The organism is Proteus mirabilis ATCC 29906 (genome assembly GCF_000160755.1).
Classification (GTDB): Bacteria; Pseudomonadota; Gammaproteobacteria; order Enterobacterales; family Enterobacteriaceae; genus Proteus; species Proteus mirabilis.
Window position 1 is genome coordinate 57,672 of sequence record NZ_GG668593.1, and the last position, 54,617, is coordinate 112,288.

Below are 54,617 nucleotides of genomic sequence, written 5' to 3' on the forward strand. Positions count from 1 at the left end.
GTAAACCTTCTGCACTCACCATCAATGATGCATTAAACTTACTGTCATTACCGCGCTTTTGGGCATTAATATTATTTGTGGTCGGAACCTGTATTTATAGCGTCTACGATCAACAGTTCCCGGTTTTCTTCTCTTCACAATTTGCATCATTACAGCAAGGTAATGAGATGTACGGGTATCTTAATTCCTTACAGGTTTTCTTAGAAGCGGGAGGAATGTTTGTTGCGCCTTTCTTAGTGAACAAAATAGGGGCGAAAAACGGTTTATTATTGGCGAGTAGTGTGATGGCTGCGCGTATTATTGGTTCTGGATTAGTTGAAGGGCCGATAATGATCTCTTGTATGAAGTTATTACATGCCGTTGAGCTTCCTATCCTGTTAATTTCTATTTTTAAATATAACAGCCAACATTTTGATAAGCGTTTATCTTCTACATTGTATTTAGTCGGTTTCCAATGTGTCAGTTCCATTGTGGCAACATTGTTATCCCCATTAGCGGGTTATGGCTATGATCATTACGGTTTTGCCCCTACGTATATGGTGATGGGATGTATGGTCGTCGGTACTACGTTACTTTCTGCTGTGTTGTTACGTGCTGACTCGAAAGCATTACCACAACATGATATGACTGATCTCGATAGTAACAATAAAGCTCAACCGATTTAAGCGGGTAGGCATTAGCTATTACAGCGCTGCTAGATAATTTTTATGGCTACCATTCGTGAGTGGTAGCTTTTTTTATCGATTTTATTTAGGTTTACGAATATCGGCTGATTGACTATATTGAATAGAGCGTATCATTCTAATCTACTGTTTATTAAGCCAAATCAATTAAATTTATAAACTTTACTTGTTTATTGACACGATTAAGCGATAATCTTAAACAGTACTATTTTTCTTAAATATCAATTGTAAAGGTGTAGGAAATGGATAACGCAAGCAAGCCGTCTTTCCAAAACGTACTGGAGTTTGTGCGTATGTATCGTCGTAAAAACAAAATCCGTCGTGAGATCACTGACAATGAGAAAAAGATCCGTGATAACCAAAAACGTGTTCTTTTATTAGACAACTTAAGTGAATACATTAAGCCTGGTATGTCAATTGAAGATGTACTCGGTATTATCGCTAATATGCGTAGTGACTATGAAGATCGTGTAGATGATTACATCATAAAAAATGCCGATCTCTCTAAAGAGCGTCGTGAATTGTCAAAACAATTAAAAGCGATGGGTGAAATTAAAAATATTCCTAATATTAAAAATTAATTATATTAGCTGGCAAATTCAAAGGCCTCTGAATGGTTGTTCAGAGGCCTTTTTTTTCGTTTTTTCATCATAGTTATGGTCACACAAGCCATAAAACAAAAGAGCCTGCTAATTAACAGGCTCTTGGATTAACAACGGATATTTTTATCGCGTTATATTATTGCTTCTTTTCTCTTATGACTCACTATGCGTTGACGCTTTAGTCATTTCAGATGAAGCATGATTAGTTGAACAATGACCACCCGCACCGCTACGGCCTTGCTTATCAAAGGCTGGACGTGCATCCCATGCTTTGATTTCAATTGCTACAGGCGCATCTGTAGATGCCGGAGCTTTCGTCATTGGCGAGCTGGCATGTAACTGGCGTACTGTTGGCTCTTGACGAATAACGGTCACTTTAGCTGGCTGCTTAACTTCAACCGATGCGACTTCGGTTTCCGTTTTAGTTTCAGCAACAGGCTCGGTCACTTCAGGCTGTGTTTCTACAGGTGTAGATTGAGAAGCAGTTTGCTCTACATGTTGCTCAGCCGCACATTCAGTCGATGCTTGGGTTGTTGCTGGCATCTCAGGTACAGGCGCTTGCGTTGTCATGTCACTATGGGTGTCTTCACTAGCGGTTTCATGATCAGCATTAGCTATGACTTTATTATGAGCGGTTTCTGTTTTCTCTTCGGCAACATCTGCTGGCTCAGTCACTTCATGTAGATAAGCTTCCGTTGTATTTAATACCGCAGAGATATTCTCTTTACGAGTAACATGCTCTTGGGTATTAACGTCAGCAATAACGTTGTTAACAGCGTTTTCTTCTACATGATCGGCAGTTGACTCATTAACATCAGCAGTCGTTTCTTGCGGTGCAATCGCGACAATTTCAGCTACAGCTTCAGTGGTTGATTCAGTACTAACTGTGACCGAATAAGTCGCTTCAGTTGCTTCAGTATTTGCTGTTTGAGCCTGAGCAACATCTGCAGCAATGGTTTCTGATACTTCTGGTGCAATAGCAACCATTTGTGGATCTTTATGAGTAATGAAGTTTTTAGCAACTGTATTGTCAGTGCTATTTTCAACATTATTGTCAACAAATGGTGCATCACTAATTGGTGTGACAGGGTAATGAATACATACTTTACCTGACGCAAGCTCTGGAGAAGCTACGGCCATCGTTAGCGGCATAGGGGAGACTAATGTACGTTCATCACGATAACGGCGACGACGTTGCCCACTAACACGTAAATGACGAGGTGAACGGCGAGAGCGACGTGGCATCACATTTTCTTGTTGGCCCGCATTATCTTCTTTTTTCACTTCTTCTTGTGCTTTTACAGTATCAGTTAACGCATTAGCAGAAACTTGTTCTTGCTCATCTTTAACCGTCGCTACTGGTTTCGCAACTTGCTGTTTTTCTGATGATGGTAATTGACTAACCACTGTCGCTGGTGGCTCAGAAACCGGTGAGTCGCTCACAGCAACATCAATAGCAGGTGTTGCGACAGCATCAGTAACACGAACAGATTGCGTTAATTGACGGCGAGCACGACGAGGCATAACAGGGCGACGAGGTTCTTCTTTCTTCTCAGCCTGTTTTGCTGCATTGTCATTTTCCGCTGTATTTTGTGCGGCTTTCGCAGCTTCTTGTTGTTGCTGACGTTTTTCTTCCTGACGACGACGTTGTTCTGCACGTTGTTCACGGCGTTGTTGACGACGGGCTTCACGTTCAGCGATTTCTTGCTCATTACTGACTTCAGTATTGGCATTTTGCGCTTTCTGATTACGGTTCTTACGATTTTCTTCGCTCGTTACGTTATCGCGATTGCGCTCGTGGTCACGATTGCGATCATTATCGCGTTCACGGCGGTTATTATTGCGACGATTGTTATTATTTCGGCGCTCACGACGGTTTTCATTATTCTCTTTTTTGCTTTCTTGCGGTTTTTCTTCAACGACAGGCTCTGGCTGACTCGCAAATAAGTTAGAGAAGAATTTTGCAATAGCACTAAAGAATCCACCACTCTCTGTTGTTTCGCTTTTCTTCACCTGTTTAGCTGGAGTTGGTGCAGATTTTTTCTTATTGGTGGTGTCAGCGCTATTATCTTGTAATGCAAAAGCGGATATCGCCGGTTGCTCTGGCGCTTTACGCTCAGGTACGGCTTCATCTTCTGCTTCATTTAACTGAGTTTCGTGATATTGCGCTAAATTGTAGCTTAATGAAGAGATCTCTTCGCCCTTGCGCACACGAATAACTGAGAAATGCGGTGTTTGCATTTGATCATTAGGAACAATCACTACTTTGACATTGGCTTGGCGCAACTCAATATCGGTGACTGCCTTACGTTTTTCATTGAGCAAGTAAGAGGCAATTTGTACGGGCACAATAGCGTGTACTTCATGAGTATTTTCTTTTAATGCTTCTTCTTCGATAAGACGCAACACAGAAAGAGAAAGTGACTCATTATCACGGATAGTCCCTGTGCCTAAACAACGCGGACAAACATGATGGCTTGATTCACCTAATGAAGGACTTAAACGCTGACGTGACATCTCTAATAAGCCGAAACGCGAAATGCGACCTATTTGAATACGTGCGCGATCTTGGCGCACAGCCTCACGCATTCTATTTTCTACTTCACGCTGATGACGAACAGGGGTCATATCGATAAAGTCGATAACAATCAAACCACCAAGGTCACGTAGACGGAGTTGGCGCGCAATTTCATCAGCAGCTTCTAAGTTAGTGTTAAAGGCTGTCTCTTCAATATCGCCACCTCGTGTTGAACGAGATGAGTTAATATCGATAGCGGTTAATGCTTCTGTTGTATCAATAACCAGAGCGCCACCCGAAGGTAAACGGACTTCACGTTGGAAGGCTGATTCAATTTGAGATTCAATTTGGTAGTGACTAAATAGTGGTACAGCCCCTGTGTAGTGGCGAATTTTGCTAGCAAAATCACCACGACCAATGGCTTCAATATGGCTACGAGCCATTTCAACTACTTTAGCGTTATCAATTAAGATCTCACCAATATCTGGTCGTAAATAATCACGGAAAGCACGTACAATCACGTTACTTTCTTGGTGGATCAGAAAAGGAGCAGGGCGACTTTCCGCTGCTTTTTTGATAGCATCCCAATGTCTTAAACGGTAGCTTAAATCTTGTTGTAATGCTTCTGCGGATTTACCCACACCTGCAGTACGAACAATCAACCCCATTCCATCAGGAATATCAAGGCTAGATAATGCTTCCTTTAATTCAGTGCGATCTTCCCCTTCAATACGACGAGAAATACCGCCAGCACGAGGGTTATTTGGCATTAATACCAAATAGCTACCTGCAAGGCTAATAAAGGTGGTTAAAGCAGCACCTTTATTTCCGCGCTCTTCTTTATCTACCTGTACGATTACCTCTTGACCTTCTTTTAAAACATCTTTGATGTTAGGACGACCATGTGAGTGATAATTACTAGGAAAATATTCGCGGGCAATTTCTTTGATAGGAAGGAAACCGTGGCGTTCCGCACCATAATCAACAAAAGCGGCTTCTAGACTGGGTTCAATTCGGGTGATTTTACCTTTATAGATATTGGCTTTTTTTTGCTCATGTCCGGGGCTTTCGATATCCAGATCATACAAACGTTGCCCATCAACAAGGGCAACACGCAACTCTTCCTGTTGAGTCGCGTTAATTAACATTCTTTTCATATTGTGACTTACTCGTTATTTTCACGTTTTATAATGTGCCACTGACATACGTAATTACACTATTGATAACCGATGACCTCGTGTCTTTTACAAAGGCGTCAACCTCACGGTTGTCGATTGTATAGAGGTGCAATTTGTCGGTGAGTCTGATTTTCAGTTCTAAAATTCAGCACTCTTTAATTGAGACGTAATGTGCCAACTCAATAAGTGATGTATTTATGGCATACTAAATTGTTTGATATTCGACTATGTCTTACGCCATTGCTGCATTTGAATATCAAACAAACAAAATTTCATAAATATACCTGATAAACTTAATCAGGAGAGTCTGCATTATTCCATTGGTGTTGGGGTTATAGCAAGATGACTTTTCCGCTTTGGTGACTTTTTCTGTATAAATATGAGAGATTAGTTAATGTTTCGTCTTTTTCCCATTAATCAGGTTAAAATAGGCACCCAATTTGATGTTATTTTGTGCACCAATAATTTGTTTGTCATTTTTTATTTTAAGAGAGCTAAAAAATCGCCACTATGAAATCATTTAATCAAGTTCAGTTCGTCACCATTGATGGCGATGAAGCAGGCCAGCGTATTGATAATTTTTTACTGGCACGCTTAAAAGGTGTACCGAAAAGTATGATTTACCGAATTATCCGCAAAGGTGAAGTTCGGGTTAATAAAGGGCGCATTAAGCCTGAATATAAATTAGCTGCAGGGGATAGCATTCGTATTCCTCCTGTCCGGGTAGCAGAAAAAGAAGAACATGCGGTATCGCCTAAGTTAGAAAAAGTATCAGCACTTGCTGAGTGTATTTTATATGAAGATGAACATGTGATGCTGATTAATAAGCCATCAGGGACGGCAGTACATGGTGGTAGCGGACTCAGTTTTGGTGTGATTGAAGGTTTAAGGGCATTGCGTCCAGAGGCGAGATTTCTAGAATTAGTGCATCGCCTTGATAGGGATACCTCTGGGGTATTATTGATTGCTAAAAAGCGCTCAGCCCTGCGTTCACTACACGAACAGCTAAGATTAAAACAGATGCAAAAAGATTATTTAGCCTTAGTACGTGGTCAATGGCAATCTCATACAAAAGTAGTACAAGCCCCGTTATTGAAAAATATCCTACAAAGTGGTGAGCGGGTGGTTAAAGTAAGTAGTGAAGGTAAACCATCAGAAACACGCTTTAAGGTAGAAGAGCGCTTTGAATTTGCGACCTTAGTTAAAGCAAGTCCTGTCACGGGACGAACTCATCAAATTCGTGTCCATACATTACATGCCGGCCATCCTATTGCTTTTGATGATCGCTATGGTGATCGTGATTTTGATACACAATTAGCTTCAACCAAGCTTAATCGTCTCTTTTTACATGCGAGTTCATTAACCTTTATTCATCCCTCAACAGGGGAAAAAATGCGTATTGAAGCGCCGATGGATAAAACGTTACGTTACTGTTTACAAGTATTACGCAATCAAAAATCTTAATACTACTGTTTTCAAACTAGCAAAGTGGGAGAAAATTTTTTCCCACTTTGTTTGCAAATGATTTACCGTTGTCGTCCTAGAAAATAGGATCAGTATCCAGCCAAGGTTATTTGGTGATGGTTGATATACATTGCTCAACAATTTTATCGATATTCCACTCTTTCGGAAGCGATTTAGAGCCGTCTTTTCTCATTTCCATATCAACACGAATAAATTCGGTCATACCATAATCTTTGATGATGTTGTCGTAAGTACAGCTACAAACTTCGGTAATTTGTGGTATTAGTGCATCATCAGTCACACCAGAACCGAGTATGCAACTACTAATAAAGTTCTTTTTAAATGAAGATGCACTTTCATCTTCTTTTTTGGGATCAGTATTTTGGGCAACATTACTACTGTTGTCTGCTTTTACGGCTGAATTGTCAGGTGCTTTCTCATCAGAGCAACCTACTACCGATGCCGTAAGGATTAAAGCTGCCAAAATTGATGCTAATTTATTCATAATACGCTTTATCGCTAAATAAGATTAAAATAAGACAATCACGACTATTCCTGATTATCTGTGGAAAGTAATGGGTTAATTCTTTGTGAGAGTAACATTTTATTCAATCGGATAAGTGGTAATCCGATTAAAGAATTTGGGTCATCACCGCTTAATTTATCGAACAGAGTAATTCCTAACCCCTCAGATTTGAAACTTCCTGCGCAATAAAACGGCGTTTCTTTATTTAAATAGCCGATAATTTCATCATCGGTTAAATGCCGAAAGTGAACTTGAAATAATTCACAATGACTTTCATAGGCTAATGTTGAGCTATTATATAAAGTTAATCCAGTATAAAATGATACACATTGACCGGATGCTTGTTTTAATTGTGCAAAAGCGTTTTCAAAATTAAGGGGCTTACCCGTAATTTTTTTATTGAGTACACAAACCTGATCTGAACCAATAATTAAGTGATTTGGGTATTGTACCTCTAAAGCACGCGCTTTTTCATAGGATAAACGAGTGACTAACGCTTGTGCACACTCTGTGGGCAAAGGGGTTTCGTCAATGTTTGGGGAGGCCTGTATAAAGGGCATTCCAAGCTTTTTCAGAAGCTGAGCTCGGAAGGGCGAAGTCGACGCAAGAACTAGTGGCAACATATTTTTTATAAAATCCGTAGCAAAATGATGCCCGACATTCTAAACTATGCGCCGCTGATAAAGCGAATTTTGGTGGAAAGGTGTAGATAACCCGCCTTTTTCTTTGACTATATTCCATTACAAAGATAATATGCGCGCCTTATGCAAAAGGTAAAATTACCCCTGACCATTGATGCGCTGCGAGCAGCACAGAAGAATTTAGACTATGACGGTCAATATTCCTCTGAGCAAGTTAGCCGCTTAGCTGAATCGGTGGTCAGTGTGGACAGTAATATTGATGTGGCTTTATCATTTGATATTGACCATCAACGTTTGGCAGTCATCAAGGGGCATTCCGATGTGGATGTCACTTTAGAGTGTCAGCGTTGCGGGGGCCATTTTCCCTATCATGTTCACACAACATATTGTTTTAGCCCTGTTGTTAGTGATGAACGGGCTGAAGCATTACCGGAAGAATATGAGCCAATCGACGTAGACGATTTTGGTGAAATAGATTTGCTGGCGATGATTGAAGATGAAATAATCCTCAACTTGCCGGTGGTTCCGGTACATGATTTTGAACACTGTGAAGTGTCCGACGCGGAACAAGTGTTCGGTGAACTCCCTGAAGAATTATCAGAGAAGCCGAATCCATTTGCCGTATTAGCCAGTTTAAAGAAAAGTACTAAGGAGTAAGGTCAATGGCCGTACAACAAAACAAACCAACTCGTTCTAAACGTGGTATGCGTCGTTCTCATGACGCACTGACAGCAACTCATGTTTCTGTTGACAAAACTTCTGGTGAAACTCACCTGCGTCACCATGTAACTGCTGACGGTTACTACCGTGGCCGCAAGGTTATCAACAAGTAATTAGCTTTATAGCTCGTTGATACTTTGACAAATCTAACCATAGCGTTAGATGCGATGGGCGGGGACTTCGGTCCTCGTATCACAGTGCCTGCATGTTTGCGGGCGCTGGCATCTAATCCTCATTTAAAAATATTGCTGGTGGGTCAACCAGACTCTATCTCTCCTCTGCTTGCAAATCAAAATGCTGAGCTAATCTCCCGTTTACATGTTATACCGGCTGAACATATTGTCGCCAATGATGCCAAACCTTCACATGCTATTAGAGCAAGTAAAGGCACATCAATGCGCGTGGCACTCGATCTGGTGAAAACAGGGGAAGCACAGGCATGTGTAAGTGCAGGTAACACCGGTGTGTTGATGGGGTTAGCAAAACTTCGGCTAAAAGCGATTGATGGAATAGAACGTCCTGCATTGGTTTCTGTGTTACCTAATCAGAAAAAAAGCAAGACCGTCGTTCTTGATTTAGGCGCGAACGTTAACTGTGATAGCCAAATGTTAGTTCAATTTGCTGTTATGGGTGCCGTGATGGCAGAAGAAATTGCAGGTATACATTCACCTAAAGTGGCACTTTTAAATATTGGTGAAGAAGAGAGTAAGGGATTAGATAATATCCGCGAAGCCGCCACCGTTCTTAAGGCGACACCAAATATAAACTATATTGGTTATGTGGAAGGTAACGAGTTACTGACCGGCAAAACAGATGTGTTGGTGTGTGACGGCTTCGCAGGTAATGTTTCCCTTAAAACAATGGAAGGGGTGATTAGAGTCTTCCTTTCATTGATTAAATCTTCTACTGGTGACAATAAAAAAACGTCGTGGTGGATGAAATTATTGAAGAAATGGTTACAAAAACGCCTAAATAAGCGTTTTGGCCATATGAACCCCGACCAGTATAACGGTGCTTCTCTGTTAGGATTACGCGGTATCGTCATTAAAAGCCATGGTGGCGCAAATGAAAACGCGTTTACAGCAGCAATAGAACAGGCTGTTCAGGCCATTGAGCGACAAATTCCAGAACGAATTGCCTCACGTCTGAATACAGTATTACCCAAGAGTGATTGATAGTATGTATACAAAAATCTTAGGTACTGGTAGTTACTTGCCTGTACAAGTGCGAACTAATGCCGATTTAGAAAAAATGGTTGATACATCAGACGAGTGGATTGTCACCAGAACAGGTATTCATGAACGTCGTATCGCAACAGAAGAAGAAACTGTTGCCAAAATGGGTGCGAGTGCCGCTGAGAATGCATTAGAAATGGCTGATATTGATAGACAAGAAATTGGCTTAATTATCGTTGCCACAACATCAGGCTCTCATGCGTTTCCGAGTGCGGCATGTCAAATTCAACACGCCCTCGGTATTGCTGATTGTATCGCGTTTGATGTTGCAGCCGCGTGCTCAGGATTCGTTTACGCGTTAAGTATCGCTGATCAATTTATTAAGGCTGGCACGGTGAAACAAGCTTTAGTGATTGGTGCTGATCGCTTATCACATGCGTTAGATCCTAACGATCGCGGTACAATTATTCTTTTCGGTGATGCTGCTGGTGCCGTCGTTGTCGGTGCTTCTGAAGAGTCAGGTATTATTTCTACACATTTACATTCTGATGGGCGTTTTGGTGAGCTGTTAGCTCTGCCTTATCAGGATAGAGAAAATCAAGACTTACCTGCTTATGTCACCATGGCAGGGAATGAAGTCTTTAAAGTCGCAGTTCGTGAACTTGCCCACATTGTGGATGAAACATTAGAAGCGAATCATATTGATAAATCGGAACTCGACTGGCTTGTGCCTCATCAAGCAAATTTAAGAATTATTTCAGCAACAGCCAAAAAGCTGGATATGACAATGGATAAAGTCGTGGTGACATTAGATCGCCACGGTAATACGTCAGCAGCATCCGTTCCTACAGCATTAGATGAAGCTGTAAGAGACAATCGCATTCAACGTGGGCAGTTAATTCTGTTAGAAGCGTTTGGTGGCGGCTTTACTTGGGGCTCTGCACTTATCCGTTTTTAATATTATCAGGAAAATAAACATGACTGATTTTGCAATGGTTTTCCCTGGACAGGGATCACAAGCGATTGGAATGCTTGCAGAACTTGCCGAGCATTATCCAATAGTGACAGAAACATTTGCTCAAGCATCTGATGTATTGGGTTATTCTCTTTGGGATTTAGTGCAAAATGGTCCTGAAGAAGAGTTAAACAAAACATGGAAAACACAGCCGGCATTATTAGCAGCATCCGTTGCTATTTGGCGTGTATGGCAAGAAAAGCAAGGCAAAATGCCACAAATGATGGCAGGTCACAGTCTTGGTGAGTATTCTGCTTTAGTCTGTGCTGGCGTAATTGATTTTGCTGCGGCGATTAAACTAGTAGAATTGCGCGGTCAATTAATGCAAGAGGCTGTACCTGCAGGTACTGGCGCCATGTATGCAATTATCGGATTAGATAATGATGCTATTGCAAAAGCTTGTGAAGATGCGGCTCAAGGACAAGTTGTCTCACCTGTGAACTTTAACTCACCCGGTCAAGTGGTGATTGCGGGTAATAAAGAAGCCGTAGAGCGTGCAGGGGCATTATGTAAAGAAGCTGGAGCAAAACGTGCGTTACCTTTAGCGGTAAGTGTGCCTTCTCACTGTGCTTTAATGAAGCCTGCTGCAGATAAGTTAGCTGTTGCATTACAAGAAATTGAATTTAAACAACCTGAAATTCAAGTTGTTAATAATGTTGATGTGAAAACACAAACCGATGCTAATGCTATTCGAGATGCATTAGTTCGTCAGCTTTATAACCCAGTCCGCTGGACTGAAACGGTTGAATTTATTGCTGGCAAGGGCATCACACAATTATTAGAAATAGGACCCGGTAAAGTATTAACTGGTTTAACGAAACGTATTTCTAAAGAGATGAACGCTGCGGCAGTTAATGATATTGCATCATTAGACGCTGCATTAGGAAATGACTGAGGGATCTCATGGGATTTGACGGAAAAATAGCGCTAGTTACTGGTGCAAGCCGTGGTATTGGCCGTGCGATTGCAGAAAAGCTAATAGCATGTGGTGCTACCGTAATTGGTACAGCAACGAGTGAAAACGGTGCTAAAGCGATCAGCGAATATTTAGGCAATAAAGGTAAAGGTTTTGTGTTAAACGTCACAGAAACTGACTCTATTGAAAAATTTTTAGCTGATGTGCGCGCGGAATTTGGCGAAATTGATATTTTGGTCAATAATGCAGGTATTACTCGTGATAACCTGTTGATGCGCATGAAAGATGATGAGTGGCAAGATATCATTGACACTAATCTTTCATCAGTCTTCCGTCTGTCTAAAGCAGTTATGCGTGCTATGATGAAAAAACGTTATGGTCGCATAATTACTATTGGTTCAGTAGTTGGAACCATGGGTAATGCTGGACAGGCAAACTACGCGGCAGCAAAAGCGGGTGTGATTGGTTTTAGTAAATCATTAGCACGCGAAGTTGCTTCCCGTGGCATTACGGTAAATGTTGTTGCTCCTGGCTTTATCGAAACTGATATGACCAGAGCGTTAACAGAAGACCAAAGAGCCGGTATTTTATCTCAAGTGCCAGCTAACCGTTTAGGTGATGCCAAAGAGATTGCCAGTGCTGTAGCTTTCTTAGCTTCTGATGAAGCAGGCTATATCACGGGTGAAACATTGCATGTCAATGGCGGCATGTACATGGTCTAATTACGGGGACGTCTTTATATTTGCTTTTTGCGTACAATATAATGCAAAATATAGCGAATAAAGTAGTCCACACAGTCGGGATTGGTTAGATCTTTTCCTGTATTTATAAACTAAGAAAATCATCGCGCAAGCGAGTTTTGATAGGAAATTTAATAGTATGAGCACTATCGACGAACGCGTTAAGAAAATCATTGTTGAACAACTGGGTGTTAAAGAGGAAGAAGTTGTGAATTCAGCTTCATTTGTTGATGACTTAGGCGCTGATTCTCTTGACACAGTTGAGCTGGTAATGGCTCTGGAAGAAGAATTCGATATCGAAATCCCAGACGAAGAAGCAGAAAAAATTACTACAGTTCAAGCTGCTATTGATTACGTTGAAAACGCAGGTAAATAAGCTTGCTAATCTAGGCGGTCACTCGACCGCCTATATTCTTAATCCTAAACTTTTTCCCTCCTTGGAGGATAAGCGTGTCTAAGCGTCGTGTAGTTGTGACCGGACTAGGCATGTTATCTCCTGTCGGTAATAACGCAGAAGCTTCTTGGAAAGCTGTGTGTGCCGGACAGAGTGGTATCGGCCTTATCGAAGAATTTGACACCAGTCATCATGCGACTAAATTCGCAGGATTGGTAAAAGATTTCAATCATGAAGATTACAATCTTTCGCGTAAAGATGCGCGCAAGATGGATCTCTTTATTCAATATGGTATTGCAGCAGGTGTTCAAGCCATTGCGGATTCAGGTCTTGAAGTAACAGAAGCCAATGCAAGTCGTATCGGAGCTGCTATTGGTTCTGGTATTGGTGGCTTAGGCCTTATCGAGGAAAATCATTCATCATTAATCAATGGTGGCCCTCGTAAAATTAGCCCATTCTTTGTTCCTTCAACCATCATTAATATGGTTGCTGGCCATTTAAGCATTATTTATGGCTTACGTGGACCGACCATTTCTATCGCAACTGCATGTACATCAGGTGTGCATAATATCGGGCATGCCGCTCGTATTATCGCTTATGGTGATGCTGATGTGATGTTAGCGGGCGGCGCTGAAAAAGCAACAACACCATTAGGTGTTGGTGGTTTTGGTGCAGTACGTGCATTATCAACACGTAATGATGATCCTCAAGCGGCAAGTCGCCCATGGGATAAAGATCGTGATGGTTTCGTGTTAGGTGATGGTGCAGGTGTGTTAGTCCTCGAAGAGTATGAACACGCTAAAGCACGTGGCGCTAAAATTTATGCAGAAGTTGTTGGTTTTGGTATGAGTAGTGATGCTTACCATATGACCTCTCCTGCAGAAAATGGTGCGGGTGGTGCACTTGCAATGGAAAACGCATTGAAAGATGCGGGTATTACTGCTGCTGATGTCGGTTATATCAACGCGCATGGTACTTCTACTAATGCGGGTGATATTGCAGAAGTGCAAGCTGTTGAAACGGTATTTGGCAAAGGGACTGATGTATTAGTTAGCTCAACAAAATCGATGACGGGTCACTTATTAGGTGCTGCCGGGGCGATTGAGTCTATCTTTACTATTTTGTCTTTACGTGACCAAATTGTACCGCCAACAATCAATCTTGATAATCAAGATGAACATTGTCACCTTGATTTCGTACCACATAAAGCGCGTAAAGTTGAGAACATGGATTATGCACTATGTAACTCATTTGGCTTTGGCGGTACCAACGGTTCGATTCTCTTTAAGCGTGTGTAAACCGCTTATTCGCGTATTGAATTAGTCTAAAGACCCAGACATCATGCTGGGTCTTTTATTTTATCTATAGCTTTGTCCTTTTACATTAACTTGTTTATCATGTACAAAAAATATCAATAACATAGATTATAAATAAGGTGTTTGATGTATTGGGTAAATGGACAACAGCAACAAAGCATCAATGTGAGTGATCGCGCGGTACAATTTGGTGATGGCTGTTTTACAACACTTGCCGTTGAACAAGGTAAACCTATTCTATTATCTGCTCACCTTAAGCGTTTACAACGCGGTTGTGATGCACTGTTTTTACCCTCACCAGACTGGCAATGGTTAGCCAGCCATCTTCTACAAATAGCGTCCACAATCACTGAAAAAAGTGTTATTAAGGTGATTATTAGCCGCGGAAGCGGTGGGCGAGGCTATTCATCGAAAGGCTTTGACACACCCACAGTGATCACATCCTGCTCAACTTACCCGTTTTATTATCATAACTTACAAAAGCAAGGGGTTTCTTTAGCCATTAGCCCAGTGAGATTGGGACAAAATAGTTTATTAGCCGGTATCAAGCATCTTAATCGCTTAGAGCAAGTGCTGATTAAACACCATTTAGAAACAACCCCATTTGATGACATGTTAGTGTGTGACAATGAAGGATATTTAGTTGAAGCGAATGCCGCAAACCTTTTCTGGCGTAAAGGAAATCAATTATTTACCCCGGATATTAGTCTTTCGGGTGTGAATGGGATCATGCGCCAGCAGGTATTAGATTTTGCGCAACAATTGGACTGGGATATTCACATTGTGCGAGAAAAACCGCAAACGCTCTATCAAGCAGATGAAATTTGGTTAACCAATGCACTGATGCCCATTATTCCCGTAAAACAGATCTATTTTTCAGATGATAAGCACTATCAATATCGCGATAGAGACGCTTACCATGTTGTTTTACAACACTGTTTGTCACTGACTTAACGTTTGATGAGTTATAAATGAAGATAAAAAAATTAGTTTGGATAGCCTTTTTTGCATTATTGATTAGCGCTGGCGCAGCCACATTATATATTATGCAAAGCCTTCGTGGGTTAGAGAACAATGTTGTGGTAAAGCAAGATGAAATGCTGCTTACTGTTCCGGCAGGAACAGGGCGTATTGCGATGGAACAATTGCTTATTAAGAATAATCTTCTTAAACAAGGAGATTATTTTCAAATTTTATTAAAAGTAAAACCAGAACTCAGTCAATTTAAAGCAGGGACTTATCGTTTAACAAAAGGTATGACACTGCGGGATGTTTTGCTGTTAATAAAAAGTGGCAAAGAGGCGCAGTTTACGATTCGATTTATCGAGGGTAGCCGTTTAAGTGATTGGCAAGCTATTTTTGATAAAGCCCCTGAGTTAAAGATTGTCGCAAATGGTATGGAAAGCGATAAGTTACGCCAAGAGATAGGAATGAAGCCTGAAATTACCCATCTTGAGGGTTGGTTTGCTCCTGATACTTACCATTACACCGCAGGCACGACGGATATCGCCATTTTAAAACGTGCTTATCAGCAAATGGAAAAAACATTAGAAGAAGAGTGGCTAAAACGCGATAGTGATTTACCCTATAAATCTGCCTATGAAATGTTGATTATGGCATCGATTATTGAAAAAGAGACTGGCATTGATGCAGAAAGAACCAAAGTGGCCTCGGTGTTTGTTAATCGTTTAAAACGTAATATGCGCTTACAAACTGATCCCACTGTGATTTATGGGTTAGGTGATAAATATCGCGGTACAATTTATCGCAGTGATCTTAATGGCTATACGCCTTACAATACCTACCAAATTGATGGGCTACCGCCAACACCGATTGCTATGCCAAGTGTTGCTTCCATTAAAGCCGCAGCACATCCTGCGGATACGCGTTATCTCTATTTTGTCGCAGATGGCACTGGGGGACATAAGTTTTCTACAACGTTGGCGGAGCATAATAAAGCCGTCGCACAATACCGACGCTTACAACAAAGATAATTATGAAAAACAGCAAATTTATTGTTATTGAAGGATTAGAAGGGGCTGGCAAAACCAGTGCTATTCAAACGGTTGTTGATACATTAAAACAACAAGGGATCACCGATTTGGCCTTTACGCGCGAGCCGGGGGGAACTCCGCTTGCAGAAAAATTACGGGAATTGATTAAACAAGGTATTGAAGGCGAAAAAGTTACCGATAAAGCTGAATTGCTAATGTTATATGCTGCACGTGTGCAACTGGTTGAAAATGTGATAAAACCAGCTTTAGCCCAAGGTAAGTGGGTGATAGGGGATAGACATGATCTCTCTTCACAAGCATATCAAGGTGGTGGTCGAGGAATTGACAAAGCCCTGATGAAGTCACTACGTGATACGGTATTAGCAGATTTTAAACCTGATCTTACCCTTTATCTTGATTTAGATCCGGCAGTTGGTCTAGCCAGAGCACGAGCAAGAGGTGAATTGGACAGAATAGAAAAAGAGTCTATGGACTTTTTTTACCGCACTCGTGAACGTTATCAAGCATTAGCAAAAGAAGACGCCTCGATTATTACCATTGATGCATCACAAGATATTGATAAAGTACAAGCGGATATTCGCGATGTACTCAATCAGTGGCTGACTCAGGAAAATAGCGCATTATGAATTGGTATCCTTGGTTAAATCAGGCATATCGACAACTGGTAAGTATGTACCAAGAAGGGCGTGGTCATCATGCGATTTTGTTGCATGCATCTCAAGGAATGGGGGCTGATGCACTTTCTTATGGATTAAGTCGTTGGTTAATGTGTCAGAATAAGCAGGGTTCAAAAAGCTGTAATGAGTGTCATAGTTGCCGTTTGATGTTGGCAGAAACACATCCAGATTGGCATATCTTGCAAAATGAAAAGGGAAAGTCATCAATAGGGATCGAAGCGGTTAGAAAAGTCACCGAAAAGCTTGAGCACCATGCACAACAAGGTGGCTCACGAGTGGTATGGATAAAAGAGGTTGAGGCATTAACAGAAGCGGCAGCCAATGCGTTATTAAAGACCTTAGAAGAGCCACCAGTTAATTGCTATTTTTTATTGAATTGTCAACAACCTGAAATATTGCTAGCAACACTACGTAGTCGCTGTTTCTATTACCATTTAGCACCGCCTGAGATGAATTATGCGATACATTGGCTACAACAACAGCTACCTAATATGGCTTATGCCGATGGTGTCACAGCATTAAACCTATCTCAAGGTGCGCCCGTTTTAGCGTTATCATTACTAAAACAAGAATGGCAAGAAAGGGAAGCCTTCTGCCAAGCGTTATATGTTAGCTTACAACAACAAAATTTATATGGGTTGTTAGCTCAGTTCAATCAAGATAATGCTGAACGTAAGATCTATTGGTTATTATCATTACTGTTGGATGCTTTAAAACGACAAACTCATGCTGAAGTGTATTGTGTCAACCAAGATAAGCAGCCATTAATTATGGCGTTATCACAGTTGCCTTCTGCAATGTTGTTAGCGGTGAGCGAAAGTTGGAAACAGTGTCGCCATCAATTAGTTACCATTCCAGCAATCAATAAAGAGCTATTGTTGGCAGAACAGTTACTTGATTGGGAAGCCCAGCTAGTTGCTCTAGGGAAATAATTTCCCTTTCCATTTAGCAGACAAGTAAAAGAAATAATATAAAGTTATATAACGATGAGAGTACATTATGTTTTTAGTTGATTCACACTGCCATCTTGACAGCTTAGATTATGAAAAACTGCACAAAAATATTGATGATGTTGTAGAAAAAGCACAACAGCGTGATGTCAAATATATGTTAGCTGTCGCAACAACATTACCTGGCTTTAAAAATATGCGCGAACTGATCGGCAAGCGTGATAATGTGGCTTTTTCTTGTGGGATTCACCCATTAAACCTTGATGAGGGACACGATGTCGCTGAGCTTGCGCGCCTTGCAGCTGAGGCCGATGTTGTTGCATTAGGCGAAACAGGTTTAGACTACTATTATCAACAAGAAAATGCGTCACTTCAGCGTGAAATTTTCCGTGAACATATTCGCATTGGGCGCCAAGTTAATAAACCTGTTATTGTACATACGCGTAGCGCTCGTGAAGATACGCTAACTATTTTAAAAGAAGAAAAGGTTCAAGACTGTGGCGGTGTATTGCACTGTTTTACGGAAGATAAAGAAACAGCAATGGCGCTACTTGATCTTGGTATGTACATCTCTTTTTCAGGCATTGTGACATTTAGAAATGCCGAGCAAATTAGAGAAGCTGCACGGATCGTACCACTTGATCGTATTCTGGTTGAAACGGACTCACCCTATTTAGCGCCAGTGCCTCATCGTGGTAAAGAGAACCAACCCGCTTATGTACGTGATGTTGCTGAGTATATGGCCGTATTAAAAGGGGTGAGCATAGAAGAGCTTGCTCAGCAAACCACCCGTAATTTTGCAACACTTTTTCAAATACCAAACCTCGCGGACTAAGTTGTTCAATAGAAATGTTGGCGAGTGATGGCTAGGAATGAAAATAAATAATAAGGTGATAAAAATGGCAGAAGAGACAATTTTTAGTAAAATTATTCGTGGTGAAATTCCTGCAGATATCGTTTTTCAAGATGATACTGTCACTGCATTTCGTGATATTTCACCCCAAGCGCCTACTCATATTTTAATTATCCCCAATAAACTTATTCCAACGGTAAACGATGTTACTGCACAAGATGAACAAGTTTTAGGTCATCTATTTGTTGTGGCAGCTAAAATTGCTCAGCAAGAAGGTATTGCAGAAGAGGGATATCGTTTAGTAATGAATTGCAATAAACATGGTGGGCAAGAAGTTTTCCATATTCATATGCATCTTTTAGGTGGAAAACCATTAGGGCCATTATTAAGCAAATAATCTAATGTGATAATAGATCATCATGGCAACAAGGTAGCAGCATGATAAAACAAGCTAAAAGGGTTTATTCATTACTTATAGTATTGTTGATGACAACGTTATTGGCTGGATGTTTTGCGTCTCATTCAGACAATAAACTCTATTTTAATCGTCAACAATCTATTGTGATGGAGCCGTCGGTTTTAGCTGTAGGTATTGTGGCAGGCAAACCATTATTAACGCGTTATGAACAGGGGAGTCGCGCCACGGTGACGTTATCGAATACGCGATCTTATCCTGTCTCTATTCGTTATCGTTTTTATTGGTATAACGAGCAAGGACTGGAAATTTCGCCGGCAGGCCGCGTAAATGATGTAATGATTTTGGGCGATGGTGATACTGAGATCAGTGCTGATATACCCAATAAAACAGTAAGTTATGTCAGAGTCTATCTCTTTACTTAGGATAAGGTAGTCATATGAAAAAAATGCTATTTGTGGTGGCAGCGGTATTTTTACTGGCAGGTTGTCCATCGATGTTACCACAACAACCCCCGGCACCTGTAGAGCCTGTTACTCCCACAGAGCCAACAGAGCCACCTAAACCTATCGAGCCACCCATAGAGGTTGTACCAACACCGCCAAAAATAACCAGTATTAATTGGAACGCGGCCATTCAGCCATTAATTAGAGAGATGTCTGTCACTGATGATTTAGCAACTGGCAAATTATTAGTGGTTGATAATGTAAAAAATAATTCGGGCGGAAACATCCAAGCGGTTAATGCTACTAACACAATTATCGACTCGGTAAATAGTATTAGTGCATTACAAACAGTTCCTTATGCACAAATGATGTCAGCAAGAAAAGCATTAGGACTATCCGGTGAAGATAGCTTAGGATTGCGCAGTGCGGCAATTGGTTTAGCGCGTTATTTGCAAGCAGACTATATTTTGTTTTCTACTGTCGATGGTAAGAAAGATAATCGTGTGATCAGCATGCAATTAATGTCGGTTGCGAGCGGAGAAATACTCTGGAGCGGGCGCCATAAGGTTGAGTAAGTCTTATCAACAACAGTTATTGAGCCTATTGCGGGAATGGTTTCCCGCAATACCCTTATCACAGTGGCAAATAACCGCCTTAGCGGGATTAGGGGGCGGCACTTTTCGTTTGCAAAGTAATGGGATAGATTGGGTTGCTCGTTATTATGGCACTGAAAAAACGGCACTTTTTGTCAGGGCTAAAAAAGAGTCTTCGATTTTAAAACAGTTATTAAATACTCAGCTTGCACCAAATATTATTAAACGCCATGGTGCATGGTTTTTTTTCCAGTGGCTAGAGGGTGAGCATCTTACTCATCAGCAGTTATTTGGCTCCCATCTCAAATCATTAGCTCATCAAATTGCTAAGTTACATCAGCAAAAACCTTTTGGGTTTCCTCTTGATTTGTGGCATGAACTTTCAGTCTATTGGTATCATATTGACAGAAAACGATTATCACCAAAGTGGTTACGTTTACATCACGATTTTTTATGTCAACCTCGACGTACACTCATAAAATACGCGCCAGCTCACATGGATCTTCATCCTGAGAATATTCTTCTGAGCGATTCAGGTATAAAATTTATTGATTGGGAATATGCCGCTGATATTGATACGGCAGATTCATTAATGACATTTTTTGCCGCAAATCAGTTAAACAGCGCACAACAAACAGCATTTTTACATGAGTATTGTGCATATCATCACTATACTGAATTAAATAATGATCAGCAAAATAGGCAACACCCACAACAGCAGCCGTTTTATTCGGTTAACGTATTAAAGCAGCGTATTTTATTAAGAGAACCCTTTATCTTGTATATGATGCTGATGTGGTATGAGGTTCGTTGGCAACAAACCAAAGATAACGCGTTTTTGGCTATGTCTGAACCTTTACGTCGCTATTTTAGTCTGATGAATTGAAAAGATTTTATTATTGCAATAACAAAGAGAGGAATGTTATGGGTCCTGTAATGCTTGATGTTGAAGGATATGAGCTCGATAACGAGGAGCGTGAAATTTTAAAGCATCCCCTTGTTGGTGGTTTGATCCTCTTTACCCGCAACTTCCACGACGCTGAGCAGTTAAATGAATTAGTGCGCCAAATCCGTGATGCTTCCCATGAGCGTTTAGTGATTGCCGTTGACCAAGAAGGAGGACGAGTACAGCGCTTTCGTGATGGTTTTACTCGCTTACCTGCTGCGCAATCTTATGCTGCGCTTAATGAGCGCTATCAAGCTAGTCGCTTAGCACAAGAGGCTGGTTGGTTAATGGCATCAGAAATGATCGCAATGGATATTGATATTAGCTTTGCTCCTGTCCTAGATCTTGGTCATGACTGTATTGCTATCGGTGAGCGCTCTTTCCATGAGTGTCCAGAAATCGCTATGGATATGGCGGAAAGCTTTATTAAAGGAATGCGCTCTGCAGGTATGAAATCAACAGGTAAGCATTTCCCTGGTCATGGTGCCGTCAGAGCCGATTCCCATAAAGAAACGCCACGTGATGAGCGCTCTTTAAACGATATTCGTCAACGTGATATGGCTATCTTTAAAGATTTTATCCAACGTCAATTATTAGATGCCATTATGCCAGCTCATGTTATTTATTCTCAGATTGATGAGCGTCCAGCAAGTGGCTCTCCTTATTGGTTGAAATCAATTTTACGTGAACAACTCGGTTTCCAAGGCGTTATTTTCTCTGATGATTTATCTATGGAAGGTGCCGCTATTATGGGAAGTTATGCGCAGAGAGCACAACGTTCATTAGATGCGGGTTGTGATATGCTTTTAGTGTGTAATAACCGTAAAGGGGCGGTAAGTGTGTTAGATAACCTGTCCTTTGTCAAAGCAGAACGCATTTCGGCGTTGTACCATCACCGAGGTCGTTACACATTAAGTGAACTGCAAGCATCTGATCGTTGGAAAAAAGCGAATCAAATGCTGACCCAATTACAGGAGCAATGGCAGGAGCGCGCATGATTATATATTTACATGGCTTTGATTCCACCAGTCCGGGAAATCATGAGAAGGTATTACAGCTACAGTTTATTGATCCTGATGTCCGTTTTCTCAGTTACAGTACGTTGCATCCACGTCACGATATGCAACATCTACTCAAAGAGACGGATAAACTGATTAAATCGACAAAACAGCCGGTGCTGATTTGTGGTGTAGGATTAGGTGGCTACTGGGCAGAGCGTATCGGTTTTTTATCTAATATTCGCCAAGTAATGATTAACCCCAATCTTTTTCCATATGAAAATATGACTGATAAGATTGATAGACCTGAAGAGTATTTAGATATTGCCACTAAGTGTATTCAAGATTTTCGCTCTAAAAATAGAGACAATGCATTAGTGATTTTATCCCGTCATGATGAGATTTTAGATAACCAGCGTTCTGCTGATGAGTTATCACCTTATTATTCGATTATTTGGGATGAAACGCAGACACATAAGTTCAAAAGCTTGTCAGAACATCTTTTTAAAATTAAAGCATTTAATAGCAAAATCCCCGCTTAAAATTGGCTTATGTAAGATGGACAGAGTGCATTTTGTCCATCTTTTTTGATTTATATTTTTCCTTTTCTTTATTATTTTAAGCCCCTCTCATATTCCGACTGAATTATTCACTTATATCCTATATCTAATTGATATTTATGGTAAAAAATAGCCATATGTCAATAAGATGTTCTATTGGTGAATGAAAAACAACCTAAATGACTCGATTCATCAAAAAACAGGTATGAAAATTCAAATTTTTTTGATATAAATCAACTTTGGTATGACCATATTGCCAATGAGCTTTGGCTATTATCAAAATCATTGACTGAAACGTTTTAACTGTCGTTATTTAAGTGGATTTAACCAAGATGACTTAAATAACAACAGTAAATATCTTTAGGAGTGACGTTATATGTCATTAACAAAAATTGTTATAGTCGGTGGTGGAGCTGGTGGATTAGAACTAGCGACTAAATTGGGTGATAAGTTAGGGCGCAAAAAAAAAGCAGAAATTACCCTTGTTGATAGAAATAATAGTCACTTATGGAAACCTCTGTTACATGAAGTTGCCACAGGCTCGTTAGATGATGGTGTTGATGCATTAAGTTATCTCGCTCATGGTTATAACCATCACTTTAATTTTCAATTAGGCACTTTAACAGGGCTTGATCGCCAACATAAAAATATCACTTTGGCTGCTATTTATGATGAAAATCAAGAGCTATTAGTTCCAGAGCGTCAACTCGATTATGATATTTTAGTCATGGCCTTAGGCAGTAAATCTAATGATTTTGGCACCCCAGGGATCAAAGAGCACTGCATCTTTTTAGATAGCCCACAGCAAGCACACCGTTTTCATAATGAAATGCTCAATTTATTTTTAAAATATTCAGCAGACTCCAACGCAGAAGCTGAAAATCGTAAAGTAAATATTGCGATTGTGGGTGGTGGTGCAACTGGAGTGGAATTATCTGCCGAATTACACAATGCTGTTCGCCAACTCAATAGTTATGGTTTAAAAAAATTAGCGCCATCAGCCCTTAATATCACGCTTGTTGAGGCGGGTGAGCGAATATTACCTGCATTACCCGTGCGTATTTCAAGTGCAGCACACCAAGAGCTGACTAAGTTGGGTGTGCGCGTGATGACGAAAACCATGGTAACAAGCGCCGATGAAAAAGGGTTAAATACCAAAGATGGCGAGCATATTGATGCTGATCTGATGGTTTGGGCTGCGGGGATCAAAGCCCCAGACTTTATGAAAGATATCGCTGGATTAGAAACCAATCGTATTAACCAATTAGTCGTTAAGCCGACATTACAAACAACATTAGATGATGCGATTTTTGCGATTGGTGATTGTGCATCCTGTCCGCGAAAAGAGGGAGGTTTTGTTCCGCCAAGGGCACAATCCGCTCATCAAATGGCAAGCCGTTGTTATAGCAATATTTTAGCCATGTTAAAGGGTAAAACGTTAAAAGAATATGTGTTTAAAGATCATGGCTCGTTAGTTTCGCTCTCTAAATTTAGTACGGTAGGGAGTTTGATGGGCAACTTAATGAAAGGCGATATGATGATAGAAGGGCGTATTGCACGTATCGTTTATATTTCTTTATACCGTATGCATCAAATCGCGTTACATGGTTATCTTAAAACGGGTTTGATGATGTTAGTTGGATCAATCAATCGTGTGATTAGACCAAAACTAAAACTTCATTAGTGAATAATGGTTTATTTTTCTAACTTTTGTTTCTTTTAGCAAACAAAAGTTTATTTTAACCCCCCGCAGTATTTATATTGTCGGGGGTTTTATCTATCTAAAGAGTAGTAATAATTGTGAACAGTCAAAATAAGAATCTCTGAATTAGATGATTAATTCAGTAGAAAATATTTATGTAGATATCGAATTAATTTTTTAATAATATTAAGCTTCAATTTCAAATAACTTTATGAAAAATATAGTGTTATTTCTATAAATTTAATTATTTATATATAAAAATAATCTTCAATAGAATAGGGGTTTTTCATAAATTAAGATTTTTCTTAAATAGAAATAGGCGCTTTTAAGAATTTATTTAGGTCATAAAATGTTATGGTATTTAAAGATACATATTAAAACTTATAAATAATATATGTGAATAAAAAACATGTATTTAATCTATTATTTTTATTATCTTTATGTACAAACCAGTCTGTTACGCATAGTGAAAAGCAAATCGACTATGTAAAGGTTAATGAAGAAGTTTCTTAAAAGAGATTACATTTGTTAACTTGATGTTATCATTACGCTATATTTATAAATATGTAAATGAAATCAGCTTTCATTGATGAGATAAGAAATATTTAAGTTCATTCTTAATATTTTTGAAAATAATTAGAAAATAGCGCGTATTTAATTAACTGATTAAAACAATAATTAGTGGTGTATTTACCATGTTATAAGTACATAGTTTACTTATGATGTTAATCAGCAAGGACGTAATAATATATTTTTTCATATAAGCTTATTCATTTAACATATTGAATTACAACATGGTGATAAAAGAGTGAAATCCGCTTATAACAAAAAAATAGTAAAATAGGGATAAACGCATAAAAAGGGGAAAAAGTGAGTGTTGATAGCAAAAAGTTCACACTAATAGGACTAATCCTTGTATTAGCTATTCTTTTATTTGTCGCTTGGAAGTGGATATTTCCACGGCCACAATTTGCTCATGTGGTTTCAGCAACACCGATTAAATCAACCGTTTTTGTGACAGAAGAGTATTGCCATCGTATTGGACTGCCTACACAATTTACACCAGAAAAATTATCGCGTTTTCATCCCGCAGAGCAAGAGTGCCGTGTTTTCTATATGATAGAAGCGCTAAACAATAAAAGTATTGCTCACTTCCCTTATGCTCAATTTAGAGAATGTATTCCCATTTACCGCCAAGAAAGGCGAGTTATCGGTTATGATGTGCTTTACACAATTGATGGTACACCGGGTAAAGTGAGAACGACATTTAAACCGGGCGATATCATTGCGCTAGATAGCGATGGCCGACTTGTTTTGGAGCAAGAGCCATATTGTTCTATGAATGAAAATATTCCTTGCCGTAAAGAGTAACGGTTTTCTTTTTAGCATTAACGCTGATAACTGATAAGATAAAAAAGGCCTAATATTTATTATGTTAGGCCTTTTTGCATTTTATTATCTAAACAGATAATGCGTTTATTTTGTGTTCACTAAAAGCGGTGAGCATATCGTCGATAAAAGTGAGTCGTTTTTCTCGATCGGTTAGGCTTATCATAAATTTCAATTTGGTAGGGCCATCTAAACGGAAGACACTCGGTTGCTCTTGCAATAAACCGATTAAATAAGTCGGGTCGACATTATTTTTTTCACCAAACTCAATAAAGCCACCTTTGTCATGGGCTTCAATGCGAGATATACCTAAACTCATGGCGCTTAATCGAATAGCCGCATTACGTAATAAGTTGCGTCCTGCATCAGGTAAGGTGCCGAATCTATCAATAAGCTCTGCCCTTAGATCATTAAGTTCATTTAAGTCTTTGGCACTGGCAATACGTTTATAGAAAGAGAGTCTTACATTGACATCAGGAATATAGTCATCGGGCAATAGCACCGGCATTCTTAATTCAATTTCGGTTTGCTGATTGGTCAGATCTTCTAATGATGGCTCTCGACCCTCTTTTAATGCTTCAACTGCACTTTCTAGTAACTCCATATATAAAGAGAAGCCAACGGTATTCATTTGACCGCTTTGCTCTTCACCTAATAACTCTCCCGCACCACGAATTTCTAGATCATGTGTGGCTAAAGCAAAACCTGCGCCGAGATCTTCTAGGGAGGCAATCGCTTCTAAGCGTTTATGGGCATCTTTAGTCATTGCTTTGGGATGAGGGGTTAATAGATAAGCATAGGCTTGATGGTGAGAGCGACCAACGCGTCCACGTAATTGGTGTAGCTGTGCTAAACCAAAGTGATCAGCACGTTCAATAATAATGGTATTGGCACTCGGAATATCAATACCCGTTTCTATAATGGTGGTGCAGAGCAATACATTAAATCGTTGATGGTGAAAATCGTTCATCACACGTTCAAGCTCACGTTCACGCATTTGCCCATGGCCAATACCAATACGAGCTTCAGGTACTAACTGTGCTAGCCTATCACGCGCTTTCTCTATATTTTCAACATCGTTATATAAATAGTACACTTGCCCGCCACGTAATGTTTCACGCAAGATAGCCTCTCTAACAACCAGATCATCATATTCGCGGACAAATGTTTTAACGGATAAACGGCGAGCGGGTGGGGTGGCAATAATTGACAGATCACGCATACCACTCATCGCCATATTTAGCGTACGAGGAATAGGGGTGGCCGTTAAGGTTAATATATCGACATTGGCACGCATTGCTTTAATACGCTCTTTATGACGTACACCGAAGCGATGCTCCTCATCAACAATTAATAACCCTAAGTCTTTCCATTGAATGCCCGGTTGTAATAATTTATGTGTACCAATAACGATATCAATGGTGCCTTCTGCTAATTTTTCGGTGATCTGCTGTTGCTCTTTGGCACTACGAAAACGTGAGATCATCTCAATATTGACCGGCCAGTTAGCAAAGCGATCACGAAAGTTTTCAAAGTGTTGTTGAGCCAGTAGGGTAGTAGGCACCAAAATAGCCACTTGCTTATTGTTGCTTATTGCAAGAAATGCCGCACGCATAGCAACTTCTGTCTTACCAAAACCAACATCACCACATACTAACCTATCCATTGCAATGGCTTGGCACATATCACTTAATACGGCATTAATTGCCATCTCTTGATCGGGTGTGGTTTCAAAGGGGAAGCTTTGGCGGAAAGTGTGATATTGTTCTTTATCTAATTTAAACGCAAAACCAGATTTAACGGCTCGTTGAGCGTAGACATCTAATAATTCCGCCGCCACATCACGCACTTTTTCAGCTGCTTTTTGGCGCGCACGAGTCCAAGCATCACCCCCTAATTTATGAAGAGGCGCATTTTCATCCGCCCCACCAGAGTAGCGACTGATCAAATGCAGTGACGAAACAGGAACATAGAGTTTGTCATCTCCCGCATACGAGAGGATCAAGTACTCTGCTTTTACGCCACCCGCTTCTAAGGTGGTCATACCTTGATAACGACCCACCCCATGCTGAAGATGGACAACAGGTTGTCCGGGACTTAATTCTGCCAGATTGCGGATCAGTGTATCGGTATTGATGGTGCGACGATTATCTTGACGGCGACGGTGGACTCGCTCACCTAACATATCATTTTCGCAGATCAGCGCTAACTGACGATAATTGTCAATAAAGCCATGCTCTGCAGAGCCAATAATAAAATAACACCCTTTCTCTTTAGCATCCGCTAATTCAATAATTTGTTTGGGGGCAATTTTAATTCTAGATAAGAGCTCTTGAACGGTTTCCCGCCGGCCTTCACTTTCAACCGAAAAAACAATACTGCCAGAAAATTGCTCTTGGAAACGGCGTAGATTATCAAGCGGTGATTTACTTTGTGCATTGACTGATAAATCAGGCAGTGGTTGATAACCTAAATTGGTATAACCCGCTTTTTCCGGCAGTGCTTGCGTTTTAAGTTGAATACGTGGCCACTGTTTTAACTGTTGATTGAGCGTTTCGACATTAAGCCAAATATCATCTGGTGGCAGTAATGGCCGCATGGGATCAACACGACGGCTTTCATAACGTTGGTTGATATCTTGCCAAAATTTATCAGCGCAATCTTGCAGATCTTGCGTCACAATTAAGGTGTTTTGTGGGAAATAAGCAAATAAATTGGATAATGGCTGACTAAAAAAGAGCGGTTGCCAGTATTCAATCCCTGCGGGTAATACTTGCTTACTTACTTGTTGATAGATATGTTCAGGATCACGTCTTACTTCAAAACGTTCACGCCATTGGCTACGAAAGAGTTCAATCGCATTAGGATCAGTTGGAAACTCATGAGCCGGTAATAGTTTGATCTGCTCGACTTCTGTTAAGGTGCGTTGCGTATCAACATCAAAAGTTCTTAGGCTATCTATCTCATCATCAAAAAAGTCAATTCGATAAGGAAATTCACTGCCCATCGGGAATAGGTCAAGTAATGCGCCGCGTGTTGCATACTCGCCATGCTCTAACACTTGTTCTACATGACGATAACCCGCCTCATCAAATGTTTTGCGTAAATTGTCGCGAGAAAGTTGCTCTCCTTTACTCATTATTAATGCATGACTTGCGAGATAATCTGTTGGGCAGACTTTTTGCATTAACGTATTGACGGGTAAGATTAAAATTCCCTTGAGAAGTGATGGAATACGGTATAGCGTAGAAAGGCGGTTAGAGATTATTTCTTGATGGGGAGAAAAACTGTCGTAAGGCAATGTTTCCCAATCAGATAATGTCTCTACAGGATAATCACAAAACTGACGGATTTCATCTTGTAAACGCAGTGCATTTTGCATATCACGAGTGACAAGAACGACTAATCCAGCATGACGTTTGATGATTTCTGCACATTCTAGGGCGCAAGCGGCACCTGTCAGCTGACCCAGCTGGCGAGTATCCCCTTGTTTTACAGGAAGTTGATAACGATATTCTGAGGACATAAGCGTGTAATGTGAACTCTTGGTTGTAGTTAACTCCCAACACATCTTTAGCGACATCGCCAAAGCTTAAACTGGCGGGCAGGTTAAGATAAAAGAAAAAACCACAGTTTGGGAATAGAGTGGTTCCATTCAGTAAGACTACCCTTTATTATCCCTGAACACTTAGCATTAGCAACAGGAACAGCACAGTTTTCATGTACAATTCTGTCTCATTTTTTATAGGGCTCCGTTATATGCGGGGTCGCGCAGTCGACAAATTTGGTCGATTCGTCTCATGGCTATCCGCTTTAGGGATTATGCTGGGTGTTGCGGCATTGATCACAGTGACTTCTGTGATGAATGGCTTTGAACGCTCATTACAAAACAGCATTTTGGCCTATATTCCACAAGCTGTTATCACAACACCCAATGGGCAGCTACCCAAACAAGATAGTACTGCACAAATGTTATTAAAACGAGAAGATGTTATCAATGTCGTTCCTTTAGTTGAAGGGGATGTGGTATTACAAAGTAAAGATAATATCGGTGTTGGCGTGATGTTAGGGATTGATAAAGCACAAGATGAACCCCTAACACAGTTTATTCGCTATGGCGATTTCTCGTTATTAAAACCGGGAGAATATGGTGTGATCCTCGGTAGTGGTTTAGCTAAACAGCTAAAAACCAAAGAAGGGGATAGCATTCGCCTTATTGTTCCCGGCGTAAGCCAACTCACCCCAATGGGCCGAGTGCCTAGCCAACGACTGTTTACTGTCAAAGGTATTTTCCAAAGTGGCGGTGATGCTGATGCTTCTCAACTTCTAGTCAATCAACAAGATGCGGCGCGTTTGATGCGCTATCAACCCGGCAATATTACCGGATGGCGTCTATTCTTCTCAACCCCCCTTAATATTGAAAAATACAGTGCTGAACCTTTGCCAGCAGGTTTAAGTTGGAAAGATTGGCGTGAACGAAAGGGCGAATTTTTCCAAGCAGTGAAAATGGAAAAAAATATGATGGGCTTATTATTAAGCCTAATTATTGCGGTCGCCGCGTTTAATATTATTACTTCGCTTTCATTACTGGTGATGGAAAAACAAGGTGAAGTGGCAATATTACAAACCATGGGCTTAAAGCGTTCACAGATAATGTCTATTTTTATGCTACAAGGAGCAGGTGCCGGTATTTTAGGTGCTATTGCCGGAGGTTTGTTAGGGGCGTTACTATCAAGCCAACTAAATGTGATTATGCCTGCGGTAGGGCTTATTCCTCATGGGGTAGAATTACCCGCGACTTTAGAGTGGAGCCGAGTCTTTATGATTGGTTTTGCCGCTATTGTGATTTCATTATTATCGACTTTATACCCGTCTTGGCGGGCCGCAACTATTCAGCCAGCAGAGGCGCTACGTTATGAGTAATACCCCTTTATTACAATGTCATGCACTTTGTAAGCAGTATCAAGATGGTGCTATTTCAACACAAGTCTTAAAATCCGTCTCTTTCGCGATCAATCAAGGTGATTTTATGGCGATTGTCGGCAGCTCAGGTTCAGGTAAAAGTACCCTATTACATTTATTGGGTGGTTTAGACTCTCCAACCTCAGGTGAAGTGATATTTAAAGGGCAATCGCTCAATAAATTAACTTCAACGGCAAAGGCGGATTTACGTAATACTCAATTGGGTTTTATCTACCAATTCCACCATTTGTTACCTGATTTTACTGCATTAGAAAATGTTGCAATGCCTTTAATGATTGGTGGAATGAGTGCAGTAAAGGCCAAACAGAAAGCGATGTCTTTACTTGATGCCGTAGGATTAACTGCTCGTGCGCATCATCGTCCTTCTGAGTTATCTGGGGGAGAAAGACAACGTGTTGCTATTGCTAGAGCCTTAGTAAACGATCCGGCGTTAGTTTTAGCCGATGAGCCGACAGGTAATCTTGAACCAAAAAAATGCGGAAGGTATTTTCGAATTACTCATGAAATTAAATAAAGAAAAGAAAACTGCCTTTTTGGTTGTTACTCATGATTTATCTCTCGCGGCACGCTTTCAACGTCAACTTGAAATGAAAGATGGTCAATTAGAGTCTCAAGAAGCGATTTCAGGAGTGGAATAATGGCGCAGTTGCCACTTGCTTTAGTTACCGCATTACGTTTTTCAAAAGGACGAAAACGTGCTGGTATGGTGTCATTAATTTCGATTATCTCAACGCTGGGCATTATGTTGGGTGTAGCGGTATTGATTATCGGATTAAGTGCCATGAACGGTTTTGAACGTGAATTAAAAAACCGCATTCTTTCTGTGGTTCCCCATGGACAAATTTATTCGGTAGAACAACCCTTTATATCTTGGCAACCGGCACTATCTCGGATTGAAAATACTGAGGGTGTTGTTGCTGCTGCCCCCTATATTTTATTAACCGGATTACTTGAAAAAGGAACCGAATTAAAAGCGGTACAAGTGATGGGGGTTGAACCGAATAAACAAAGTGATATCAGTTTATTACCGAGCTATGTGCAAAATAATGCATGGCAACATTTTCAAGCGGGTCAACAACAAATCATTATTGGTCAAGGTGTTGCCGATGCCTTAAAAATCAAACAAGGTGATTGGTTAACTATTCTGATCCCTAACAATGATGATCCGAAAAAGCTATTACAACCTAAACGCATTCGTTTACAAGTCAGTGGTATATTTAAACTCAGTGGTATGCTCGATCACCAATTAGCGTTAATTCCATTGGCAGATGCGCAACAGTATCTTGATTACGGCAAAGGAATTACGGGTATTGAAGTGAAAACAAGCGATCCATTTCTAGCTAATGAAATTATTCATAATGCAGGCTTAAATAGCCAAGCCTATGTTTATGCTAAAAGCTGGATCAGCGATTATGGTTATATGTATAGCGATATTCAGATGATCCGCAGCATTATGTACCTCTCAATGATTTTAGTGATTGGGGTTGCTTGTTTTAATATTGTCTCGACGCTGATTATGGCGGTAAGAGATAAGAGCGGAGATATTGCTATTTTACGAACGTTAGGTGCAAGGGATAGCCATATTCGCAATATTTTCTTATGGTACGGACTGTTGTCAGGCATGATCGGATGCGTGGCCGGTGTTATTATGGGGGGAGTCGTCTCACTAAATTTAACCCCTATTGTCTCGGTAATTGAATCCATGACAGGGCATAGTGTGTTATCAGGAGATGTCTATTTTGTCGATTTCTTACCTTCAGAAATACATGCAATTGATGTTTTCTCCGTATTTTTGACGACGGTTATTTTGAGTTTGATTGCCAGTTGGTATCCTGCTCGTCGAGCAACTAAACTCGATCCTGCTAGAATTTTAAGTGGACAGTAAGTTTATTGACATAAAATGGATATAAACGGAAATAAGACAGTAAAGTTATCAATTTTTATTGATTGTTAAATATAAAAACCAAGGATTGCCATGATGAAACTTAAACTTCGTCATCGTCGGCTTAGGAAGTTTCGTAAGATAAAAAGTTTACGTAGACAACACTCACGTTGTCGTTATTTTCATTTAACCCATAAAACGGAACATGAAATGAATTTACCCAAAGTAGTGGTGCTAACCGGGGCGGGCATTTCGGCTGAATCAGGTATAAAAACCTTTCGATCAGAAGATGGATTGTGGGAAGAGCATCGCGTTGAAGATGTGGCAACGCCAGAGGGATATCACCGCAACCCTAAGCTGGTTCAGCAGTTTTACAATGAGCGCCGTCGTCAATTACAACAACCCTCAATTCAACCTAATGAAGCACATTATGCATTAGCAAAACTTGAGCAATATCTTGGAAAGGACAATTTCCTGCTGGTCACGCAGAATATTGATAACTTACATGAAAAAGCAGGGAGTAAACATATTCTCCATATGCATGGTGAGTTATTGAAAGTCCGCTGTCCGCAATCAGGTCAAGTTTTTGAATGGAAAGGGGATTTATCAACGACAGATTATTGCCATTGTTGCCAATTTCCCTCTCCTCTACGTCCACATATTGTTTGGTTTGGCGAAATGCCAATCGGCATGGATGAAATTTATCACGCTTTAGCACAGGCAGATCTCTTTATCGCTATTGGCACTTCGGGGAATGTCTATCCTGCTGCTGGGTTTGTCCATGAAGCACGGTTAACAGGGGCTCACACGGTTGAGCTTAACCTTGAACCTAGCTTAGTGGAGAGTGAGTTTGAAGAAAAACATTATGGCCCCGCAAGCCAAGTGGTTGATGCATATGTCCATAAATTGTTTGATTTAATTAATGATCCTAAAGCTGATTTGACGCAATAATTATTTTATAGAGTTCCCTATTATTGTTATTAGAGAGATTTAGGGGGCAAAATGGATAAATTATTAGAACGGTTTTTTGAATACATTAGTTTTGATACACAATCGAAACCATCATCGAAAATGTCACCAAGTAGCGATGGTCAGCTAAAATTAGCGAAGGCACTGGTACAAGAATTAAAAAAACTGGGTTTTTCTGATGTGACACTCAGTGATAAAGGATGCGTTATGGCGAGTTTGCCCTCTAACGTATCTTGGCCTGTACCTGTTATTGGCTTTATTTCCCATCTTGATACTTCACCTGATTTTTCAGGTAAACATGTAAAACCTCAAGTGCTTGAAGATTACCGTGGTGGTGATATCGCGCTAGGTATTGGTGATGAAGTATTATCACCGGTTATGTTTCCAATTTTACACTCAATGATTGGTAAAACATTAATTACAACGGATGGTAAAACTCTATTAGGTGCTGATGATAAAGCCGGTATCGCAGAGATAGTCACTGCGATGGTACGTTTAAAAGCACAAAATCGACCTCATGGTGATATCCGTATTGCATTTACGCCGGATGAAGAGATAGGGCGTGGTGCACATTATGTCGACCTAAAAGCATTTGGTGCTAACTGGGCATATACCGTTGATGGTGGTGGTGTGGGCGAATTGGAATATGAAAATTTCAATGCCGCTTCTGTGAGTATTAAAATCGTTGGTAATAATGTTCATCCCGGTAGTGCCAAAGGCGTGATGGTAAATGCGTTAGGACTCGCTTCGCGTATTCACCAAGAATTACCTGTTGAAGAGACCCCTGAAAACACAGAAGGCTATGAAGGTTTTTATCACCTACAAAGTATTAAAGGTACGGTGGAAAGAGCCGAAATGCACTATATTATTCGTGATTTTGATCGCAATCAGTTTGAAAAGCGTAAACAAAACATGATCACGATTGCTGAAAAAGTAGGTAAAGGTCTACATCCTGATTGCTATATTGAACTAACTATTGATGATAGCTACTACAATATGCATGATAAAGTGGTTCAGTATCCACATGTTATTGATATTGCAAAACAAGCAATGATTGATTGTGATATTGAACCTGATATTAAGCCTATTCGTGGTGGTACAGACGGTGCTCAACTCTCTTACCGCGGATTACCTTGCCCAAATATCTTCACGGGTGGGTATAATTTTCATGGCAAACATGAATTTATCTCTTTAGAAGGTATGGAAGCCGCAGTAAGTGTTATTATGCGAATTGCTGAAATTACTGCCGAAAGAGAAAAAGCAAAAGTTATTTGTTAATAGAGCAGTTATGTAAAATAATTGCCCCATAATAGCCGACAATCTCGGCTATTATTTTATCTTTGTCTTTTAAATATAGGTTTTTTTTCATATTATTTAAAATTAAACTTTAAAAATAAGTTTGTTTTTTATAAGTTATTGGCCGATTATTTCAAATAATATTCTTTATAATCTAAATAAAATGATATAAGGATATTTGCGTAATGGCTGTACTCTCCAAAATAATAATAAAACAAACAAGATCAGAATGTCTGTGTAAAAAAATACCGATAACCAGTGATAATACTCTTAGTAAACAAGAGTATAAAGCATCGTTTATTATCGTTATCAGCTATTTTTTAATTACCCATCTTATTATATTTTCTTTATATTTATCAAATGATAAGCATACCTGGTTACTTTTAGGGCTACAGAGTGCGTTTTTTATCGTTTTGCCATGGTTATTTTATGGCACAAGAACGTTACTAAAAGAGGCGATGTATTATTTAATAAGATAACAGTTACTGTTTATTAACATAGTTAAAATAACACCCAGCTATAATTAGCTGGGTGTGTTTGTATAAAAATAGTTTATTTATACTTAATCTTCAAAATACCAATAGCCTTGGTTAACAAGATGCGTCAATAAGCGTATAAATTTTGGATCTGCTAAAGCATCACCTAAATGTTGTTTATCAATACAATCATATTGGCAAAGGGCATCTGCAGCTTCAATATGATGAGTATCCATTAATTCACCATTAACAAAGCAACTATCACCAACACGCAGTGCGCGAATACCGTTTAAACGATGAAGTTGTTCACCTTGTTGCAGTAAATCGTGGATCTCAGCATTTTCATATAAAGGTTCAGGAATGGCCAAGTCAAGTTCATGGCGAGATTGAGAAATAAACTCCCCAAACCAATGACGGAATACTTCGGGTTGGGCAAGTAAGTCTTCCATCATATCATGCAACTTATTTAATTCTTGATGCTGGACTAATGCCGGATTATCTCGAGGAGTAAGATCAGGATCACTGTAACGGTAGCTTCCTAAGTCATTTGCTAAAACATAGTCAGCAAAACCGCTAAATAGCTCTCGTGCATTAGGTGCTCTAAAGCCAACAGAATAGTTTAGTGATTCTTCAATGGCATAACCTTCATGAGGAAATCCAGGTGGAATATACAGAATATCACCCGGCTCTAATTCTTCATCGATAATGGCGTCAAAAGGATCAACTTGAAGTAAATCCGGGTGAGGGCAGTGCTGTTTCATTGGGATTTTCTCACCCACACGCCAACGACGACGACCTTGCCCTTGAATAATAAATACGTCATATTGATCAAGATGAGGACCCACACCGCCTCCGGGAACAGAGTAAGAGATCATCAAATCATCAATACGCCAATCGGGCAACACACGAAAAGGTTTCATCAATGCCGCACTTGGAAAATGCCAGTGATCGACCGCTTGAACTAATAACGACCAATCTTTATCGCCCAAACCTTCAAAGTGCTCAAAAGGCCCATGTTTAACTCCCCATTGCCCATCTTGACAACTCACAAGACGGCTATCCACTTCATCTTCCATTGCAAGACCCGCAAGTTCATCAGGAGATAAAGGATCAATAAAACCAGAGAAGCCGTTTTTGATTAATAAAGGACGTTTTTGCCAATGGCTTTCTAAAAATGATTGCCAATCTAAATTAAGTTTATAGTCCATTGTGTATTTCCTGAATTTGGGAAGCCTAAAAATATCATATAATGAATTACAACTTCCTGCTAAACATTCCTTGGTGCAATGTGAGTAATAACGAGTAATATACTGACAACTGCGTAGTTATCATACATCTCGCAATCTTATTGTGATAAGACCTAAATTAAATCAGCAATAATATAAGTTGATAGAGAAGAGCGTTACTCTATTTCAGTAGTGAGTTGTTGCTCAGCAAAGGTGACGATGAGTCTCGCCCCCCCTAATGGACTATCAGTAATGGTGATATCACCGTTATATTGCTCAATAATATCAACAGCAATTGATAATCCTAAGCCTTGTCCTGGGCGCAATGTATCTGCACGTGTACCACGCTGAAAAATAAGCTCCCTTTTTTCTGGGCTGACTCCTGGGCCATCATCATCTACGGTGATAATCACACAATTGTCATCATGACTTACATTGATCTCGACAAACTCTAAGCAGTACTTACAAGCATTATCAAGTACATTCCCCATGACTTCCATAAAATCATTCTTTTCACCTAACCACATCATTTCAGGGGAAACATTTAACGTTATATCAACGCCTTTGGATTGATAGACCTTATTAAGTGCACTACAAAGATTGTCAAGTAAGCCTGATAAAGAGTGGAGCTTGCGTGTTGTTATATCGTGATCGCCGTGAAGAGAAGCTCGATGTAAATAATAACCAACTTGCTGTGAAATTCGTTCAATTTGACTTTGCATAATTGGCTCAGCTTGTTCTATAGACATTTGTTTGCCAGCACGTAGAGCACGTAATGTTGATTGTAAAACAGCAAGGGGGGTTTTTAAGCTATGGGTCAGATCAGATAAACTGGTACGGTATTTACTATAACGGTTGCGTTCATTACGCAATAAAATGTTGAGATTATAAACTAATCCTTTGAGCTCTTTAGGAGGATTTTCATCTAAATTATCGCGAGTGCCTTTTTCCAACGCGCTGATCTGCTCAATAATGGATTTAATCGGCCTTAAACTCCAATGGGCTGCTAACCAAATTAATGGGATCACCAAAAGAAAATTAGCTAGTAATATATAGAGAAACCAATCCCAGACTCTACTTACATTTTGCAGACTTTGAGGAATAGGATCGATAACCGCAATGGATAGATAAGGCATATTATCCGCCGCAGGATAGTGATTAATAACCACGGAATGCGTTAAGGTATCATTACTTGAATATTCGTTGAGTTTTTTTAGATAGGCACGATATTGAGGCAGTTGCTGTAACATAAAACGTGTCGTTTTAACATTCACACTAATTTCAAATAAGCCTTCTTTATTGCGCCATTTTGGCGCGATACTGTTTGGGATCACCTGAGGTAAATCCGTTGGCGTCCATAGCACATTGCCTTTCTCGTCGAAAATAACCACCAGCGATGTGTTGTTGTTATTGAGGTTAGTCGGAAATTCAATCTGCAATTGCCCATCTTTCCATTGCGCTAAGCTATAGTAGAGATTACTTTGGCTACGCATTAGCATAAAAGTCGTTTTATCAAAACTGACAATAGAACCGACTATGGCAACCAAACCATAAGAGAGTGTCAGTGCTAAAATAATGGCGCTGGTGGCAAGTAAAAATCTTGTTCGTAAAGAGAAGGGCGAACGTTGTTTTTTACGCATATTAAGCTTTCATATCAAAACGATAACCTTGTCCACGTACAGTTACAATGACATCATTATCATATTTTTGGAGAATTTTTTTGCGCAGACGCCCCATAAGCACATCAATGGTATGACTTTCTCGCTGCTCTGCATCAGGATAAAGTTGGCGCATTAGCACATCTTTGCTCACCACTTTGTTTTGATTACGCATTAATGTTTCTAAAATAGTATATTCGAATGCAGTGAGCTTGATTTGCTCACCTAAGATCATGAACTCTTTACGTGATAAATCCAACTCAAAAGGGGCAATAGTCAGTATTTGTGATGCAATGCCCATGTTTCTTCGCATTAATGCCTGAACGCGTGCCACGATCTCTTCAAAATGAAAAGGCTTTGTCACATAATCATCAGCACCGGCATTTAATGCGGTCACTTTTTCCTGCCAGCTTTCTCGAGCCGTTAATACCATAATGGGAATAGTAATATTATTTTCCCGCCATCGACGAATAAGGCTGATACCATCTTCATCAGGAAGACCTAAATCAACAATGGCGACATCAGGTGTACTTTCTGCGATAAAGTGATCGGCTTCTTTCGCATCTTGTGCTGCATCAACTTGATGTCCTGCATCGCGAAACTGCACAGATAAATGATGGCGAAGTAAGATATTATCTTCAATAATTAAGATCCGCATATTCCACCTTGTGTACATCAGTAAAAATCAGTTGCTGTAAGAGAAATTAAGATAATGATAGTCAATCTAGCACTTAAAGAATACCGTAACGGACAATGTGTTTAAGTTATAGATAGTTTTTATCTTATTTAGGACGGGTCATCGATATAAAAAAAGGCAGAGATTATCTGCCTTTTAAGTATTGGATAAATTAATCTAATTTATCAACAAGTTGACTGGCAAAACCAATATAGCTTTCAGGTGTCATCGCTTTTAAGCGTGCTTTTTCTTGTTCTGGTAGCGCTAAACCGTCAATAAACACAATCATATCTTGTGCCGTGATCCGTTTACCACGAGTTAACTCTTTAAGTTTTTCATAAGGCTTTTCAATACCATAGCGACGCATAACCGTTTGGATTGGTTCAGCAAGAACTTCCCAGTTGCTATCTAACTCTTCACGAAGATGACTTTCATTAACTTCTAATTTATTTAAGCCTTTCATGGTTGATTGGTAAGCGATTAATGCATAACCGATACCGACACCTAGGTTACGTAGTACGGTTGAGTCAGTTAAATCACGTTGCCAACGCGAAACCGGTAATTTGCTGGAAAGGTGACCCATAACGGCATTAGCTAAACCTAAATTACCTTCAGAATTTTCAAAATCGATAGGATTCACTTTATGAGGCATTGTTGATGAGCCAATCTCACCGGCAATGGTCTTCTGTTTGAAGTGATTAAGAGCGATATAACCCCAAATATCACGGTCAAAATCAATTAAAATTGTATTAAAGCGGCTGATGCAATCAAAAAGCTCGGCAATATAGTCGTGTGGCTCAATTTGAGTAGTATATGGGTTCCATGTGATCCCCAATGAAGTAACAAATTCTTCACTAAATTGGTGCCAATCAACTTCAGGATAGGCAGCTAGGTGAGCATTATAGTTACCTACTGCACCATTAATTTTACCTAAAATTTCTACTTGAGTAAGTTGGCGATATTGACGCTCCATACGGTATGCAACGTTTGCAAACTCTTTTCCTACCGTTGAAGGTGTTGCCGGTTGTCCGTGAGTACGAGAGAGCAGGGGTAAATCACGATATGCTTGCGCCATTTTACTGATAGTATCAATAAGCTCGCGCCATGCTGGTAGTAGCACTTCTTGGCGTGCTGTTTCTAACATGATGGCATGGGATAAATTATTAATATCTTCAGAAGTACAAGCGAAGTGAATAAACTCAGAAACTTGCTGTAGTGCAGGGATAGCTGCCACTTTTTCTTTTAAGAAATATTCAACCGCTTTCACATCATGATTGGTGGTGCGCTCGATAGTTTTGATACGAGCAGCATCATCTTCATTGAAGTTAGCAACAATTGCATCAAGGTAATCGATTGCGTTTTGTTCAAAGGCGGGAACTTCTTTAATGTCGGTGCAAGATGCTAGCTTTTGTAGCCAGCGAACTTCTACCTGTACACGGAATTTCAAAAGACCGAATTCACTAAAAATAGTCCGTAACGACGAGGTTTTACTACCGTAACGACCGTCAATCGGTGAAATCGCTGTCAGCGAAGATAATTCCATTGTTGGCAACTCCCAGGTTGAATTTTAAAGTATTAACATTGAGCGAGAAAATCATCAGTTTGTCGTAAGATGGTTTTTTGATGGAGTAAAAAATCAAAACGGCGACCACCTACTTGACGCCAAAGTACGGCACTACGAAGACCTGTCAGAAGTAATCCACGAACTTTGGCTTGAATAATAGGGTTTTTAAGCAACTCAATCGAACCATTAACTTGAATTTTTGGCCCTACAGGGCTGACCGCATCACTATAAACGCCAGCGAGAGCATTAAATAATCCGTCAGAAAGCGGTTCAAAATAATTTTTTTGTCGTTCAAGTTGAGATATTTTTTGTGACAAATGCGAACTGTAATCGTTATTTTTGTTGATGATACGTTCAAGGTTAATCAGGCCTTGTTGATAAGTCATCAACTCAAACGTGAGTTTTTCTCTTCTTACCGCTTGATGGATAGCTTTTATGGTTTGAAAACCTAATTTCAAATGACTTATTTGATTACCATAAACATCCAAGGTTGAAGTTGGGTTGATATTAAAAATGCTGTTAACCATGACTTCAACATATTTCTCGTCTGCATTCCCTTGATAAGCAATTTGCTGAACAAGACGACTTGCCTGGCAGATACCTGCCAGTGCAAGGGTAATATCACGAAAATCTTTAGCCACATCTACTCCTGAATACGTGTTTCAATAATACCGCCACCTAAACAGACTTCGTCTTGATAGAAAACGGCCGATTGCCCCGGTGTAACAGCAGCAACAGGATAGTCAAAACGGACTTCAATTTTATCTTCATCTAATGGTGTTACTGTACACGGAATATCAGCTTGGCGATATCGTGTTTTCACCGTGCAACGAAAAGCTTCGGTAATAGGCTCTCTTGCGACCCAATGAAGTTGTTGAGCAATTAAGCCTACGGACATTAATCGAGGGTGTTCATGACCTTGTGCGACAATTAATATGTTATTTGCAACATCTTTATCGACTACATACCAAGGATCTTCGCTACCTTCTTTTGTGCCACCGATACCCAGACCTTTACGTTGACCTAAGGTGTGATACATCAACCCTTGATGTTCACCAATGGTTTCGCCATCTACGGTGACGATAGGACCCGGTTTGGCAGGTAAATAGCGCGATAAGAAATCAGTAAACTTGCGTTCACCGATAAAGCAGATCCCCGTAGAGTCTTTTTTCTTGGCGGTGGCTAAATCAAGCTTCTCGGCAATTTTTCTCACCTCAGGTTTTTCCATTTCACCGACAGGGAAAAGGCTTTGGGCGATTTGCTGATGACTTAATGTATATAAGAAGTAGCTTTGATCTTTGTTGTTATCAACACCGCGCAGTAATTGGCTTTTACCATCAATATCACGGCGACGAACATAGTGGCCCGTTGCAATATAGTCGGCCCCTAAATCTTCGGCTGCATATTCTAAAAATGCTTTAAATTTTATCTCTTTATTACATAGAATATCGGGATTAGGGGTGCGGCCAGCTTTATATTCAGATAAAAAGTGTTCAAATACATTATCCCAATATTCAGCGGCAAAATTGATAGTGTGAAGTTCTATGCCAAGCTTATCGCACACGGCTTGCGCGTCGGCAAGGTCGGCAGAAGCTGAGCAATATTCTGTATCGTCATCTTCTTCCCAGTTCTTCATAAACAGACCAACGACCTGATATCCCTGTTCCTTAAGAAGATAGGCTGAGACGGATGAATCTACGCCACCGGACATTCCAACGATGACTTTTTTTTGGCTGTTATCTGACATGAATGGATCTCACTGCGGAAAAATAAGCGCCATACTTTACCATATCACTATCAAGGGTGCATCAAACGAATACATTTTTTGCCTTCTTAACTATGAAAGTCATTGTTAAGAGGCAAATGTTGAACCAAAGCTATCCAGTAAAGAGAGTGGATAACGTTCATTTTGTTGATAACAAAGAATACTTTCTTTTACCAGCGGTGAACGTAATTGTTGGCTATTGATTATCTCTTGCGCGGTCACCCAGTAGCAGCCATTAATATCATCGTCATGTGGTTGTGTGGCTAATTGTTCTGGTGCTTCTATCAAAAATAAAAAACGCAAAAATGGCGTATTGTCCGGTGCCACCCACTGATGTAATTTCAAAAAATATTGTACCGGCAAGGTTAAACCGGTTTCTTCCCATAACTCTCGTTGTGCCGCTTGGATCAGGGTTTCATTTGCTTCTAAATGTCCTGCGGGTTGATTCCATGTGGCTTTGCCATTTACCGTTTCTTCAACAACTAAAAATTTATTGTTTGCATGAACAATACAAGCAACAGTGACATGTGGTTTAAACAAAATTAATCTCCTTCCATTGACCCGGTAATAGATTATCCAAGGTAATATTTCCCATGCTAAAACGAATTAAGCGTAATGTGGGATAACCAATATGGGCAGTCATACGTCTAACTTGGCGGTTTTTTCCTTCAAATAAAGTGATTTTTAACCAGCTAGTCGGAATAGATTGACGCTCTCTAATAGGTGGAAATCGCGTCCAAACCCACGTTGGCTGTTCTACCCTTTCAATTTTTGCAGGTAGTGTTTTCCCATCCTTTAGGTTAAGTCCTTCACGAAATTGTTGTAACGCTATCTCTGTGGGAATGCCTTCTACTTGAGCATAGTAGACTTTCCCTGTTTTTTTATTTGGTTGAGTTAATTTGGCCTGTAATTTGCCATCATTTGTTAATACTAACAGACCTTCACTATCTCTATCTAACCGTCCTGCCGCATAAATATCAGGAATGGGGATAAAATCTTTTAGCGTTTTTCTACCGCTGTCATCGGTAAATTGCACAAGGACATCGAAGGGTTTATTAAAGATAATCACTTTACGCTCACCTCTAGGGCGAGAAGGTTTTTTTTGTCCTGCTAGTGCGTGAGATTTGCGTAGTTTCGATCTATTGTTAAATTGATTTGCCATAGCTATTTTTTGTCAAAAATGGGAGATTGATTATACCTTAAAAGAGAAGCGATTGGCGTTAGCTGAATAATCAAGTAGTATTGACAGGTCTCTTACAAAAAATTAACAAAGCGTGCGCTTACATGAAAGGAGAGGTAAATGGAAAGCAAAGTAGTTGTTCCGGCTAATGGTGCTAAAATTACATTAGATGCTAAAGGTAAGCTTGTTGTTCCAAATAATCCGGTTATCCCTTATATCGAAGGGGATGGTATCGGTATCGATGTCACGCCAGCAATGTTAAAAGTTGTTGATGCAGCGGTTGAAAAAGCTTACGGCAATGAACGTAAGATTGAGTGGATGGAAGTCTACACCGGTGAAAAATCAACACAAATTTATGGTAAAGATGTTTGGCTGCCAGAAGAAACCTTAGATCTTATTCGTGAATATCGTGTTTCTATTAAAGGTCCTCTTACTACACCAGTAGGTGGTGGTATCCGTTCATTAAATGTGGCACTACGCCAACAACTCGACCTTTACGTTTGCCTGCGCCCAGTGCGTTATTACAAAGGCACTCCAAGCCCAGTAAAACACCCAGAACTGACGGATATGGTTATCTTCCGTGAAAACTCAGAAGATATCTATGCCGGTATTGAGTGGAAAGCCGGCTCAGCAGAAGCTGATAAAGTGATTAAGTTCCTGCAAGATGAAATGGGTGTAACCAAAATTCGCTTCCCACAAGATTGTGGTATCGGTATTAAGCCGTGTTCAGAAGAGGGGACTAAACGTTTAGTTCGCGCAGCGATTGAATATGCAATTGATAACGATCGCGACTCCGTTACATTGGTGCATAAAGGTAATATTATGAAATTTACCGAAGGTGCCTTTAAAGATTGGGGTTACGAATTAGCCCGTGAAGAATTTGGTGGTGAGCTGTTAGATGGTGGTCCTTGGGTTAAAATTAAGAACCCTAAATCAGGCAAAGATATTATTGTTAAAGATGTTATCGCAGATGCATTCTTACAACAAATCCTGTTACGCCCAGCCGAGTATGATGTTATCGCTTGTATGAACCTAAATGGCGACTATATTTCTGATGCATTAGCAGCACAAGTTGGTGGTATTGGGATTGCTCCTGGCGCTAATATTGGTGATGAGTGTGCATTATTTGAAGCGACTCACGGAACAGCACCAAAATATGCCGGACAAGATAAAGTTAACCCAGGCTCTATTATTCTCTCCGCGGAGATGATGCTACGCCATATGGGTTGGACAGAAGCCGCTGACTTAATCATTAAAGGTATGGAAGGCGCGATCGAAGCGAAGACCGTTACTTATGATTTTGAACGTCTAATGGACGGTGCTAAACTGCTGAAATGTAGCGAGTTTGGTGACGCGATTATCAAACATATGTAATTGTTGATTTGATAAATAGTTAACGGGAGCTTATTAGTTCCCGTTTTTTATTATCAATATTGAAACGGTTATCAAAAAGTTATCAAAACGAGTTATCAAAACCGCCTGAAATTTGAGCAATTAAATCACGATTTTTATCCAATCTTTCCCTCGATCATCATGGTATTTATCCGTTTGAATTTGGTTTTTATGACCCAGCAAATCTTTAGTGTTTATACCTTGTGCTCGATATAACCTTTCAGATAAAGAGCGCTGTTCGTGAAATGTTGCAGGTGTTCCTTCTCCCCAATCAATATCCGTTTTATTTCTCGCCTTTTTAAAGTTAGTCGTTAGTGTATTTGCTGTAACTTGTTCGCCACGTTTAGATTGTGAAGTGGTATGAAAATAATGAATAAGATAAGGGCTAATAACGCGATCACGACAACGAGCAACAACTTCACGTAATGACATATTTAATTGTTCAGAACGTAGTGATAATGGAATAGCTAATTTGGTGCCAGTTTTTTCTTGGATAATATGCAAATGATCATCCCAAATATCACTAAACTTCATTGCCGAGATATCACCTAATCGTTGGCCTGTAATAAGTGCAAGCAACATGGCATTGCCCATATAACGATGTTGTTTGTCAGCAATCTCAAATATCTTTTTCCATTCATCAAAATTAAGGCGTTGGCGAGTTACTTTTCGTTTCGGTTGTTTAGTGGCGAGGGCAGGGTTATAACCAGGAGGAACTTCACCTGCATGTTGTGCTTCTTTAAATACATCAATTAAAACAGAACGAATAACTTGTGCCATTCTGTGCTGGCCATTAGATTTATATTCATCAAGGATCCCAGCAATATCTCTGGCATCAACTGCGGGTAATGGTTTCATGGATAAGGCTTGCCTCATTAAATCGACTGGCTTCCTTTTTTGTTTATAGGTATTTGGCTTTATATCACCTTCTTTTAAACGCTCTTCTTGAATAGCCCAGTATTTATCTAACCAAGTATTAACCGTGATTTCTTTACCTTTAATTTTTGCCACTCGATCACTAATAGCCATAACTTGTCGGCTTCGTTGTTCTGCTAATCTTGTATTAGCTTCAATGGCTATTGCTTTCGCCTCGGCTTCATTGTCACCGAGGGCATGATATTTACCTGTTACAGGATGGCGATAACGCCAATAAACCTTGCTGGATTTACGACTAAGTAATGGGTAAAGATTAGGAATATTGACGTTATTTTTACGAGGTCTGGCAGCCATCTTTGAGGATCCTCTGTAAAATAAGGTTATCGTTGTTATTGATAACCGGTGATGTCAAATTACCGACAAGGTCGGCATCTTCTCTCACGCGCCAAATGCCACCTTCTTTCCTTGCTGGTGGGTAGAACAGGCCACCACGAGCATATCGTTGTAGCGTTCCTAACTTTGGTGGACGACTTTTATATCTTTCTTGCGCCCACTCCTCTAAAGTCAACATTTGCATATTTTTCTCTCCACACTGTCCGTACACAGTTTAAATAGATATTAGTCAATGCTGGTGGTTATTAGCCCTTTTTCTCTTTATAAAGTTCATTAAAACGGCGTAAGAATAGGGATTTTGCTTGTCGAGGGGTTAGCGGGGTGACAGCAAAATCGCTAGCTGGAATACCTTCAAGCATTAACCAGTTACTACCTGCATCAATGTCTAAATCACGCTTTTCTGTGGCTAACATCACTAGGTCTGCAAAATGGACTTCATCAGATATATTTTCAGGTAACCCAAACTTTTTGCGGATCATTTTTTCCACACGCAATTCAATTAATTTATATTCAGGCAATAACTTTTTAAGTGGTGACGGTAGGTCTTTGACATAAGCTTCACTGGCATCATGAAGTAGGGCCTCTAAAGCAAATTCAGGTGCAACTAAATAACTTGCATATACAGAATGCTGAGCAACAGAATAGAAATTATCAATCTGTCCATTAAAGCGACACTCATTAGCTAAACCTGTCGCAATATCTTGAATGTCTATATCTTCGATCCGTACATCTAGGTAATAGAAATGTTTATTTGTTGCTGTTGCAATATAAGACATTATTCTCTCCACACAATTTACAAATGCCACCAAGTTAGTGGCATTTGTGCGATTAATTACGCTGAAAATTTACCAATGAATGTTTCGATTTTGCTTTCATTGAATTCATTGCAAAGCATATCTCGAAACTCTTGAGCGATTTGTTCTTCAAGTTTTTCAAGTTGAATGATTCGAAGAACTAAAACGGGAATATCATCACCAGTGAGTACGCTATAACGTAATTTAATGCTACGTTCTTTTAATTCGTCATAAGGAGTACAAGTAAACTGGAATGTAGCAGGCATAATGTCTTTGCTTCTTGCTTCAACATTTTCTAACACTGAGCGTTTAGCACTAAAATCAGCATTTTCATGTTCAGCAGAGCGTGTTGATTCAATCGTAATACGACGAACAGCAGAAATAGCTTGTTTGATATCTAAAACATTACCGTCAGCATCAAATGCCATTAAATAATCGTGCCAATCTTCTAACCACTCGGCTAATTGTTTTTGACGATATTTAACACCATCCATTTTTAATAATGCTGTGAATGGGGCGGTTTGTTTTAATTTCACAATAGCAGTGTTATCAGCATGACCTGCTTTACCTATTGTGCCGAGATTAAAAATAGTTTCGGCACTCATTTCATCGGCATCAATAAAGCAGCTAACACCTTCATCAATTGCATTCTTGATTGAGTATTTAACAAAGTCGCTGATACTGGTTGTTTTCATTTCCCCGCGAAAACGGAAACGACCTTCTTGTAAATTTTCTAAACTACTTACTTTAAAGTCATTCGGAAGCACAATCGCTGGACAAAGAGATTTTTCTATTGCTTCGAGGCTTAATGAAGCCACGGTCATATCTTGAATTTGCGAAATAGCATTACCGTCTAATTGAGACATGAGTAGACTCCTACTTATTTAAAAGTATTAAATTAAATGGATAGGTTTAATTAAAAATAAGAAAACTAATTAATGGCTTTTAATTTACCATCGGGCTGACCTTGTAAAGAAAATAATTGACCTTGATCTTCTTGCATAATGGTCAACTTGCCGCCTTTACCCACGTACATAGGTGTTTTGGTGGTATCTTCCTCAGTCCGTTTTCCTCTAGGTGTTGGTGCAGAGAATTTAAGCTTATGAGTTATTTCAACTCGTTTTTCTTCCATTGAATTACTAAGGCGAGCAAAATCTAATTCAATAGTGACTTTGCCTTTTCCACCATTATTTAAAACGCCTAAAGCCACATCATTTAAAACAGCAGAGACTTTATTTTCAAAAACGCCAGCATCTAATTCAGAAAGAAAGTCAGGGACATTTGTCTTACGATCTTCTTGGCTCATTTCTATAACCTCATGTTATCTCTTCACACAATAAGAAAGGGCACTAGCGAGTTGATACAACCCGGATAAGACATTTCACAAGTAATATTAGTACCCTTACTTATTGTTAGAGTCATAATCAAAAAGAGTGGACCACCTGTGGTTGCATCAGCCCGATTGGGATTCGGATTTCTAGCTGGCTGCAGGTTACTTTTTTTCACGCCCACGCTCTTTGGTTATAAAACTAACTTTATAAAAATGGCTGACTGAGCAGAACATTATCACCACAACCCCTTTTAATGGTAAAAGACTCAGTCAGCCATTGTTTCTCTTCACACGTTCTCTTCACACATAAAAATCATTTATTTTGTGTTTGAATAGCACTTTTGATTCTGTACTCGTCTATTTCAGCATCTAGTTTGCAATATCTTCATCAGTGAAACTTACTGGAAGTATGATTACTGGTTCAGTTATCATTTACTTTTCCTTCACATATAAAAATTTAGCTTATTGTTATAAATGATATTAGGCTAAGCCTAATCTTTAGTCAATAGGCTATGCCTAATAAATTAAATGAAATTAGACGATGATTATTTTTTATATCAAAATCAATTGAGTAGATAATTAGGAAAGGCCTAGCTTAACAAGTTTCCATCAGACCAAATGAGTTTAAGCTGGACGCTTTGAGGATTTTTTATTGCTTTTATTGTTATTTAACCATTCAGAGGCTTGTCGTTCTAAAGTTATAATGTATGCCCTAGTATCACTATTAACCCAAGAAGGTTCTTTTGTATTATTTTGCAGCAAAAGATATTTTATTATTTCTTTTCTTTCTGCCGAAGCTGACATATAAGCATGAATAAGGCTATTAAGTTGATGTTCATCATGTGTACATCTTGATTCAGCTTTATTTACTGGTAGGTGAAACTCCTTTAAGCCCCAATGTTCAGGTCCAACAACATCAGAAAAATAACTCCATAATTCAGGTAGCTTATCTTTTGAAATGGAGCCTTTTTTTATCCAATCATAAATAGATGGTAGCTTTACATTGAAATGTCGAGCAATCTCAGTTTTTGATTTAACTGATCCTGATGATAGTTTTTTATTAATTGCCTGCTCTATCGCTCGGCCTAAATCTTTACCATTAAGCATAGCCTAATTATCTTATCTTTATATTGTGTAGGCAATTCCTATTGATTTAACATTAGGCTTAGCCTAACATTGTATTTCAATATAGGCCGGAGGTAATTGAATAATGGATCAAATAAGTGCCACAACCGCAATAAAAAAAGCATGTAATTATGTCGGTGGGCAGTCTGAAATGGCTAAACGCTTGGGTATTTCACCGCCTACAGTAAATCAATGGATCAATGGAACTCGAAAAATTCCAGCACGACGTTGCCCTGAAATAGAAAAAGTAACTTCAGGAGTGGTTCGATGTGAAGAACTAAGGCCTGATGTTGATTGGTCTTATTTACGGGGAACTCAACAATGATTTTTATACTTACTTTATTGAAATAAACAATAGCAAAACCGTTTAAAGCAGTTAACTACAAGAATCTATCAATGGTGGTAGGAAATGAGTTGTCAATCAATAAAACAGGTAGTGAAAGCGATGTGTGAGGCGACAGCTGGTGGACGTGAAGCAATGGCTGGTGCGCTCGGTCTGTCTTTAACATCATTCAATAACAAGCTTTATGAGAAAAACGGTTGTCGTTCATTTGATTTAAATGAGTTGTTAGCGATGCAAGATATTTCTAAAACCGTTTTGTTTGCTGAGTTTGTTGCTCGTGAATCCAATCGCTTGTTAGTGGATAGAGTCAATCCAGCTGAACTAGACACAACCGAGTTATTCACATTACGCAGCAATGTTGATGAAATGCAAGGGCATTTAGCGTTACTGATGAAAAATAGTTTGGCTGATGGTGTTATTGATAACGAAGAAGAGCAGAAAATAAAAATGATGTTGGATGGATTAATTTCGCAGATCCACACATTTATGAATGCGTTTGTTTTGTTACATCAAAAGAGAAATTAAAGATGGCTATATCCAGAAAGGGTGAAGCCAAAGGTGTACGGCCTCTGGCTTCGGTTTGCCAAATTTCAATTGTGTGAAGAGAAATTAGCATGAGTAGATTAGCGCATTTAGTACCTAAAAAGCAATTCCGATGTTTACCTGTCTCAGGTCGTCAGTCATTCCGCTATGTAGAAATCATAGTCTCTGACGAACAACCAGACAACTACAAGAAATCTGCATGTTTGGTAGATAGACAGTCTCTTAAAAAGGCATGGGCTGATTTTTATTTTTCAAGTGGAGAGCGGGACAATGAGCAATGAGAACCCAAACCAACTTGATCGCTACTATAAAAATCACCGAGGTATCGTTGTTCATGTTGTTCGTTATGACAGAGAAAAACAGCGCGTTATTTTTATGCTTGATGGTTGTGACGACCCACAGTGTGAACCTGTACAGCGTTTTAAAGAGAAGTACACACGTATTAAGTAATGAGGTGGCAAGATGAGTTTATTATTACTAAAAAGTCGCCCTTTAGTCGTTATTCCTGAATTAGCGGTACGCCTTGGTTTAAATGAGGCGATGCTGTTACAGCAAATTCAATATTGGCTAACTGAAACCACTTCAGGTGTTGAATATGACGGCTCACGCTGGATTTATAACACAGTTGAGGAGTGGAAGAATCAATTTCCTTTTTTCTCTGAATCAACGATTAAACGTGCTTTTACTAATTTGAAAAAGCAGGGTGTTTTACGCATCGAGCAAATCAATAAATCGAACCATGACCGCACTAATTATTATGCGATTAACTACGATCACCACTTGCTGACCGATGAGGTCAATATGACCCAATCGAATGGTGATAATTCATCTGATCGAACAGTTCAAAATGACCTTATCGATAAGCGCAAATTGAAACCATCAAACAGTGCAAAATGCGCTGTTCTGAACGGGTCAAAATGGCCTGTTCTTACAGAGAATACAACAGAGATTACTTCAGAGAGTACAACAGAAACAGATCATTCGTCGCAGAATTCTGACGAATCCAGCGACCAGTCGAAAAATGATTTTTTAACTCGTTATCCTGAAGCAGTGATTTACAGCGCTAATGGGCAGAAATGGGGGGATGAAGATGATTTAAAAACGGCGAAATGGATGTTTGGTCGTGTTAAAAAACTGAATCCGTCCGCGTTAGAGCCTACTTGGTATGACTGGGCGAACGATATCCGCCTGATGCGCCAAATCGATGGGCGTACCCATGAGAAAATTTGTGCCTTGTTCGATTGGGCTAACAAAGATTCATTCTGGCACAAAAATATTTTAAGTCCTCGAAAATTACGTAAACACTTTGATGAACTCACTATCCGTAGCCAAGAGCCAAGGAATGAACCAAAAGTTCAAGTTGACACCATTGAACGCGATAGTGCCTTTTCCCGCTTGATTGGCTCTCGCTCTAAACCTAAAAACCGCATTGAAGAAATTGCACTTGAGCTAGCAGGTAAAACAGGCATTCGTCGTATGAGTGAGTTTTCAGGTCGCCAAGCATGGAACAGCATTTGGAAGCAAGCGATAGAAATGTTACAGGAGACTCAGTAATGCTAACTAAATACATTTTGTTCGTTGGTTTTTGGTTTGTAGTGACATTATTGATTGGGTTATGGGGTACTTATGCCTGAGTTGATGTTAATGGATATTGTGAAGGAGAGAATAATCTGCCCATTTAATCACGTGATGTACGGTCACGAGTAAAACGTGGAGAGAAATAGCATGATGCAAAAAATAATGGAAGTTTCAGTATTACCCATAATGAATCGTGAATTAACTATGTCGAGTCGAGAGATTGCCAGTTTAACGGGAAGTAATCATTCCGATGTTAAGCGTTCTGCCGATAGGCTTTTTGTTGCTCAAATTTTAACCCAGCCATTGGCTGAGTTCCCTTTTGAACATAACGGCAATCAATATACTGAATATCGTTTTAATAAAAGAGACTCTCTGGTGTTGGTAGCTCGATTGTCACCTCAGTTCACAGCAAAAATAGTTGATCGCTGGCAGGAATTAGAATCAAAAATGCAGCCAGTCATTCCTCAAACATTACCAGAAGCATTGCGATTAGCAGCAGACTTAGCAGAAGAAAAACAAAAATTGGAAAGTGAACTGGCGATTGCGACACCTAAGGCTCAGTTTGTTGATAATTATGTTTTATCCCATGGTTCTATGACATTTCGACAAGTGTGTAAATTACTGCAGGCGAAAGAAACCGATTTTCGTTGTTTTTTAATTGATAAGAAAATTATGTATCGCTTGAATAATACGTTTACGCCTTATCAAACTCATGTCGATCTTGGTCGCTTTGAGATAAAAACGGGAACGAACCAAAAAAATAACCACGCTTTTGCACAATCAAGGTTTACTACTAAAGGTGTGAAGTGGATTGCAGGGTTATGGGCTGAATATAAAGTTGAGGATGAGATTTAATGAAACTACTCTTAACGCCCTATATTCAGTCTGACCTTGGCGTTGTTTTATTGAAGCCTGGAGCGGAGTTGCTTAAGCAATTTAAACCACATTCGCGCGTGATTATTAGCGATGTACCAAAAAGTTTAGATAAATGGCCTTCTGGGGCATTAACAGGAAATGAACAGCCATTATTGGATAACAAGGGCATTGTTGATTTTTTGAATAATAAAAAAGTTCTCCAAGCTATGGGAGGATTGTCATCGATGAATATGTGGATAGGCAGAAATATCCATTGTTGTCAGATTAACGATAAGCATGACAGTTATCATCATCATGAATTAACAACCACATGGCATAAAGACGGTGTGATACGGACTTGTTGGTACCATGATAATCATATTCGCCATTCATCAGCTGAGTGGGTTGCTGAATTGGCTCATAAAAATCGTATTGCTTGGATGGTAGACACTATTCGCAGTCGTTTAAGATTGGATAATGGCCACCAGCTGACAGTACCCGATTTTTTCTCATTTGCTGTGATGCATAAACTGGTTGATGAATTACCTGATGCGATATTACGTCAAATTTTGGATTGGTCTGAAAAACCTAAAGAGCGCAGGGTACATGGTGGTTTTCCTGAAGCAGATATTATTCCAAGCAATGTAACAGCACTATCAACAATGAATGAACGATTAGACATGATAAGACCAGTCATAAAAGTTGCTATCGATCCTGAGCCACTAGCGTCATTCCTTTTGAAACCTAAAATGCAACGTTGGGAGAATTCCCAATGGCTTCAATGGGTGAAAACACAGCCTTGTTGTGTTTGCGGACAACAAGCTGACGATCCACATCACATTATCGGCCATGGTATGGGAGGTATGGGAACGAAAGTTCATGACTTATTCACTATTCCATTATGTCGGCAACATCATGATGAGTTACATCGTGATCCCAAGTTGTGGGAAGCCACTTATGGCAATCAAATCGAATTGTTATTTTCTTTTCTAAATCGTTCATTAGGAATAGGGGCATTGGTTTAACGTGTATACGGCACGGGGAGCATTAGTATGAGAGATATGCAGGAAGTTTTATCGCGTTGGGGAGCGTGGTCAGCTAATGAGGGAAATAGTATCGATTACTCATCAATTGCCGCAGGTTTTAAAGGGTTGATTCCAAGTTCAAGACGAAGCCAAGAGCAATGTTCAGATGATGATGGCTTAAAAATCAATAAAGCGGTATTACATTTAAAGATAAATAATAGTTACTTGTTTCAATTGGTTATTATGTACTATGTGAAGAATTATCCTTTGCGTTCAATGGCTTCAAAACTCGGTATTTCGCATAATGAAGTGGCTAAGCGATTACAGGCAGCGGAAGGATTTATTGAAGGGTGTTTATCGGTTGATAATGTAAAATTAGATATGGATAAAATAATTAAAAAATACCCTATTTATAGTCTTGCGTAATTACAAAACACAATATATTGTATTAATAATGGTTTTGATATTACATGGTTTATCTATTAAGAAAAGCTCGTGAGTATAACGAGGTTGTGTTTTTTAGAGGTGCACGTAATCTGATTTACAGCTAAAAAATAAAGTTTGCTATCTGAATTTTTCTATGGCTTAATAGCGTCACTGGTTTGGAAGTACAGACCTATTTATGTTAGTAAGTTTAAAGTTGTTCCCATTTAGCGTTATCCTCGATACCTCTTCATTGTGAATTCCTTCTAATTAATACCCATAAGTAAAAATACAAAACAAACCGCCTATGCCTTATGGCAAATTAAATAAATTAAGGGAAATTCTATGTCTAATACAATGACTGGTACAGTAAAATGGTTTAACGATGATAAAGGTTTTGGTTTCATCACTCCTAAAGATGGAAGTAAAGATGTATTTGTACATTACTCTGCAATTCAGAGTGATGACTTCAAATCTCTGATGGAAGGCCAAGAAGTTTCATTTACCATGGAAAATGGTATGAAAGGCCCAGCAGCAGGCAACGTGGTGGCTCTCTAAAGGCGCTATTACTATTTACCTCTATTTTAAATGCCCTTGTTGTCGCGGTTCACAATATAGAACATCACAATTTGATGTCACAGTGAACAATCCGCACGGCGCAAAATGTATCTTTTGCAAAAGTGTGATGACAGCTCAAATGAGTTGAGCATTAAATAGTTGAATATACAAAACCTCGCTTTGGCGGGGTTTTGTTTTTTTTAAATATATTTATAATTATTAATTAAAAAATTTGTTGGAAGTTTTTCGTTTTCATTGATTGTTTGTTTATATTC

At 39.6% G+C, this 54,617-nt stretch carries 55 protein-coding genes and 2 pseudogenes (1 of these 57 only partly in view); 39 read left to right on the plus strand and 18 right to left on the minus strand.

The window, feature by feature from the left end:
• Both HMPREF0693_RS17865 and tmaR read left to right on the plus strand, forming a co-directional pair.
• Window positions 1–665, plus strand: partial view of an MFS transporter gene (locus HMPREF0693_RS17865; protein ID WP_004247072.1) — the 3' portion only. The gene continues 598 nt to the left of window position 1, outside the view; the window shows 665 of its 1,263 coding nt (coding positions 599–1,263); the start codon falls outside the window, past its left edge; its stop codon occupies window positions 663–665.
• 260 nt (window positions 666–925) lie between these two features.
• Window positions 926–1,264, plus strand: coding sequence for a PTS system regulator TmaR (gene tmaR / locus HMPREF0693_RS17870; protein WP_004247073.1), 339 nt, complete (start codon window positions 926–928; stop codon window positions 1,262–1,264).
• Between the two features lie 174 nt (window positions 1,265–1,438).
• Here tmaR and rne read toward each other — a convergent pair whose 3' ends face one another.
• The gene (rne, locus tag HMPREF0693_RS17875; protein WP_004247074.1) at window positions 1,439–4,960 is read right to left on the minus strand and encodes a ribonuclease E; all 3,522 of its coding nucleotides are present in this window, start codon (window positions 4,958–4,960) and stop codon (window positions 1,439–1,441) included.
• A gap of 531 nt (window positions 4,961–5,491) precedes the next feature.
• Between rne and rluC the strand changes: the two genes are divergently transcribed.
• Window positions 5,492–6,445: a 23S rRNA pseudouridine(955/2504/2580) synthase RluC gene (rluC, locus tag HMPREF0693_RS17880; protein ID WP_004247076.1), complete on the plus strand. Its 954-nt coding sequence runs from the start codon at window positions 5,492–5,494 to the stop codon at window positions 6,443–6,445.
• Window positions 6,446–6,551: 106 nt separating this feature from the next.
• Here the strand turns inward: rluC and HMPREF0693_RS17885 are convergent, their stop codons facing one another.
• Both HMPREF0693_RS17885 and HMPREF0693_RS17890 read right to left on the minus strand, forming a co-directional pair.
• Complete coding sequence (locus HMPREF0693_RS17885) at window positions 6,552–6,950, minus strand: hypothetical protein (protein ID WP_004247077.1); 399 nt, start codon at window positions 6,948–6,950, stop codon at window positions 6,552–6,554.
• Window positions 6,951–6,994: 44 nt separating this feature from the next.
• Window positions 6,995–7,594, minus strand: a complete 600-nt coding sequence (locus tag HMPREF0693_RS17890) for a Maf family protein (RefSeq protein ID WP_004247078.1) — start codon at window positions 7,592–7,594, stop codon at window positions 6,995–6,997.
• 141 nt (window positions 7,595–7,735) lie between these two features.
• On the opposite strand from HMPREF0693_RS17890, the gene yceD reads away from it, so the two are divergent.
• The 21 genes from yceD (at window position 7,736) to umoD (ending at window position 25,414) form a co-directional block, all read left to right on the plus strand.
• Window positions 7,736–8,269 (plus strand): 23S rRNA accumulation protein YceD, encoded by a 534-nt coding sequence (yceD, locus tag HMPREF0693_RS17895; protein ID WP_004247079.1) that lies wholly within the window; start codon window positions 7,736–7,738, stop codon window positions 8,267–8,269.
• A gap of 5 nt (window positions 8,270–8,274) precedes the next feature.
• Window positions 8,275–8,445 carry a 50S ribosomal protein L32 gene (gene rpmF / locus HMPREF0693_RS17900; RefSeq protein WP_004247080.1) on the plus strand — a complete coding sequence of 57 codons (171 nt, stop codon included), beginning with the start codon at window positions 8,275–8,277 and terminating at the stop codon, window positions 8,443–8,445.
• A 24-nt stretch (window positions 8,446–8,469) separates the two neighbouring features.
• Window positions 8,470–9,507: a phosphate acyltransferase PlsX gene (gene plsX / locus HMPREF0693_RS17905; RefSeq protein ID WP_012367762.1), complete on the plus strand. Its 1,038-nt coding sequence runs from the start codon at window positions 8,470–8,472 to the stop codon at window positions 9,505–9,507.
• A gap of 4 nt (window positions 9,508–9,511) precedes the next feature.
• Complete coding sequence (locus HMPREF0693_RS17910; protein WP_004247821.1) at window positions 9,512–10,465, plus strand: beta-ketoacyl-ACP synthase III; 954 nt, start codon at window positions 9,512–9,514, stop codon at window positions 10,463–10,465.
• Between the two features lie 19 nt (window positions 10,466–10,484).
• The gene (gene fabD, locus HMPREF0693_RS17915) at window positions 10,485–11,417 is read left to right on the plus strand and encodes an ACP S-malonyltransferase (protein ID WP_004247084.1); all 933 of its coding nucleotides are present in this window, start codon (window positions 10,485–10,487) and stop codon (window positions 11,415–11,417) included.
• 8 nt (window positions 11,418–11,425) lie between these two features.
• The gene (gene fabG / locus HMPREF0693_RS17920) at window positions 11,426–12,160 is read left to right on the plus strand and encodes a 3-oxoacyl-ACP reductase FabG (RefSeq protein WP_004247085.1); all 735 of its coding nucleotides are present in this window, start codon (window positions 11,426–11,428) and stop codon (window positions 12,158–12,160) included.
• A 157-nt stretch (window positions 12,161–12,317) separates the two neighbouring features.
• Window positions 12,318–12,554 carry an acyl carrier protein gene (gene acpP, locus HMPREF0693_RS17925; protein ID WP_004247087.1) on the plus strand — a complete coding sequence of 79 codons (237 nt, stop codon included), beginning with the start codon at window positions 12,318–12,320 and terminating at the stop codon, window positions 12,552–12,554.
• Window positions 12,555–12,628: 74 nt separating this feature from the next.
• A complete protein-coding gene (gene fabF / locus HMPREF0693_RS17930) occupies window positions 12,629–13,870 on the plus strand; it encodes a beta-ketoacyl-ACP synthase II (RefSeq protein ID WP_036932515.1) in 1,242 nt (413 codons plus the stop codon).
• A 144-nt stretch (window positions 13,871–14,014) separates the two neighbouring features.
• A complete protein-coding gene (pabC, locus tag HMPREF0693_RS17935) occupies window positions 14,015–14,842 on the plus strand; it encodes an aminodeoxychorismate lyase (RefSeq protein ID WP_004247089.1) in 828 nt (275 codons plus the stop codon).
• Between the two features lie 17 nt (window positions 14,843–14,859).
• A complete protein-coding gene (gene mltG / locus HMPREF0693_RS17940; protein WP_004247090.1) occupies window positions 14,860–15,882 on the plus strand; it encodes an endolytic transglycosylase MltG in 1,023 nt (340 codons plus the stop codon).
• Window positions 15,883–15,884: 2 nt separating this feature from the next.
• Window positions 15,885–16,529 (plus strand): dTMP kinase, encoded by a 645-nt coding sequence (gene tmk, locus HMPREF0693_RS17945; protein ID WP_004247091.1) that lies wholly within the window; start codon window positions 15,885–15,887, stop codon window positions 16,527–16,529.
• Window positions 16,526–17,512 (plus strand): DNA polymerase III subunit delta', encoded by a 987-nt coding sequence (gene holB / locus HMPREF0693_RS17950; RefSeq protein WP_004247092.1) that lies wholly within the window; start codon window positions 16,526–16,528, stop codon window positions 17,510–17,512. Before tmk ends, holB begins: the two co-directional genes overlap by 4 nt.
• A 67-nt stretch (window positions 17,513–17,579) precedes the next feature.
• Window positions 17,580–18,365 carry a metal-dependent hydrolase gene (locus HMPREF0693_RS17955; RefSeq protein WP_004247093.1) on the plus strand — a complete coding sequence of 262 codons (786 nt, stop codon included), beginning with the start codon at window positions 17,580–17,582 and terminating at the stop codon, window positions 18,363–18,365.
• Between the two features lie 64 nt (window positions 18,366–18,429).
• Window positions 18,430–18,780 (plus strand): purine nucleoside phosphoramidase, encoded by a 351-nt coding sequence (hinT, locus tag HMPREF0693_RS17960; protein WP_004247827.1) that lies wholly within the window; start codon window positions 18,430–18,432, stop codon window positions 18,778–18,780.
• A gap of 41 nt (window positions 18,781–18,821) precedes the next feature.
• Complete coding sequence (locus HMPREF0693_RS17965) at window positions 18,822–19,223, plus strand: YcfL family putative periplasmic lipoprotein (RefSeq protein ID WP_004247095.1); 402 nt, start codon at window positions 18,822–18,824, stop codon at window positions 19,221–19,223.
• A gap of 14 nt (window positions 19,224–19,237) precedes the next feature.
• Window positions 19,238–19,819, plus strand: coding sequence for a penicillin-binding protein activator LpoB (locus tag HMPREF0693_RS17970; RefSeq protein WP_004247096.1), 582 nt, complete (start codon window positions 19,238–19,240; stop codon window positions 19,817–19,819).
• Window positions 19,812–20,723, plus strand: a complete 912-nt coding sequence (locus HMPREF0693_RS17975) for a phosphotransferase (protein ID WP_004247098.1) — start codon at window positions 19,812–19,814, stop codon at window positions 20,721–20,723. The genes HMPREF0693_RS17970 and HMPREF0693_RS17975 overlap by 8 nt, the downstream gene beginning before the upstream one ends.
• A 38-nt stretch (window positions 20,724–20,761) precedes the next feature.
• Window positions 20,762–21,781 (plus strand): beta-N-acetylhexosaminidase, encoded by a 1,020-nt coding sequence (gene nagZ / locus HMPREF0693_RS17980; protein WP_004247099.1) that lies wholly within the window; start codon window positions 20,762–20,764, stop codon window positions 21,779–21,781.
• Window positions 21,778–22,323 (plus strand): alpha/beta hydrolase YcfP, encoded by a 546-nt coding sequence (gene ycfP, locus HMPREF0693_RS17985; protein ID WP_004247100.1) that lies wholly within the window; start codon window positions 21,778–21,780, stop codon window positions 22,321–22,323. Before nagZ ends, ycfP begins: the two co-directional genes overlap by 4 nt.
• Window positions 22,324–22,717: 394 nt before the next feature.
• A complete protein-coding gene (locus tag HMPREF0693_RS17990) occupies window positions 22,718–24,025 on the plus strand; it encodes an NAD(P)/FAD-dependent oxidoreductase (protein WP_004247101.1) in 1,308 nt (435 codons plus the stop codon).
• An 888-nt stretch (window positions 24,026–24,913) separates the two neighbouring features.
• The gene (gene umoD, locus HMPREF0693_RS17995; protein WP_004247102.1) at window positions 24,914–25,414 is read left to right on the plus strand and encodes a flagellar biogenesis regulator UmoD; all 501 of its coding nucleotides are present in this window, start codon (window positions 24,914–24,916) and stop codon (window positions 25,412–25,414) included.
• An 88-nt stretch (window positions 25,415–25,502) separates the two neighbouring features.
• On the opposite strand, the gene mfd is transcribed toward umoD, so the two are convergent.
• A complete protein-coding gene (gene mfd, locus HMPREF0693_RS18000; RefSeq protein ID WP_004247103.1) occupies window positions 25,503–28,958 on the minus strand; it encodes a transcription-repair coupling factor in 3,456 nt (1,151 codons plus the stop codon).
• 194 nt (window positions 28,959–29,152) lie between these two features.
• Here mfd and lolC point away from each other — a divergent pair, with 194 nt between their 5' ends.
• From lolC to pepT, 5 genes and pseudogenes are all read left to right on the plus strand, one after another.
• On the plus strand, window positions 29,153–30,355 hold the full coding sequence (gene lolC / locus HMPREF0693_RS18005) for a lipoprotein-releasing ABC transporter permease subunit LolC (RefSeq protein WP_012367767.1): 1,203 nt from the start codon (window positions 29,153–29,155) through the stop codon (window positions 30,353–30,355).
• Window positions 30,348–31,053 (plus strand): annotated as a pseudogene (gene lolD / locus HMPREF0693_RS18010) (lipoprotein-releasing ABC transporter ATP-binding protein LolD). Before lolC ends, lolD begins: the two are co-directional and overlap by 8 nt.
• Window positions 31,053–32,300 (plus strand): lipoprotein-releasing ABC transporter permease subunit LolE, encoded by a 1,248-nt coding sequence (lolE, locus tag HMPREF0693_RS18015; RefSeq protein WP_004247109.1) that lies wholly within the window; start codon window positions 31,053–31,055, stop codon window positions 32,298–32,300. The pseudogene lolD and the gene lolE overlap by 1 nt, the downstream one beginning before the upstream one ends.
• Window positions 32,301–32,390: 90 nt before the next feature.
• Complete coding sequence (gene cobB / locus HMPREF0693_RS18020) at window positions 32,391–33,248, plus strand: Sir2 family NAD+-dependent deacetylase (RefSeq protein ID WP_004247834.1); 858 nt, start codon at window positions 32,391–32,393, stop codon at window positions 33,246–33,248.
• 51 nt (window positions 33,249–33,299) lie between these two features.
• Window positions 33,300–34,544, plus strand: coding sequence for a peptidase T (pepT, locus tag HMPREF0693_RS18025; protein WP_004247111.1), 1,245 nt, complete (start codon window positions 33,300–33,302; stop codon window positions 34,542–34,544).
• Between the two features lie 580 nt (window positions 34,545–35,124).
• On the opposite strand, the gene HMPREF0693_RS18035 is transcribed toward pepT, so the two are convergent.
• From HMPREF0693_RS18035 to rluE, 8 genes are all read right to left on the minus strand, one after another.
• Window positions 35,125–36,246 (minus strand): ribosomal protein uL16 3-hydroxylase, encoded by a 1,122-nt coding sequence (locus HMPREF0693_RS18035; RefSeq protein WP_004247112.1) that lies wholly within the window; start codon window positions 36,244–36,246, stop codon window positions 35,125–35,127.
• 194 nt (window positions 36,247–36,440) lie between these two features.
• Window positions 36,441–37,904 (minus strand): two-component system sensor histidine kinase PhoQ, encoded by a 1,464-nt coding sequence (gene phoQ, locus HMPREF0693_RS18040; protein WP_004247113.1) that lies wholly within the window; start codon window positions 37,902–37,904, stop codon window positions 36,441–36,443.
• 1 nt (window position 37,905) lies between these two features.
• Window positions 37,906–38,580: a two-component system response regulator PhoP gene (gene phoP / locus HMPREF0693_RS18045; RefSeq protein ID WP_004247114.1), complete on the minus strand. Its 675-nt coding sequence runs from the start codon at window positions 38,578–38,580 to the stop codon at window positions 37,906–37,908.
• A gap of 190 nt (window positions 38,581–38,770) precedes the next feature.
• Entirely contained in the window at window positions 38,771–40,141 is a 1,371-nt protein-coding gene (purB, locus tag HMPREF0693_RS18050) for an adenylosuccinate lyase (RefSeq protein ID WP_004247115.1), read from the minus strand.
• A gap of 32 nt (window positions 40,142–40,173) precedes the next feature.
• The gene (gene hflD, locus HMPREF0693_RS18055; protein WP_004247116.1) at window positions 40,174–40,803 is read right to left on the minus strand and encodes a high frequency lysogenization protein HflD; all 630 of its coding nucleotides are present in this window, start codon (window positions 40,801–40,803) and stop codon (window positions 40,174–40,176) included.
• Window positions 40,804–40,805: 2 nt separating this feature from the next.
• Window positions 40,806–41,909: a tRNA 2-thiouridine(34) synthase MnmA gene (mnmA, locus tag HMPREF0693_RS18060; protein WP_004247117.1), complete on the minus strand. Its 1,104-nt coding sequence runs from the start codon at window positions 41,907–41,909 to the stop codon at window positions 40,806–40,808.
• A gap of 105 nt (window positions 41,910–42,014) precedes the next feature.
• Window positions 42,015–42,467 (minus strand): NUDIX hydrolase, encoded by a 453-nt coding sequence (locus HMPREF0693_RS18065; protein WP_004247118.1) that lies wholly within the window; start codon window positions 42,465–42,467, stop codon window positions 42,015–42,017.
• A complete protein-coding gene (gene rluE / locus HMPREF0693_RS18070; protein WP_004247119.1) occupies window positions 42,460–43,089 on the minus strand; it encodes a 23S rRNA pseudouridine(2457) synthase RluE in 630 nt (209 codons plus the stop codon). The genes HMPREF0693_RS18065 and rluE overlap by 8 nt, the downstream gene beginning before the upstream one ends.
• A 138-nt stretch (window positions 43,090–43,227) precedes the next feature.
• On the opposite strand from rluE, the gene icd reads away from it, so the two are divergent.
• Window positions 43,228–44,481, plus strand: coding sequence for an NADP-dependent isocitrate dehydrogenase (gene icd / locus HMPREF0693_RS18075; RefSeq protein WP_004247120.1), 1,254 nt, complete (start codon window positions 43,228–43,230; stop codon window positions 44,479–44,481).
• 120 nt (window positions 44,482–44,601) lie between these two features.
• On the opposite strand, the gene HMPREF0693_RS18080 is transcribed toward icd, so the two are convergent.
• The 6 genes from HMPREF0693_RS18080 to racR form a co-directional block, all read right to left on the minus strand.
• Complete coding sequence (locus tag HMPREF0693_RS18080) at window positions 44,602–45,729, minus strand: site-specific integrase (protein ID WP_004247122.1); 1,128 nt, start codon at window positions 45,727–45,729, stop codon at window positions 44,602–44,604.
• Complete coding sequence (locus HMPREF0693_RS18085; protein WP_004251672.1) at window positions 45,710–45,952, minus strand: excisionase; 243 nt, start codon at window positions 45,950–45,952, stop codon at window positions 45,710–45,712. The genes HMPREF0693_RS18080 and HMPREF0693_RS18085 overlap by 20 nt, the downstream gene beginning before the upstream one ends.
• Before the next feature lie 61 nt (window positions 45,953–46,013).
• Window positions 46,014–46,544 (minus strand): hypothetical protein, encoded by a 531-nt coding sequence (locus HMPREF0693_RS18090; RefSeq protein ID WP_004247124.1) that lies wholly within the window; start codon window positions 46,542–46,544, stop codon window positions 46,014–46,016.
• A 56-nt stretch (window positions 46,545–46,600) separates the two neighbouring features.
• Entirely contained in the window at window positions 46,601–47,428 is an 828-nt protein-coding gene (locus HMPREF0693_RS18095; RefSeq protein ID WP_004247125.1) for a YfdQ family protein, read from the minus strand.
• Window positions 47,429–47,493: 65 nt separating this feature from the next.
• On the minus strand, window positions 47,494–47,868 hold the full coding sequence (locus tag HMPREF0693_RS18100; RefSeq protein ID WP_004247126.1) for a hypothetical protein: 375 nt from the start codon (window positions 47,866–47,868) through the stop codon (window positions 47,494–47,496).
• Window positions 47,869–48,516: 648 nt separating this feature from the next.
• Entirely contained in the window at window positions 48,517–48,999 is a 483-nt protein-coding gene (gene racR / locus HMPREF0693_RS18105) for a DNA-binding transcriptional repressor RacR (protein WP_004247128.1), read from the minus strand.
• 103 nt (window positions 49,000–49,102) lie between these two features.
• Between racR and HMPREF0693_RS18110 the strand changes: the two genes are divergently transcribed.
• From HMPREF0693_RS18110 to ymcF, 9 genes and pseudogenes are all read left to right on the plus strand, one after another.
• Complete coding sequence (locus HMPREF0693_RS18110) at window positions 49,103–49,342, plus strand: transcriptional regulator (RefSeq protein ID WP_004247129.1); 240 nt, start codon at window positions 49,103–49,105, stop codon at window positions 49,340–49,342.
• 84 nt (window positions 49,343–49,426) lie between these two features.
• Window positions 49,427–49,885 carry a YmfL family putative regulatory protein gene (locus HMPREF0693_RS18115; protein ID WP_004247130.1) on the plus strand — a complete coding sequence of 153 codons (459 nt, stop codon included), beginning with the start codon at window positions 49,427–49,429 and terminating at the stop codon, window positions 49,883–49,885.
• A 288-nt stretch (window positions 49,886–50,173) separates the two neighbouring features.
• On the plus strand, window positions 50,174–50,353 hold the full coding sequence (locus HMPREF0693_RS18125) for a DUF4222 domain-containing protein (protein ID WP_004247132.1): 180 nt from the start codon (window positions 50,174–50,176) through the stop codon (window positions 50,351–50,353).
• Between the two features lie 12 nt (window positions 50,354–50,365).
• Window positions 50,366–51,457 carry a hypothetical protein gene (locus HMPREF0693_RS18130; protein WP_004247133.1) on the plus strand — a complete coding sequence of 364 codons (1,092 nt, stop codon included), beginning with the start codon at window positions 50,366–50,368 and terminating at the stop codon, window positions 51,455–51,457.
• A gap of 171 nt (window positions 51,458–51,628) precedes the next feature.
• Complete coding sequence (locus HMPREF0693_RS18135; RefSeq protein WP_004247134.1) at window positions 51,629–52,336, plus strand: phage regulatory protein/antirepressor Ant; 708 nt, start codon at window positions 51,629–51,631, stop codon at window positions 52,334–52,336.
• Window positions 52,336–53,361, plus strand: a complete 1,026-nt coding sequence (locus tag HMPREF0693_RS18140; RefSeq protein WP_004247135.1) for a DUF968 domain-containing protein — start codon at window positions 52,336–52,338, stop codon at window positions 53,359–53,361. Before HMPREF0693_RS18135 ends, HMPREF0693_RS18140 begins: the two co-directional genes overlap by 1 nt.
• A 27-nt stretch (window positions 53,362–53,388) precedes the next feature.
• Entirely contained in the window at window positions 53,389–53,787 is a 399-nt protein-coding gene (locus tag HMPREF0693_RS18145) for an antiterminator Q family protein (RefSeq protein WP_004247136.1), read from the plus strand.
• A gap of 342 nt (window positions 53,788–54,129) precedes the next feature.
• Window positions 54,130–54,342, plus strand: coding sequence for a transcription antiterminator/RNA stability regulator CspE (gene cspE, locus HMPREF0693_RS18150; RefSeq protein WP_004247137.1), 213 nt, complete (start codon window positions 54,130–54,132; stop codon window positions 54,340–54,342).
• 7 nt (window positions 54,343–54,349) lie between these two features.
• Window positions 54,350–54,472 (plus strand): annotated as a pseudogene (ymcF, locus tag HMPREF0693_RS19650) (cold shock small protein YmcF); the annotation flags it as partial.
• Window positions 54,473–54,617: the final 145 nt, after the last annotated feature.

Bases quoted from the DNA above. Each gene is read 5' to 3' on its own strand.
- tmaR (WP_004247073.1), top strand. From the start codon at position 926: ATGGATAACGCAAGCAAGCCGTCTTTCCAAAACGTACTGGAGTTTGTG.
- rne (WP_004247074.1), bottom strand. From the start codon at position 4,960: ATGAAAAGAATGTTAATTAACGCGACTCAACAGGAAGAGTTGCGTGTT.
- rluC (WP_004247076.1), top strand. From the start codon at position 5,492: ATGAAATCATTTAATCAAGTTCAGTTCGTCACCATTGATGGCGATGAA.
- HMPREF0693_RS17885 (WP_004247077.1), bottom strand. From the start codon at position 6,950: ATGAATAAATTAGCATCAATTTTGGCAGCTTTAATCCTTACGGCATCG.
- HMPREF0693_RS17890 (WP_004247078.1), bottom strand. From the start codon at position 7,594: ATGTTGCCACTAGTTCTTGCGTCGACTTCGCCCTTCCGAGCTCAGCTT.
- yceD (WP_004247079.1), top strand. From the start codon at position 7,736: ATGCAAAAGGTAAAATTACCCCTGACCATTGATGCGCTGCGAGCAGCA.
- rpmF (WP_004247080.1), top strand. From the start codon at position 8,275: ATGGCCGTACAACAAAACAAACCAACTCGTTCTAAACGTGGTATGCGT.
- HMPREF0693_RS17910 (WP_004247821.1), top strand. From the start codon at position 9,512: ATGTATACAAAAATCTTAGGTACTGGTAGTTACTTGCCTGTACAAGTG.
- fabD (WP_004247084.1), top strand. From the start codon at position 10,485: ATGACTGATTTTGCAATGGTTTTCCCTGGACAGGGATCACAAGCGATT.
- fabG (WP_004247085.1), top strand. From the start codon at position 11,426: ATGGGATTTGACGGAAAAATAGCGCTAGTTACTGGTGCAAGCCGTGGT.
- acpP (WP_004247087.1), top strand. From the start codon at position 12,318: ATGAGCACTATCGACGAACGCGTTAAGAAAATCATTGTTGAACAACTG.
- pabC (WP_004247089.1), top strand. From the start codon at position 14,015: ATGTATTGGGTAAATGGACAACAGCAACAAAGCATCAATGTGAGTGAT.
- mltG (WP_004247090.1), top strand. From the start codon at position 14,860: ATGAAGATAAAAAAATTAGTTTGGATAGCCTTTTTTGCATTATTGATT.
- tmk (WP_004247091.1), top strand. From the start codon at position 15,885: ATGAAAAACAGCAAATTTATTGTTATTGAAGGATTAGAAGGGGCTGGC.
- holB (WP_004247092.1), top strand. From the start codon at position 16,526: ATGAATTGGTATCCTTGGTTAAATCAGGCATATCGACAACTGGTAAGT.
- HMPREF0693_RS17955 (WP_004247093.1), top strand. From the start codon at position 17,580: ATGTTTTTAGTTGATTCACACTGCCATCTTGACAGCTTAGATTATGAA.
- hinT (WP_004247827.1), top strand. From the start codon at position 18,430: ATGGCAGAAGAGACAATTTTTAGTAAAATTATTCGTGGTGAAATTCCT.
- HMPREF0693_RS17965 (WP_004247095.1), top strand. From the start codon at position 18,822: ATGATAAAACAAGCTAAAAGGGTTTATTCATTACTTATAGTATTGTTG.
- HMPREF0693_RS17970 (WP_004247096.1), top strand. From the start codon at position 19,238: ATGAAAAAAATGCTATTTGTGGTGGCAGCGGTATTTTTACTGGCAGGT.
- nagZ (WP_004247099.1), top strand. From the start codon at position 20,762: ATGGGTCCTGTAATGCTTGATGTTGAAGGATATGAGCTCGATAACGAG.
- ycfP (WP_004247100.1), top strand. From the start codon at position 21,778: ATGATTATATATTTACATGGCTTTGATTCCACCAGTCCGGGAAATCAT.
- HMPREF0693_RS17990 (WP_004247101.1), top strand. From the start codon at position 22,718: ATGTCATTAACAAAAATTGTTATAGTCGGTGGTGGAGCTGGTGGATTA.
- mfd (WP_004247103.1), bottom strand. From the start codon at position 28,958: ATGTCCTCAGAATATCGTTATCAACTTCCTGTAAAACAAGGGGATACT.
- lolC (WP_012367767.1), top strand. From the start codon at position 29,153: ATGTACAATTCTGTCTCATTTTTTATAGGGCTCCGTTATATGCGGGGT.
- lolE (WP_004247109.1), top strand. From the start codon at position 31,053: ATGGCGCAGTTGCCACTTGCTTTAGTTACCGCATTACGTTTTTCAAAA.
- cobB (WP_004247834.1), top strand. From the start codon at position 32,391: ATGATGAAACTTAAACTTCGTCATCGTCGGCTTAGGAAGTTTCGTAAG.
- pepT (WP_004247111.1), top strand. From the start codon at position 33,300: ATGGATAAATTATTAGAACGGTTTTTTGAATACATTAGTTTTGATACA.
- HMPREF0693_RS18035 (WP_004247112.1), bottom strand. From the start codon at position 36,246: ATGGACTATAAACTTAATTTAGATTGGCAATCATTTTTAGAAAGCCAT.
- phoQ (WP_004247113.1), bottom strand. From the start codon at position 37,904: ATGCGTAAAAAACAACGTTCGCCCTTCTCTTTACGAACAAGATTTTTA.
- phoP (WP_004247114.1), bottom strand. From the start codon at position 38,580: ATGCGGATCTTAATTATTGAAGATAATATCTTACTTCGCCATCATTTA.
- purB (WP_004247115.1), bottom strand. From the start codon at position 40,141: ATGGAATTATCTTCGCTGACAGCGATTTCACCGATTGACGGTCGTTAC.
- mnmA (WP_004247117.1), bottom strand. From the start codon at position 41,909: ATGTCAGATAACAGCCAAAAAAAAGTCATCGTTGGAATGTCCGGTGGC.
- rluE (WP_004247119.1), bottom strand. From the start codon at position 43,089: ATGGCAAATCAATTTAACAATAGATCGAAACTACGCAAATCTCACGCA.
- icd (WP_004247120.1), top strand. From the start codon at position 43,228: ATGGAAAGCAAAGTAGTTGTTCCGGCTAATGGTGCTAAAATTACATTA.
- HMPREF0693_RS18080 (WP_004247122.1), bottom strand. From the start codon at position 45,729: ATGGCTGCCAGACCTCGTAAAAATAACGTCAATATTCCTAATCTTTAC.
- HMPREF0693_RS18085 (WP_004251672.1), bottom strand. From the start codon at position 45,952: ATGCAAATGTTGACTTTAGAGGAGTGGGCGCAAGAAAGATATAAAAGT.
- HMPREF0693_RS18090 (WP_004247124.1), bottom strand. From the start codon at position 46,544: ATGTCTTATATTGCAACAGCAACAAATAAACATTTCTATTACCTAGAT.
- HMPREF0693_RS18095 (WP_004247125.1), bottom strand. From the start codon at position 47,428: ATGTCTCAATTAGACGGTAATGCTATTTCGCAAATTCAAGATATGACC.
- HMPREF0693_RS18100 (WP_004247126.1), bottom strand. From the start codon at position 47,868: ATGAGCCAAGAAGATCGTAAGACAAATGTCCCTGACTTTCTTTCTGAA.
- racR (WP_004247128.1), bottom strand. From the start codon at position 48,999: ATGCTTAATGGTAAAGATTTAGGCCGAGCGATAGAGCAGGCAATTAAT.
- HMPREF0693_RS18110 (WP_004247129.1), top strand. From the start codon at position 49,103: ATGGATCAAATAAGTGCCACAACCGCAATAAAAAAAGCATGTAATTAT.
- HMPREF0693_RS18115 (WP_004247130.1), top strand. From the start codon at position 49,427: ATGAGTTGTCAATCAATAAAACAGGTAGTGAAAGCGATGTGTGAGGCG.
- HMPREF0693_RS18125 (WP_004247132.1), top strand. From the start codon at position 50,174: ATGAGCAATGAGAACCCAAACCAACTTGATCGCTACTATAAAAATCAC.
- HMPREF0693_RS18130 (WP_004247133.1), top strand. From the start codon at position 50,366: ATGAGTTTATTATTACTAAAAAGTCGCCCTTTAGTCGTTATTCCTGAA.
- HMPREF0693_RS18135 (WP_004247134.1), top strand. From the start codon at position 51,629: ATGATGCAAAAAATAATGGAAGTTTCAGTATTACCCATAATGAATCGT.
- HMPREF0693_RS18140 (WP_004247135.1), top strand. From the start codon at position 52,336: ATGAAACTACTCTTAACGCCCTATATTCAGTCTGACCTTGGCGTTGTT.
- HMPREF0693_RS18145 (WP_004247136.1), top strand. From the start codon at position 53,389: ATGAGAGATATGCAGGAAGTTTTATCGCGTTGGGGAGCGTGGTCAGCT.
- cspE (WP_004247137.1), top strand. From the start codon at position 54,130: ATGTCTAATACAATGACTGGTACAGTAAAATGGTTTAACGATGATAAA.